General features: G+C 64.8%; 53 protein-coding genes and 2 pseudogenes (2 of these 55 only partly in view). 27 read left to right on the top strand and 28 right to left on the bottom strand.

Translation table 11 applies throughout. From position 1 onward, the window contains the following. The 4 genes in view from AB0M65_RS03825 to AB0M65_RS03810 are tightly spaced (each overlapping or abutting the next) and all read left to right on the top strand, a layout consistent with a single transcriptional unit that may run on beyond the window. Positions 1–970 carry the 3' portion of a hypothetical protein gene (locus AB0M65_RS03825; protein WP_364020885.1) on the top strand. 233 nt of this gene lie to the left of the window's left edge, so only the last 970 of its 1,203 coding nucleotides appear in the window; its start codon lies beyond the left edge, outside the window; its stop codon occupies positions 968–970. After that, positions 967–1,266 (top strand): type VII secretion target, encoded by a 300-nt coding sequence (locus AB0M65_RS03820; RefSeq protein ID WP_364020882.1) that lies wholly within the window; start codon positions 967–969, stop codon positions 1,264–1,266. The genes AB0M65_RS03825 and AB0M65_RS03820 overlap by 4 nt, the downstream gene beginning before the upstream one ends. After that, positions 1,266–2,000, top strand: coding sequence for a hypothetical protein (locus AB0M65_RS03815; RefSeq protein WP_364020880.1), 735 nt, complete (start codon positions 1,266–1,268; stop codon positions 1,998–2,000). The genes AB0M65_RS03820 and AB0M65_RS03815 overlap by 1 nt, the downstream gene beginning before the upstream one ends. Further along, positions 1,997–2,548, top strand: a complete 552-nt coding sequence (locus AB0M65_RS03810) for a hypothetical protein (protein ID WP_364020877.1) — start codon at positions 1,997–1,999, stop codon at positions 2,546–2,548. Before AB0M65_RS03815 ends, AB0M65_RS03810 begins: the two co-directional genes overlap by 4 nt. On the opposite strand, the gene AB0M65_RS03805 is transcribed toward AB0M65_RS03810, so the two are convergent. Beyond that, positions 2,523–3,332 carry an AraC family transcriptional regulator gene (locus tag AB0M65_RS03805; RefSeq protein ID WP_364020874.1) on the bottom strand — a complete coding sequence of 270 codons (810 nt, stop codon included), beginning with the start codon at positions 3,330–3,332 and terminating at the stop codon, positions 2,523–2,525. The genes AB0M65_RS03810 and AB0M65_RS03805 overlap by 26 nt on opposite strands. Positions 3,333–3,429: 97 nt before the next feature. Between AB0M65_RS03805 and AB0M65_RS03800 the strand changes: the two genes are divergently transcribed. Then, complete coding sequence (locus AB0M65_RS03800; RefSeq protein ID WP_364020871.1) at positions 3,430–4,200, top strand: ESX secretion-associated protein EspG; 771 nt, start codon at positions 3,430–3,432, stop codon at positions 4,198–4,200. On the opposite strand, the gene AB0M65_RS03795 is transcribed toward AB0M65_RS03800, so the two are convergent. From AB0M65_RS03795 to AB0M65_RS03775, 5 genes are read right to left on the bottom strand one after another with little or no spacing between them, the layout of a single operon-like run. Then, positions 4,195–4,506, bottom strand: coding sequence for a YbaB/EbfC family nucleoid-associated protein (locus AB0M65_RS03795; RefSeq protein WP_364020868.1), 312 nt, complete (start codon positions 4,504–4,506; stop codon positions 4,195–4,197). The two genes, AB0M65_RS03800 and AB0M65_RS03795, sit on opposite strands and share 6 nt — an antisense overlap. Continuing rightward, positions 4,503–4,775, bottom strand: coding sequence for a YbaB/EbfC family DNA-binding protein (locus tag AB0M65_RS03790; protein WP_364020867.1), 273 nt, complete (start codon positions 4,773–4,775; stop codon positions 4,503–4,505). The genes AB0M65_RS03795 and AB0M65_RS03790 overlap by 4 nt, the downstream gene beginning before the upstream one ends. Continuing rightward, positions 4,772–5,827, bottom strand: coding sequence for a CHAP domain-containing protein (locus AB0M65_RS03785; RefSeq protein WP_364020864.1), 1,056 nt, complete (start codon positions 5,825–5,827; stop codon positions 4,772–4,774). The genes AB0M65_RS03790 and AB0M65_RS03785 overlap by 4 nt, the downstream gene beginning before the upstream one ends. 16 nt (positions 5,828–5,843) lie before the next feature. Continuing rightward, positions 5,844–6,566: a transglycosylase SLT domain-containing protein gene (locus AB0M65_RS03780; RefSeq protein ID WP_364020861.1), complete on the bottom strand. Its 723-nt coding sequence runs from the start codon at positions 6,564–6,566 to the stop codon at positions 5,844–5,846. Next, positions 6,505–6,909 carry a hypothetical protein gene (locus AB0M65_RS03775; RefSeq protein WP_364020907.1) on the bottom strand — a complete coding sequence of 135 codons (405 nt, stop codon included), beginning with the start codon at positions 6,907–6,909 and terminating at the stop codon, positions 6,505–6,507. Before AB0M65_RS03775 ends, AB0M65_RS03780 begins: the two co-directional genes overlap by 62 nt. Between AB0M65_RS03775 and AB0M65_RS03770 the strand changes: the two genes are divergently transcribed. Further along, a complete protein-coding gene (locus AB0M65_RS03770) occupies positions 6,885–7,403 on the top strand; it encodes a site-specific integrase (RefSeq protein WP_364020859.1) in 519 nt (172 codons plus the stop codon). The genes AB0M65_RS03775 and AB0M65_RS03770 overlap by 25 nt on opposite strands. Positions 7,404–7,810: 407 nt before the next feature. Next, on the top strand, positions 7,811–11,524 hold the full coding sequence (locus tag AB0M65_RS03765) for an NB-ARC domain-containing protein (RefSeq protein WP_364020856.1): 3,714 nt from the start codon (positions 7,811–7,813) through the stop codon (positions 11,522–11,524). A gap of 560 nt (positions 11,525–12,084) precedes the next feature. On the opposite strand, the pseudogene AB0M65_RS03760 reads toward AB0M65_RS03765, so the two are convergent. Beyond that, positions 12,085–12,756, bottom strand: a pseudogene (locus AB0M65_RS03760) (LLM class flavin-dependent oxidoreductase). On the opposite strand from AB0M65_RS03760, the gene AB0M65_RS03755 reads away from it, so the two are divergent. Beyond that, positions 12,737–12,949, top strand: coding sequence for a hypothetical protein (locus tag AB0M65_RS03755; RefSeq protein ID WP_364020853.1), 213 nt, complete (start codon positions 12,737–12,739; stop codon positions 12,947–12,949). The pseudogene AB0M65_RS03760 and the gene AB0M65_RS03755 overlap by 20 nt on opposite strands. A 164-nt stretch (positions 12,950–13,113) precedes the next feature. Here AB0M65_RS03755 and AB0M65_RS03750 read toward each other — a convergent pair whose 3' ends face one another. Further along, positions 13,114–13,737: an NAD(P)-binding domain-containing protein gene (locus AB0M65_RS03750; protein ID WP_364020850.1), complete on the bottom strand. Its 624-nt coding sequence runs from the start codon at positions 13,735–13,737 to the stop codon at positions 13,114–13,116. 421 nt (positions 13,738–14,158) lie between these two features. Then, positions 14,159–14,841, bottom strand: a pseudogene (locus AB0M65_RS03745) (SDR family oxidoreductase). A 190-nt stretch (positions 14,842–15,031) separates the two neighbouring features. Here AB0M65_RS03745 and AB0M65_RS03740 point away from each other — a divergent pair. Further along, positions 15,032–15,673, top strand: a complete 642-nt coding sequence (locus AB0M65_RS03740; RefSeq protein WP_364020847.1) for a TetR/AcrR family transcriptional regulator — start codon at positions 15,032–15,034, stop codon at positions 15,671–15,673. Positions 15,674–15,681: 8 nt separating this feature from the next. On the opposite strand, the gene AB0M65_RS03735 is transcribed toward AB0M65_RS03740, so the two are convergent. The 4 genes from AB0M65_RS03735 to AB0M65_RS03720 form a co-directional block, all read right to left on the bottom strand. Further along, a complete protein-coding gene (locus AB0M65_RS03735; protein WP_364020845.1) occupies positions 15,682–15,894 on the bottom strand; it encodes a hypothetical protein in 213 nt (70 codons plus the stop codon). Positions 15,895–15,902: 8 nt separating this feature from the next. Beyond that, positions 15,903–16,409, bottom strand: a complete 507-nt coding sequence (locus AB0M65_RS03730) for a hypothetical protein (RefSeq protein WP_364020842.1) — start codon at positions 16,407–16,409, stop codon at positions 15,903–15,905. Positions 16,410–16,488: 79 nt separating this feature from the next. Continuing rightward, positions 16,489–17,055 (bottom strand): hypothetical protein, encoded by a 567-nt coding sequence (locus AB0M65_RS03725; protein WP_364020839.1) that lies wholly within the window; start codon positions 17,053–17,055, stop codon positions 16,489–16,491. Between the two features lie 20 nt (positions 17,056–17,075). Beyond that, a complete protein-coding gene (locus tag AB0M65_RS03720; protein ID WP_364020837.1) occupies positions 17,076–17,696 on the bottom strand; it encodes a dihydrofolate reductase family protein in 621 nt (206 codons plus the stop codon). A 74-nt stretch (positions 17,697–17,770) separates the two neighbouring features. On the opposite strand from AB0M65_RS03720, the gene AB0M65_RS03715 reads away from it, so the two are divergent. Together AB0M65_RS03715 and AB0M65_RS03710 are read left to right on the top strand one after the other, a co-directional pair. Next, a complete protein-coding gene (locus AB0M65_RS03715) occupies positions 17,771–18,715 on the top strand; it encodes a LysR family transcriptional regulator (protein ID WP_364020834.1) in 945 nt (314 codons plus the stop codon). Between the two features lie 47 nt (positions 18,716–18,762). Further along, positions 18,763–18,951 carry a cold-shock protein gene (locus AB0M65_RS03710; protein ID WP_364020831.1) on the top strand — a complete coding sequence of 63 codons (189 nt, stop codon included), beginning with the start codon at positions 18,763–18,765 and terminating at the stop codon, positions 18,949–18,951. Between the two features lie 1,740 nt (positions 18,952–20,691). Here AB0M65_RS03710 and AB0M65_RS03705 read toward each other — a convergent pair. Beyond that, the gene (locus AB0M65_RS03705; RefSeq protein ID WP_364020829.1) at positions 20,692–21,105 is read right to left on the bottom strand and encodes a hypothetical protein; all 414 of its coding nucleotides are present in this window, start codon (positions 21,103–21,105) and stop codon (positions 20,692–20,694) included. A 657-nt stretch (positions 21,106–21,762) separates the two neighbouring features. Between AB0M65_RS03705 and AB0M65_RS03700 the strand changes: the two genes are divergently transcribed. Continuing rightward, positions 21,763–22,365 carry an HAD family phosphatase gene (locus tag AB0M65_RS03700; protein WP_364020827.1) on the top strand — a complete coding sequence of 201 codons (603 nt, stop codon included), beginning with the start codon at positions 21,763–21,765 and terminating at the stop codon, positions 22,363–22,365. Positions 22,366–23,186: 821 nt separating this feature from the next. Here AB0M65_RS03700 and AB0M65_RS03695 read toward each other — a convergent pair. Next, the gene (locus AB0M65_RS03695) at positions 23,187–24,440 is read right to left on the bottom strand and encodes a hypothetical protein (RefSeq protein ID WP_364020824.1); all 1,254 of its coding nucleotides are present in this window, start codon (positions 24,438–24,440) and stop codon (positions 23,187–23,189) included. Continuing rightward, positions 24,437–26,911, bottom strand: coding sequence for a CHAT domain-containing protein (locus tag AB0M65_RS03690; RefSeq protein WP_364020821.1), 2,475 nt, complete (start codon positions 26,909–26,911; stop codon positions 24,437–24,439). The genes AB0M65_RS03695 and AB0M65_RS03690 overlap by 4 nt, the downstream gene beginning before the upstream one ends. A gap of 50 nt (positions 26,912–26,961) precedes the next feature. Here AB0M65_RS03690 and AB0M65_RS03685 point away from each other — a divergent pair, with 50 nt between their 5' ends. Next, positions 26,962–28,896: a caspase family protein gene (locus tag AB0M65_RS03685; protein WP_364020818.1), complete on the top strand. Its 1,935-nt coding sequence runs from the start codon at positions 26,962–26,964 to the stop codon at positions 28,894–28,896. A gap of 352 nt (positions 28,897–29,248) precedes the next feature. Here the strand turns inward: AB0M65_RS03685 and AB0M65_RS03680 are convergent, their stop codons facing one another. Beyond that, positions 29,249–29,941, bottom strand: a complete 693-nt coding sequence (locus AB0M65_RS03680) for a site-specific integrase (RefSeq protein ID WP_364020815.1) — start codon at positions 29,939–29,941, stop codon at positions 29,249–29,251. Between the two features lie 203 nt (positions 29,942–30,144). Here AB0M65_RS03680 and AB0M65_RS03675 point away from each other — a divergent pair, with 203 nt between their 5' ends. From AB0M65_RS03675 to AB0M65_RS03645, 7 genes are all read left to right on the top strand, one after another. Next, positions 30,145–31,329, top strand: coding sequence for a TnsA-like heteromeric transposase endonuclease subunit (locus AB0M65_RS03675; protein ID WP_364020902.1), 1,185 nt, complete (start codon positions 30,145–30,147; stop codon positions 31,327–31,329). A gap of 305 nt (positions 31,330–31,634) precedes the next feature. Next, complete coding sequence (locus tag AB0M65_RS03670) at positions 31,635–31,805, top strand: hypothetical protein (protein ID WP_364020812.1); 171 nt, start codon at positions 31,635–31,637, stop codon at positions 31,803–31,805. A 489-nt stretch (positions 31,806–32,294) separates the two neighbouring features. Continuing rightward, positions 32,295–32,801 carry a hypothetical protein gene (locus AB0M65_RS03665; protein WP_364020809.1) on the top strand — a complete coding sequence of 169 codons (507 nt, stop codon included), beginning with the start codon at positions 32,295–32,297 and terminating at the stop codon, positions 32,799–32,801. A 1,284-nt stretch (positions 32,802–34,085) separates the two neighbouring features. Beyond that, a complete protein-coding gene (locus tag AB0M65_RS03660; RefSeq protein WP_364020808.1) occupies positions 34,086–34,661 on the top strand; it encodes a UTRA domain-containing protein in 576 nt (191 codons plus the stop codon). Between the two features lie 1,048 nt (positions 34,662–35,709). Then, positions 35,710–36,111 carry a hypothetical protein gene (locus tag AB0M65_RS03655; RefSeq protein ID WP_364020805.1) on the top strand — a complete coding sequence of 134 codons (402 nt, stop codon included), beginning with the start codon at positions 35,710–35,712 and terminating at the stop codon, positions 36,109–36,111. Continuing rightward, positions 36,104–36,616 carry a hypothetical protein gene (locus tag AB0M65_RS03650; protein WP_364020803.1) on the top strand — a complete coding sequence of 171 codons (513 nt, stop codon included), beginning with the start codon at positions 36,104–36,106 and terminating at the stop codon, positions 36,614–36,616. The genes AB0M65_RS03655 and AB0M65_RS03650 overlap by 8 nt, the downstream gene beginning before the upstream one ends. A 120-nt stretch (positions 36,617–36,736) precedes the next feature. After that, positions 36,737–37,159, top strand: a complete 423-nt coding sequence (locus AB0M65_RS03645; protein ID WP_364020800.1) for a hypothetical protein — start codon at positions 36,737–36,739, stop codon at positions 37,157–37,159. 535 nt (positions 37,160–37,694) lie between these two features. On the opposite strand, the gene AB0M65_RS03640 is transcribed toward AB0M65_RS03645, so the two are convergent. Together AB0M65_RS03640 and AB0M65_RS03635 are read right to left on the bottom strand one after the other, a co-directional pair. Further along, complete coding sequence (locus tag AB0M65_RS03640; RefSeq protein ID WP_364020798.1) at positions 37,695–42,041, bottom strand: leucine-rich repeat domain-containing protein; 4,347 nt, start codon at positions 42,039–42,041, stop codon at positions 37,695–37,697. Between the two features lie 107 nt (positions 42,042–42,148). Then, the gene (locus AB0M65_RS03635; RefSeq protein WP_364020795.1) at positions 42,149–42,376 is read right to left on the bottom strand and encodes a hypothetical protein; all 228 of its coding nucleotides are present in this window, start codon (positions 42,374–42,376) and stop codon (positions 42,149–42,151) included. Between the two features lie 683 nt (positions 42,377–43,059). Between AB0M65_RS03635 and AB0M65_RS03630 the strand changes: the two genes are divergently transcribed. From AB0M65_RS03630 to AB0M65_RS03620, 3 genes are all read left to right on the top strand, one after another. Next, entirely contained in the window at positions 43,060–43,194 is a 135-nt protein-coding gene (locus tag AB0M65_RS03630) for a hypothetical protein (protein ID WP_364020792.1), read from the top strand. A gap of 91 nt (positions 43,195–43,285) precedes the next feature. Continuing rightward, positions 43,286–43,576: a transposase gene (locus AB0M65_RS03625; RefSeq protein WP_364020789.1), complete on the top strand. Its 291-nt coding sequence runs from the start codon at positions 43,286–43,288 to the stop codon at positions 43,574–43,576. Positions 43,577–43,738: 162 nt separating this feature from the next. Next, entirely contained in the window at positions 43,739–44,185 is a 447-nt protein-coding gene (locus AB0M65_RS03620) for an IS3 family transposase (RefSeq protein WP_364020787.1), read from the top strand. Here AB0M65_RS03620 and AB0M65_RS03615 read toward each other — a convergent pair. Together AB0M65_RS03615 and AB0M65_RS03610 are read right to left on the bottom strand one after the other, a co-directional pair. Next, complete coding sequence (locus AB0M65_RS03615; RefSeq protein ID WP_364020784.1) at positions 44,078–44,932, bottom strand: helix-turn-helix domain-containing protein; 855 nt, start codon at positions 44,930–44,932, stop codon at positions 44,078–44,080. The two genes, AB0M65_RS03620 and AB0M65_RS03615, sit on opposite strands and share 108 nt — an antisense overlap. A 511-nt stretch (positions 44,933–45,443) precedes the next feature. Next, entirely contained in the window at positions 45,444–45,716 is a 273-nt protein-coding gene (locus tag AB0M65_RS03610; RefSeq protein WP_364020781.1) for a hypothetical protein, read from the bottom strand. A 219-nt stretch (positions 45,717–45,935) separates the two neighbouring features. Between AB0M65_RS03610 and AB0M65_RS03605 the strand changes: the two genes are divergently transcribed. Next, positions 45,936–46,535, top strand: coding sequence for an RICIN domain-containing protein (locus AB0M65_RS03605; RefSeq protein ID WP_364020778.1), 600 nt, complete (start codon positions 45,936–45,938; stop codon positions 46,533–46,535). Positions 46,536–46,660: 125 nt separating this feature from the next. Then, positions 46,661–47,278 carry an RICIN domain-containing protein gene (locus tag AB0M65_RS03600; protein WP_364020775.1) on the top strand — a complete coding sequence of 206 codons (618 nt, stop codon included), beginning with the start codon at positions 46,661–46,663 and terminating at the stop codon, positions 47,276–47,278. Between the two features lie 535 nt (positions 47,279–47,813). Here AB0M65_RS03600 and AB0M65_RS03595 read toward each other — a convergent pair. The 4 genes from AB0M65_RS03595 to AB0M65_RS03580 all read right to left on the bottom strand — a co-directional run bounded on the left by AB0M65_RS03595 (position 47,814) and on the right by AB0M65_RS03580 (position 53,515). Further along, entirely contained in the window at positions 47,814–48,119 is a 306-nt protein-coding gene (locus tag AB0M65_RS03595; RefSeq protein WP_364020772.1) for a hypothetical protein, read from the bottom strand. A 657-nt stretch (positions 48,120–48,776) separates the two neighbouring features. Further along, positions 48,777–49,967, bottom strand: a complete 1,191-nt coding sequence (locus tag AB0M65_RS03590; RefSeq protein WP_364020769.1) for a hypothetical protein — start codon at positions 49,965–49,967, stop codon at positions 48,777–48,779. Beyond that, complete coding sequence (locus AB0M65_RS03585) at positions 49,945–52,053, bottom strand: AAA family ATPase (RefSeq protein ID WP_364020766.1); 2,109 nt, start codon at positions 52,051–52,053, stop codon at positions 49,945–49,947. Before AB0M65_RS03585 ends, AB0M65_RS03590 begins: the two co-directional genes overlap by 23 nt. A gap of 1,048 nt (positions 52,054–53,101) precedes the next feature. Beyond that, positions 53,102–53,515 carry an Lsr2 family protein gene (locus AB0M65_RS03580; protein WP_364020763.1) on the bottom strand — a complete coding sequence of 138 codons (414 nt, stop codon included), beginning with the start codon at positions 53,513–53,515 and terminating at the stop codon, positions 53,102–53,104. A 307-nt stretch (positions 53,516–53,822) separates the two neighbouring features. Between AB0M65_RS03580 and AB0M65_RS03575 the strand changes: the two genes are divergently transcribed. Together AB0M65_RS03575 and AB0M65_RS03570 are read left to right on the top strand one after the other, a co-directional pair. After that, positions 53,823–55,307, top strand: a complete 1,485-nt coding sequence (locus AB0M65_RS03575) for a hypothetical protein (RefSeq protein ID WP_364020760.1) — start codon at positions 53,823–53,825, stop codon at positions 55,305–55,307. Next, positions 55,304–55,510 carry a hypothetical protein gene (locus AB0M65_RS03570; RefSeq protein ID WP_364020757.1) on the top strand — a complete coding sequence of 69 codons (207 nt, stop codon included), beginning with the start codon at positions 55,304–55,306 and terminating at the stop codon, positions 55,508–55,510. Before AB0M65_RS03575 ends, AB0M65_RS03570 begins: the two co-directional genes overlap by 4 nt. A gap of 156 nt (positions 55,511–55,666) precedes the next feature. Here AB0M65_RS03570 and AB0M65_RS03565 read toward each other — a convergent pair whose 3' ends face one another. From AB0M65_RS03565 to AB0M65_RS03555, 3 genes are all read right to left on the bottom strand, one after another. Then, positions 55,667–55,825, bottom strand: coding sequence for an SAM-dependent methyltransferase (locus tag AB0M65_RS03565; protein ID WP_364020899.1), 159 nt, complete (start codon positions 55,823–55,825; stop codon positions 55,667–55,669). After that, complete coding sequence (locus AB0M65_RS03560) at positions 55,786–56,472, bottom strand: SAM-dependent methyltransferase (RefSeq protein ID WP_364020754.1); 687 nt, start codon at positions 56,470–56,472, stop codon at positions 55,786–55,788. The genes AB0M65_RS03565 and AB0M65_RS03560 overlap by 40 nt, the downstream gene beginning before the upstream one ends. Before the next feature lie 366 nt (positions 56,473–56,838). Further along, positions 56,839–56,998 carry the 3' portion of a transposase gene (locus tag AB0M65_RS03555; RefSeq protein ID WP_364020752.1) on the bottom strand. Its footprint extends 1,397 nt past the window's final position, so only the last 160 of its 1,557 coding nucleotides appear in the window; its start codon lies off the right edge, out of view — the gene reads right to left on this strand; it ends in the stop codon at positions 56,839–56,841.

Here is a 56,998-nt window from a genome sequence, read left to right as displayed (position 1 = left end):
AACCGCCGCGGTCCGCACGAGCGTGCAGGAGCTGCTGTTGTCCTGGCGCGGCCCGTCGGCGGCGCAGGCCGCGGAATCCGCGCACCGTCTCACCACCTGGGCCAGTGAGGCCGCCCGGACCTCCTGGCAGATCGGCGAGGGGCTGGAGGCCTACACCGCGGCCATCGACGAAGCCGGCCGGAAGATACCGGAGCCGGTGCACTACTACGCCGAGCGCTGGTTCCGCGACGATTACGCCGTGAAGGCGCTCGACGGTCCCAATGGTGCCTACATGCTGGACGACCTGCTCGACGACAAGCTCCCGTCCAAGCAGGAGGCCGACCGGGCCAAGGCCGAAGCCGTGCGGGTCATGAGCCAGTACGAAGATGCCAGCTACGGCGTCCGGCATCAACTGCCGCGGGGATTCGAGACCGCGCCGAAGTCGGCCGATCTCCCGTACCGCCCGGTGCCACTGCCGCTTCCGGCCACTCCGCCCGCCGGACCACCGCCACGAGACCGCCCGCCCGCCGAACCGCCACCGGCTCGGCCGACCTCGCCGGCGGTGCCGCCACCGGTAGTCCACGGTCCGGAAACCGTGAGTCCCGTCGAAGAAGGCACCTATGCGGCTTCGGCAGGCGTCGGGGACCTGCCGGGAGGCGGTACGGCCGGTGTCGCCGGGCCCGGGCAGGGCGCGGGGTACGGACCCGGCACGGCTCTGCCTGGTCTCTCCGCCGAGGACGCCGTCAAGCACGGCCGCGGGCTCGCCGGCGGCGCCGGGAGCGGGTTCGGCGGCATGCCGGCCCCGGCCGGCGGCTCCGGGCGGGGCACCGCGGCCGCCCGAGTTGGCGCCGGGGGCTCCGGTTTCGGCATGTACCCGCCGATGTCGGGTGCGCAGCGGGAAGAGGACAAGGAGCACCGCGACCGCTACGGCAGCGGTTACGACCTGCTCGATGATCTTCCGCCCGCCTATCCGCCGGTGTTCGGCGAATGAACGGTTACCGCGCCGAACCGGAGCTGATGCGCGACCTCGCGCGTCAGCTGGAGGAGGTGGCGGAGGAGCTGGGCGCCGTCGTCGATCTGAGCAACGGCCTCACTGCGGGCGATCTGGGACCGGCCGGGATTGCGTCGGCGCTCGACGGGCTGATCGGGCCATGGGCGGACTCGATCGGCGCCGCGCACGCCGAGGTCGCCCGCGCCGCGTCCGGGGTCCGGGCGGCGGCGAAGGCCTACGAGGACACGGATGACGACGCCGTCGAGACACTGCGGCGCGCGGACGGAGGCTCGTGATGCCCGGGTTCGGAGGCCTCGGTTTCGATCCGGTTCCGGGCGACGCGGACGCCGTGGCGGCCGCCGCCGGGAAGTGCACGGACGCGGCCGAGCACCTCGATGCGGTGGCCGCGGCGCGGATCGACGTGCCGCGGGAGTGGGAGGGCGACGCCGCCGGAAGCGTCGCCGCCCGTGCCGCCGCGGCGAGGACGGCGCTCGAACCCGCGCCCGCCGTGTTGCGCGCGTCGGCCGGGATCCTCACCGAGTGGGCCGGCACCGTCGTGGCCGGAGTACGGCGAGCCGAGCAGCTCGATCGGCGCGCGGTGGTCCTGCGGCGCGCGCTCACCGACGTCGCGGACGCCGTCGAAGTCACGGAGACGGCCGTCCAGTTCGCCAGCGGCGCGGCAGCGGCCACGGCACAAGCCGATCTCACCGTGGCGAAGGCGCGCCACGAAGCCCTGCAGCGCGAGCTCGACCGGATTTTGGAGCAGGCCCGTGCCCTGGAAACGGCTCATCGCGCCGACGCGGCCCGGGTCGAAGAGCGGCTGAGGGCGCTCGGCGAGTCAGGCACGGCCTTGGGCGAGGCGCCGGACGGCGCGTCGCTGTTCGCCGAGATCACCGGCGGCATGGCCCGGTTTTCCGCGCTGGGCAGGGAATTGGCGGCATCGCTGGCCCGTGCCCCTGGTGCGGCCGTCACCCCGCCCGCCGGAGCCGTGGGTGTCTTCGCCTCGGCCGTGGCACTGGGTGGCCGGTGAAACTCACCGCCGTCCCGGGGATCACCCCGGTCTCCCTCGCGTCGGTCGATCGGACCATCGCCGAACTGCGCACACTGCTGATCCGGCTCCGTGGCCCCGACGCCGAACGCGATTTCGGGCTGGAGGCCGCCGTGATCCAGGCGGCCGAACGCGCCCACGAGCATCGTGCGGGCTTGCTGGCGGTCGCCGAACATCGCGACGCCGACCCGGCCTTGTTGATCGCCGGGTCGGTCCCGGTCGAGCGGCCGCTGAGTGTCGAGGCCGCCGCCGGGCTGAGCTGGTTCGCAGCCGACACCACACCGGGGATCCGCGAGGTCAGCACGGCGACGACCGCCCGCGGTTATCCGGTGGTGATCGTCGAGCGGATCGCCGTCGACGGTCCCGCCGCCGGAGCACAGCTCCAGGCCGTCGTGCTCGATCCGGGGCGCCCGCGGGTCGCGGTGTTCACCTTGCACTCACCCGGCGGTCGTGGCTGGCTGGACGTCGCCGCGCTCGCGGGCGCGCTCGTCGCGGGGGTGGATCTCAGCGAGCCAACGCGCGTTCCCTGAATTCACGAGGTGTCTTTCCGACCGCCTTCCGAAAGGTGCGCGAGAAGTGCGCGGCACTGGTGAATCCGCAGTCTTTGGCGATTTCGGCGATTCCCCGCCCGGCCTTCGCCGGATCCGCCAGCAAGGTCTTCGCCCGCTCGACCCGCAGTCCCTTGATCCGTTCGGAGATACCCTGCCCGTCGTCGAACAGCTGATACAACCGCCGTCGCGAGATGTAGAGGGCCTCGGCCACCTGATCGGCACCCAGCGCCGGGTCGGTGAGATGACCGCGCATGTACCGCACCGCCTCGCGACGGCGGGTCGCGAGCGCGTCGGCACGGTCGAGCTCGGCCCACAGCACGCTGCGCAGCACCAGCTCCGCGAGTCCGCGCAGGTGGTGGGCGAGCCCGTGCGGATCGAGCGCCGGGCCGGCGGCGAGGACGTGGGCGATCGCGCTGGAGACCAGCGCGCGCAGCGGCGCCTCGACGTCCACCGGGCGGAACATCAGCGGTCGCAATTCGGTGAAGGACAACGACAGTTCCGTCGCCGGAACGGTCAGCATGACGACTCCCCGCCTGCCCGGTGCCTCGGCGTCGTGCTCGCCGACCGGCACGACGTGCAGGACACAGCCCGCGAAGCCGAGTTTCGCGCCGTCCTCGGCGACCGCGCGCGGGATCGTGCACCGCAGAAGAAGCTGGATGCCGTCGGTGTCCGCCCGGCGGTCGCCGAGGATGGCCGCGCGCGCGGCCGCGGCACCGGAGGCACGGACGATGAGCTGTCCGGTCGCGACTTCGGGTTCGGTCATGGGCACCATTCGCGGATTCGTCGGGATTGCGGTGTTCATTCTCGCCATTCGATCGCTATCGTGCCCGCCTGCACGGCGGCACTAGGGGAGGGGGACCATGGCACGGCGTTCGGGTAGTTCGGCGGGCATCGTCCTGTCACATCTGGAATTCGATCTGCTGTGGGCGGATCTCGGAAACGGTGACCTGCCGTATCCACTCGAAGTGGCTTCACACGGCGAAACCATGGACGAACGGGGCGACCTTGGCGAACGCGTCTTCGCGAGGCTTGCCGAGGCCGGTTTCACCAGCGGTGACGACCTCGATCCCGCGCTGGAGGACCTGTTCGTCCTGCTGGGCTCACCCGCGCTGTCGGTGGACGCGCTGGTGCTCGGCGAACAGCCGTGGCGGATGCTTGCCGCCGTCCGCGGTGCCCACGGCGTGCTGGCGGTGCTCGATGACAAGGACCTGGTTCTCGAGCCGATGCGCGCGGTCGATCTGATGCCCACCGTCGGCCGGATGCTCGGCGACGGCGTGCCGGGCCCTGGCGAACAGATCCGCCTGCCGCGAGCCGCCTTTTCCGCGGCCATGGACGGCTACGCGAAAGCCGGTTACGACGGGTTCGAACGCGCGCTGGCCGGAGCCGGGATCACCGGGCGGAGCGTGCGGCCGCTGGCGACCATGGTGACCGCCGCCCGGTACGGCGCCGGACAGCTCGCGGCCAACGGCATCCGCGGCCGGAGCCCGGTGCTGAGCTGGTTCGACACCGAAGCGGGCCGTTACGTCGTCACCCACGAGAACGTCGGCGGCGAGCCGTGGGTGATGGTCACCCCGGCCGACGCCGACCGGCTCGCCGAGCGACTCGGCGCGCTGATCGAAGACGTCTCATGACCGGGAACGCCAGGCGGTCAAGGCGAAGGCGTCAGTGATGTCGTCCACAACGGACTCGCCGGCGTCGAGCGCCACCGCGGACGCCTCCCTGGCGAGACGGATGATCAACGCGGAAAGCTCACTCGCCCGCAGGGAAAGCGCGTCGCGATCGAAGTGGAGACCGATCGGTTTCCCGTACAGATCGACGGTCACCGTGACTCCGCCGGAGCGGGCCTCACCGGTCACCGCCGCCAGCCTGCCATGATAGTCGGTGTCCGGCGTATCCGCGTCTTCGAGTAGTTGCTCGACACTGCGTTCGTCGGTCACTGCACGCTCCACGTGTCCGGAGTCGTCTCTTCGATCGCATCGGCCACTTCGGCGCTCGGCGCGAGCCCCAGCACGTCCGCCGTGGCGCCGTCCATGCCAAGCCGCTTGCATGCCTGGGCGGTCGCCCGCTCCACGAGACCGAGGATCCGCCGGGAGAGTTCGCTGGGATCCAGTCGCAGCGCGGCCTCTTCGATCCGCAGCTCCCGCAGCGCCCCACCGGGCTCGACCTCGACCGTGACCACCCGGTCGCGTGCCTTCCCAGTGGTCACGGGCGCACCCCGCCGTAGAACGTCGAACCCGACAACGGATGGGTGTTGCGGCGGACGGAGTCGCCCGAATTGCCTTCGATCAACGTCACCTTGTTGCCTTCCACCTTCTCCACGATGCCGATGTGCGTGCTCGTCGACGAACTTTGTGGCCCGGTCCCGAACAGCAGCACGTCGCCGGGTCTCGCCTCGTGCAGGGAGTTCCGGCCGTACGCCTTCCCGTGGCGTTGTCCCCAGCGGTAAACGTCCCCGGTGAACGGCGTGATCGGGATGTCCACCCCAGCCTTGCGCCACATCGCGGTGGCGAACGACGAGCACCACGGCGCCGTCGGGCCGTAGGGATTCCGGTTGCTGCCGGGAGGATTCTCGCGCGTGCCGAGTTCCTTGCGCGCCGAGGAAACGACCTTCTCCCGCCGGGAGGACGCCTTGGCCGGGTCGGTCCGGCCAGGCCTGCCGGCGCTGGGGGAGTGGTCCGGCCGCTCCGGGACCTTCCGCTCGGCGACCCCGTCGTGCCGGAGTTCCTTGCAGAGCGCTCGTAAGCGTTTCGCGGCGTCGGTGAGTTCACCGTTCACCTTGCGCAGTGTCGCCGCCGACTGTTGGGTGTAGCGCGGCGCGAGATCGGCGGCCGCGGCGATCGCGGTGGCCAGTGCGGCGCGCGACCCCGGGCCAGTCACCCTGGCGGCGTCGTCGAGGAGCTTCTTGGCCTTGGCGATGTACTCGTCGGCGAGCCTCTGGACCGCGGTGTGCCCACCGTCCACACTGGACACGACGCGGCCGACGATCCGTTCGGCGTCGGTGCCCGCCTCGGCGGTGGTGCGGATGTCCTCGCGCAGCCGCCTGGTGACGCGCTCGAACTCGTCCGACGCCTTGCCTTCCCAGTGGGCGAGGACGACGTCGGTCTCCTTCTTATGCACGGCGTGCTGATCGTGCAGCGTCCGCGAAATCTGGTGCAGGGCGAATTGGACGCGGGCTGCGTCTTCGGCCTTGCCCGCGAGCTTGTTCCGGTGTGCCAGGATGTCCGAGGCGAAGCCCCGTGCCGTGGCCAAGGTGTCCATGGAGTCTCCAACGTTGTCAGGAAAGCCGGTGCAGGCTTACCGCGGCTGAGGAATCGCGGTCGTGATAGGCCTTCTGGGCCTTTGCGGCGGCGTTCGCGAGCCGGTCGGCGGACACCCCGACCGCCTTGACCTGGCTTTGCAGGGCGGCGCCGAAGTCACCGAGCGCGTCGGCGAACCCGGACTCCTTGCCGATCCGGCCGAAACTGTCGTCGGCGATCGACCGGACGTCCTTGACCTGGTTGCCCGACGCGGCGGTGAGCGCGTCGCCGACTCGGCGGGTACGCCGCACGAAACCGTTCAGGATCTCCCCGTCGACCCGGATCCGGCCGAGGCCGCCACCGGCGGGGGCGTCACTGCCATCGGGGCGCTTCCGGAGGGCTTCGGCGGCTTTGCGGGCCGCGGGCAGATAACAGCGGTAGGCTCCGTTGGTGAAGGTCGACCACGGTGTCCATGACCGGCCGTCATGCGAAATTTTGTTGGCCGCCTTGGCGTTGGTGGCGGGATCGAACAGTTCGGAGTTCGATCCCAGGTCGAACTGCCTCCGCCGTTCTGGCCCCATGCCGCCCAGCATGTTGATCTGCCAGAGCCCGTAGGAGTTGTCGGGCGGGGTGGCGTTGTGGGCGCGGGTGTTCCCGCCGGATTCGGCGAGCGCGACCGCCACCGCCGTGGTCAGCCCTTCACCGCGAAAGCCGGCGTCGTGGGCGTGCCGGGCGATCTGCTCCGGGGTCAGCTTCGTCATGGACCGAGCTTGACCGCCTGCGCACGCCGATGGGAACCGGCATTGCACGCGTGGACACGTGCGTTGCACAAGCGGTCAGCCCCGGGCCTGGCAGCGTCGCCAGTTGCTCGGTGGGGGTGTACCAGACGGGGCCCGCCGCCGAGTCGTACACGGCCTGCCAGCGCAGCAGCAGCCCCCACGGCGGCATGTAACGATGCAACAGCAGCCAACGCTGATGCTCCAGCGGGCGTTCCGACAGGCACACCATCGGCGAATCGGATCCGAACGGCGGGAAGCCCCAGATTTGACCTTCCCACAGGATGTTGTGCAGCCGCTGCCATGGCCGCAGGTCCCGGATCGTCAAGGCACGGCCGGTATCATGGCTGCGGAGTTCGGCCGTTCCAGCGTCAGATCGGCGGTGTCCGCAAGGTCACCAGCACAGCCACCATCTTGAACAACCTGCGGAAGCAATGCCAGAGCCTCGGCGAGACGAATCCAGCATTCCGCGGTCTACATTTCACGCACCATGATTTCCGAAGGCTCCTCGCCACGGACCTGGTGAACAATGGGCTGCCCATTCATATTGGCGCGGCATTGCTCGGGCATTTGAATATTCAACCCACCCGAGGGTATGTCGCGGTCTTCGAGGAAGCCGTGATCAGGCACGTTCAGGACTTCCTGGTCCGCCGACGAGCCACGCGCCCCGAGGAAGAATACCGCCCGGCCACCGAGGAGGGATGGCAAGAATGCGAGGGGCATTTTGACAAACGCAAAGTGGAGCTCGGGTCCTGCGGCCGCCCATACGGGACGAGTGCCAGCACGAGCACGCTTGTTTATGGTGCGCACAATTTCACGTAAACCCGAAGATGCTGCCCCGGCTCAACGAATTGAAGTCCGACTTGGAAGACCGGAAAGCACGCGCCGCCTCCGAGAGCTGGCTGGGTGAAAGCGAGGGGATTGCCCGAACCCTTCAGTGCTTGCGCGACAAGCGCGCCGACGCGCTGCGGCTCACCCGCATAACCCCGCCAGGTCGACCTCGGGATGCCCGCCATCGGATCGGCCCGATAACACGCCAGCCGGATCAATCCCAGCAACTGAGCCACGCCGGGAGCGATCCGCCTGCGAACCGAAGAAGCACCCCCAACGCGGCACGAGCGGATGCTTACGGACGGTGGCCGGGTGTGTAACGCGGCTGCGGTGCCAGGCGACAGTTCACCTAAGCCGAGGTCGCGGTGGGTGGCCCGAGATCGCTGTGGGGGCAAGCGGTGACCGAGCTCGTCGAGGTGATTGCGAGCGAGAACCCGGTGTTGGACGTCGTTTTCGTGCACGGCCTTGACGGCGATGCCTATAAGAGCTGGTCGACGAAGCGGAAAGGTTCGTTCTGGCCGGAGTGGCTTGGGCGGGACATCGAGGGACTGGCGGTGTGGTCGCTGGGGTATGACGCGGCATCGAGCCGCTGGTTGGGTCACGCGATGCCGATTCAGGACCGGGCGATCAACCTGCTGGCTCACCTGGAAAATCACGGGATCGGGCAGCGTCCGCTGTGTTTCATCACCCACAGCATGGGTGGGCTGGTGGTCAAAGAGATGCTGCTGCACGCGGCCGACGGTCGCGCCGACTACACCGAGTTCGCCACCGCCACTCGAGGCGTGGTGTTCCTGGCGACCCCTCATAACGGGTCCGACATCGTCACCATGGCCATCGTCAAGGCGTTGGCCGTCGCCTACCGCAAGACGCCGGCGGTCGACGCCCTGGAACGTAATAGCGCGCATCTTCGGCAGCTCAACACCAGGTACCGCAACTGGACGGTGGCCCCGACAACGAATATCAAGCACAAGATGTTCTACGAGGCTCAGTCGACCAGGGGTGTGCAGGTGGTCGATGCGGGCTCGGCCGACCCCGCCATCCCGGGTCAGACACCCATTCCGGTGGACGCGAACCATATCGACATCTGCAAACCAGCCGAGCGCGGCGACGTCGTCTACGGCCAGGTCAAATCTTTCATCAGTGGAATCGCCGGCGCTCTGAGGGCCGGCGCGGATGGCTACGGCACCAGACCGTCAGGCGTCAAAGTCACAGGCTTGGATCAGGTGGTCGACCGTCCAGAGTTGGGGGCCCGGTTGCTCGCTGAGCTGACTGCCGGGGATCAAGGTCTGGTGGGGTTGGTCGGTGCCGGGGGTTTTGGTAAGACAACGCTGGCGTCGTGGGCGTGCGCACAGACGCAGCAGCATTTCCGGGACGGTGTCTACTGGTTCCGCCTGAACAGCGATACCAACGAGTCGGTTCTGATCGATCTCCTGGGTGCCGCGACGGCTGTGCTGACGGGCCGTGACCGGGTGCGGCCTGCTTCGGTCGAAGGCGCGACGGAGGCCTTTGCCGCAGCGCTGGGTAAACGACGAATGCTGCTCGTGGTCGACGGGTTGGTTAAACGGGCCGACCTGGAGCCGTTCCTGGTAGGTGGTCCGCATTGCATGCGTCTAGTGACAACCAGACGCCGGGGACTCGTGCGAGGCTGCGAACTGGATGTCGAGGCTATGACCGTCGCGGAAGCCGCGTCTTTGCTGTGCCGGGACGTCGACTCGTCTGTCGAGCCGCCAGCAGCCTTGTTGGACAGAGTGGGCCGGTGGCCACTGGCGCTGTCCTTGCTCAACGGTGTGCTGACTGGCCACGTGCGCCGACGAATGCCAGTCGCTCTGGCTTTCCAGGAATTGGATGCCGTGCTGACTCGCTCCGGGGTCGGGCTGCTCGACGACCTCACTGACAATGACAGCGGTCCGAAGATCGGCGCGACCCTCCAGTTGAGTCTCCACGAGTTGGTCGCGACCTCTCCTTTTGGCGAGGCGTCGCTGGAGCGGTACCTCACGCTGATTGCGTTTCCCGAGCGGCTGCCGGTGCCCTACGGCCTGCTCTCCGCGCTTTGGGACTTGGACACGGTGATGATGACCAGCGAGTGCGACCGGTTCTTCCGCCATTCCCTGGTCGTCGAGCTAGCCGAGGACGGCGTGCGTCTGCACGACGTCATCGGCGATCACCTGCGTCGTACGCACCCGGAACAAGTTCGCGATGTCAGCCGACGCCTGCTGGATGCCGTCCGCCCGCCGGACGGTTGGCACCACGCTGACGACGTCGTCCGGCAGCAACTAGCCCACCACCTGCTCAGTGCCGGATTGGCCGGTGAGCTGGCAGCACTGTGTCTCGACCTGCGCTACCTGGCCCGCCGCATCGACTCGGACGGGGTCCACGCGGCCGAGGCTGATGTGTCCGCCTACCTGACGACCGAGGCGGACTCTTCAGCACACGCGTCATTGCTGACGATCTTGAGAGCGCACAGCCACCTTCTCCACACCACCGATTCGGCGCTGAGCCTGTACTGCCACCTGTTCGGTCACGTGACCGTCACCCACCTGGAGGAGGCACTACCTGCCTGGTCCCTGCGGCCGGACCGGCCGCTGCCGACGACCAGCAGCACCGGTCTGCTGCGTTCGCTCGTCGGTCACCATGGCCTGGTGTCGTCGGTGCAGTGGATGACGAACGAGACGGTAGCCACGGTCGGCGGCGACGACGGCACACTGCGCGTGTGGGATTGCGGGACTGGACGGACTCAATCGGCGGTCGAAGTGTCCGAGCATCTCGTCCTCCGTTCCCGTCTCAGCCCGGATGGGCGGCTGCTCGCCCAACTCGTCCACGATCACCCGATTTCCGGTCGAGGACGCCCCGCCACCGCACCTAAGTGGCTTTTTCGCACCGTGGTCACGGACACCCGAGACGGGTCGGTGATCTCGATCGATCACCTGTCCGGAATCGACATGTACTTCGAAGGCATGGCCTACCTGCATTGGAGCGCCGACTCGGAGCTCCTCGCGGTCGCCGGAGGTGGGTGCTTGCGGATCTGGAGACCTCGAGCAGAGCCAAGCACCTCACCGACCCAGACCCACCCCATCGGGGCCCGCGCCCTGAGCTGGCACCCGGACGCCGGCCTCGTCGGAATCTCGCGCGACGCCGTCTACGTCTGGGCTGATCCGACTTCTCCGGCCCATCCCCGAGAGCTCTGGTTCGAAACCCCGGCTGACGAGATGGTCATGCGCACGGTCGCATGGAGCCCCGACGGGCACCTGATCGCGATCGGAATGGACTTTGCGGTCGTCGTCTTGGACGCGGTGACAGGCCAACGAGTGCTGAGTGAGTTCACCACTTTTGGGATTTGCGGCTCGGTCACCAGCCTCGCTTGGAGACCGGACGGCGCACTGCTCGCCATCGCAGGCAATGGAGATAGCGGCGGCACCGTGGCTTGGTGGTGGCCTGCTCAGAAACACTGGACCATGCTCGTCGACTCCGGGAATGCGGTGACCGATCTTGCCTGGAGCGCTGACGGATGCGTGCTCGCCGTGGCATCCGTCGATTCCACCGTCCGCTTGTTCAGCGGGGACGCCACCAGCCCGCCGCCTGCCCACAGTGAGGACTTCCGTCGTTCCGAACCGCCACCCGAGATCAAGATCAGCTCGTTGTCTTCCGGTGCTCGGGTCGCCGCCAGCACATCACTGGAAGCACGTGACGATCACACCCTCATCGCGATGAGCGTCAACGGCCTGGTTGCTGTCGAAGCCAACGTTTCCGAGAAGTTTGCGTGGGTCATGAGCAGCGCGCAGGCGTGCAGCGACTTCGGAGTCCTGCCTCACGTTGCCCGTAAGGTCTTCGGCAGGCCGGACGAGCGCCTGGAGCTGCGAACTGTTCCAGGTCGCGCACTCGTCCGCGAACTTTCGTGGCCGAAACCCCGCGCTCTGGCCATAAGCCCGGATCGGGCAGTCATGATCACGACAACAGAAGAAGGTCATATCACCGCGTACGACCTGTGCACCTTCGACCAGCTCTGCACGGTAGCCATCGATGAACCGGTAATCGTCTGCTGGTTCACCGAGACCGGAGACCGCTTGATCGTCCTGGGCAGCAGAAATACTTACAGCTTCAAAACGCCAGGGTGAGTACCACGGCCGCTGCTCACCGACCCCTCATCAGAACCTCCGGCGCGCTGGCTGACCATCCACGTTTGTTATTCCGCTCATCGGCATGACAGGACGTTCGCCAGGCCAAGGTCATGCGCTGGGAGACGCAAACGGTTGCTTCGCCGACTATACGACCATGGGCAGAGAGAACAGAGACCTCCTCGTCTTACCGGCTAGAACCGCGTTGATCATGGCCGCAGTGAGACGATCCATCGTCACATACAAGGAACTCGGGTATGCGATCGACCTTAAGGGCATCGCGCTGCGCAACGAGATGCGCCTACTGTCGGAACAGCTGGCCAAGGATTGCGATAATGCTAACGAGCCTCCGATAACGGCTTTGGTGATGAACTCCCAGACCGGTCCGAGTTGTTCTATACCGAGGTCGTCGCTCAGGTCCTGGAGAAGGCGCTGGATGGGGTGCCGTACTCGGCGGCGCTGATCGGCTGGGGCTCGGAGGTGCAGGGCTGTCCAGTCGGATCGCACACCACGCGGGTCGATGCGTTCCGTGGCAGGCGATTCCGTCGTTTCTTCGGTGGTCACAACCGGCCGGTACGCGCGATCACCTGGCCGGCGAAGTCGAACACCTGGTCAAGGCTGGTGAACACCGCGAAGGCATCGAAGTACGCTTCATCAACACCCGACTCGGCGTACCGCTGCAACTTGTCCGCGAGCGAGCCGACGGACGTGCCCGGTTCGAGGTTGTTCCGCATGGCCGTCTTCAGTGCGTCGGGATCGCGGCCGGCGTCCTGCGCCGCTCGGCGCGCGATCGACCACAGGCGGTTGGCGCCCTCGTCCTGACTGTTGATCGACGCGGCGGGCGCCGGCCCGTCGACCCCGAGCCAGCCGACCCCGTTGCGGCCGACTCGGCGCATCGCGGCCTCGCTGGCACCGCCGATCCAGATGGGTGGCCCGCCCGCCTGGACCGGACGCAGGCCGGCGTGGACCGGTGGCAAGGTGAAGAACTCGCTGTCCCAGGACACGGGATTGGTCGTCCATCACGCGTGCAGGAACGCCAGCATGTCATCGAGCATCTTGCCGCGCCGGTGCCAGTCCGCGTTGCGGGCGGTGTCGTATTCCTGCTTCATCCACCCCAGCCCCACACCAACGCCAAGGCGGCCGTCGCTGAGCACGTCGAGCGTGGTCAGCAGCCGGGCCAAGTGCGGCGGCTCGTAGTAGAACGTGCTGAGCGTGCTGGCGTTCAGGCGCATCCGGCTGGTCGCCGCCGCGGCGACGGGTCCACAGCAGCACCGGATCGAGGGAGCGGGTCATCTGCGGCCCCCGGGCCAGATAGCTGCTGTCCACATCGACCGGCGTGACCAGGCGATCGCCGACCCACAGGGTGTCGTAGCCAAGGTCCTCGAGTCCGCGGCAGAACGCGCTCAGGGCGGGGGGCGTCGCTGACGGCGGGCCCGACAATGGGAATCACGAAACCGAGCTTCATTGCGAGAGTCTCCTCGGGCAGGATCGTTTGCCAACATTGATATCCGACATCAGCGAATCGGTGATCCATCAACCATTGTCAGGGCGCACGGCGCCCTGTTCGCCGACTGCTCGGCCCCGGGGGCTCAGCCGGTGAATTCGTTGACGCCGAGGGCGAAGTCCCAGTGGCCAACCCCGTTGCCGGCGAGGGCCACCGTCACCAGACCCATTCCTTCCAGCCAGTGCGCCATTTTCAGGCCACCGACGTCCAGCGGGCGCAACCCGAGGCTCTCGACGAATGCCGCCACGCCCGCCTTGGCCTGCACATTGTCGCCGGCGATGAAGACGTTGGGCCTGCCCTTCTCCAGGACATTACGGAAAATGGTGTTGAAGGCCTTCACCACGCTGGCACTGGCCGGGGCCACCTTGGCGACTTCCTGCGCGATCGAGGTCTCCTCGCGGTGGGCCAGTCCGTCGAACGTGGCGTTGAAGGGGTTGCTGATGTCGACGATGACCTTGCCCGCGAGGGCGTCTCCGTACTCGGCGACGACCGGAACGACACCGGCGTACAACAGAGCCGTGATGACGATGTCCCCGGCCGGGACGGCGCCCCAGTTGCCCGCCGTCGCGCCGTCGCCCAAAGCGTTGGCCAGGTCATTGGCCTTGGACTGATCGCGGCCCATGACCTCGACGGTGTTGCCGCCCGCCACCGCGAGTGTGCCGATGGTACGGGCCATGTTCCCCGTGCCGATGATGGTGATACTGCTCATGAGGTGTGCTCTCTTCCTATTCTGGAGGTGTCGCTCTGTCTCGTTCGTACCGGGTCGGGTGCAGGGCGTCGGCCGCGACGTTTCCGGGCCAGCTGCCGCGCCTTTCCCGGCACCTCCGGCTCGTCTTCCGCCGGTAGATTGGAATGCGTGAACCTGCCGCCATTCCCAAAAAAGAGGGGGTCAGGTCAGGGACATGGGACGAGGGTATCCCGAGATCGTTACTCTCTTTTGGCGCGCAGTTCCCAGGGCTGCATGACACTGTTTCACCTGTAGACACCGACCGGTGTCCGCGAATGATCGACAGCACGCGAATTCGACGCCCGCGCAACACTTTGGCGTGTTGCGGATGTCCGCGTTCGAGATCAGCTCGTTGTGGCGACTGGGTTGTTGCGGGGTGTGCCCGCGGCATTCTTGGTGTGGTTCAGATGGCGGTGGTGCCGCCGTCGGTGACCAGTTCCAGGCCGTTGACGTAGCTGGAGTCGTCGGAGGCGAGGAACAGCGCGACGGTGGCGATTTCTTCGGGGCGGCCCATTTTTCCGCGGGGGATGAGGGACTCGAATGCGGCCTTGGTCGCCTCGTCGAACAGTTCTTCCTGTTTGGCGGTGGCGACCTGGCCGGGGGTCAAGACGTTGACCCGGATCTTGCGGTCGCGCAGTTCGTTGAGCCAGACCCGGGCCCAGGCCTGCTGGACGGCTTTGCTTCCCGCGTAGAGGCTCCAGCCGGGGAAGGCGCCGAGGGAGGCGTTGGATCCGGTCATGAAGATCGAGCCGTTGTCGTTGATCAGCGGCAGTGCCTTCTGCACGGTGAACAGGGTGCCGCGCGCGTTGAGCCAGAAGGCACGGTGGAACTGTTCCTCGGTGATCTCGCCGAGGACAGCCGGTTCGCCCATCCCGGCGCTGGTCCACAGCACGTCGATCGAGCCCTTTCCCGCTTTACGGTGTGGTACAAGCGGTCCAGGTCGTCCAGTTCGGCCGCGTCACCCTGGACGGCGGTGACGTTGCGGCCGATCAGCTTGACGGCGTCGTCCAATGCTTCCTGTCGCCGGGCCTGGATGAAGACGTGCGCTCCTTCCTCGACGAATAGTTTGGCGCCGGCCAGTGCCATGCCGGTGGATCCGCCGGTGATCACCGCTACCTTGCCATCGAGCTTTCCCACGATCGCTCCGTTCGATTGATGGATATCCGAATCACTTCGGCTCTTACGTACACCGGGCTGTGTACGTAACGTACTCGATGGCCGGGTGGGGGCGCAAGCTACGTACACCGGTCGGTACCGAACGCCCTATACTGGAGGTATGACGGAGTTGGAGAAGGGCCCCCAGGGCCGGCGCCGCGGCAGGGGCGCGCGCGAGCGCATCCTCAGCGCGTCACAGCAACTGTTCCGCGATCAGGGCATCAACCGCACCGGCATGGACCAACTCTGCGCCGCGGCCCAGGTGTCCAAGCGCACGGCCTACCAGCACTTCACCAGCAAAGACGAACTCGTCGCCGAATACCTGCGTCGATTCGATCCCGACGTCATGCCCGGAGTGTTCGACCGCACCGACCTCACACCCCGCGAACGACTCCTCGCCGCCTTCGAGATACCCGCGTCCACGCCCCTGTGCCCCTACATCGCGGCGGCCGTCGAACTCCACGACCCCCAACACCCCGCATCCCAGTACGCGCGCGACTACAAGACCGCCATCGCCGCGCGGCTGACCGAAACCGCCCGCGAAGCCGGCGCCGCCAACCCCGAACAACTCGGCGAACAACTGGCGCTGCTCATCGACGGCGCCTCGGCCCGCACCCGAGTCCTCAACAGCGAATCCTTCCCCACCGCCGCCGCCGTGGCCGCCGTCCTCATCGACAACGCCATCCCCGCGTCACCTCCTCGGCAGCCCAGCGATGACCGCGGAACCACCGGGTCTGCTCCCGTTCCGGTGGGAGGCCAATGACGACCCGATCATGCCTCGTCGGCCGGAAAGACGACGCCGAGTTCGGCGAGGCCGGAGCGGTAGCCGCCGGGCCCGGGATCCATCGTCATGCGCGCCCCCACGGGGATCCGCTTGCGTGACGAGTTGATCTTTGAGGCACAGGCGGCTCGCTGTCCCCGCGCCATCGCCGCCTGCCGTTTTTCCTGTGGCGCCTCCTCGCGGCTGACAGTGATTGCGGCCACCGAACACATCACGACCGAGCAGAGATGGTCCGGTCGCCGGTGCCGGGCCAAACTCGCCGCCCTTGGGACCAGACGCTTTCCGCGCGGCCCCACCTTGCGGTTACCGCGTTGCGGTAGCCAGGGCCGCGCGGATGGCGTCTTCGCTGACCGGCTGACCCTTCTCGTTCGAGTACGTCCCGTAGGGGTCCCCCAGACCGGAGTGCTGTCGCCTGCCGCCAGCTGTCGGCCAGCCGTCCCGCGTCCACGACGTTGTATCCGATGGAAGCGATGAAGCCGCTCACCGACGCCTTCGCCCGCTCGGAGTCCCCGGCGATCGGCAGGTACGAGCGGCCGGCCGCTCCTGCCGGGCGAGCGAGTGAGAGCAGATGTTTGTAGTAGATGTTGTTGAACGCCTTCACGAGCAGGGCGTCCGGGTTGTCACGCTCGGGGCCGTAGTTGCACGTGTCGATGATCGTCTTTCCGGCCAATGGCGCCGCTGGCAGGTTGGGGAACGCCTTGACCGGCACTGCGACCACGACGATGTCACCGGCCGCCGCGGCCTGCTCGCTCGTCGCTGCGGCCGCTCGCGGCCCTCACCCACAGCAGCCTAAAGGTCTACTGCAGGGCGTTCCAGCCTGACACGAACCATCGGACTGCTCCAGTCACCGGGTCGTACAACCGCCGTTCCAGGGTGCCGATGTTGGCTCCGTAGATGTGGATCCCGACGGTGGGTACGTTGCCGTCGGCTGCGACGGCGTGGACGTCGTCGTTGGTGGTACAGCACACGGTGACTTGTCCGCGCTCCCACACGTGCTCACCGGCTGGTGTGAGGGGTCTGCCTGCCTCGGCGGCCGTGGGTTTGGCGTAGCGGAGCTCGCGTTCGGCTCCCGCATAGATGCCGACGACGCCCCATGTCTCATGTCCGTGCACCGGTGTGCGTTGACCTGGGTTCCAGACGACGGAGGCCAAGGACCAGCTGTTGTCGGGAGCGATGTGGAGCGGGTAGTTGACATGATGCTCGCTCGAGGGCCGGGTCACCTCTGGTGGGAGCCGGTAGTCGCTGGCCAGCAGGGCGGACAACCGCTCCGCGAGCCGCTCGGTGATCTCGTGCTCGTCGTCGGTGCTGCCGACCACGTGTTCCACGTCGTCGATGAAGGTGCGCAGGGCGCCGTCGAGTGTCATGGTGATCTCCCTCGAAGAGTTCAGTGCAGGACGCGGTAGACCAGGTGCGTGACCGACTTCGCCGCGCGCGACTCCACCTGCTCGAGGTTCAGCGGCGGGACGCCGTCGAACAGTCGCGTGCCGGCGCCGAGCATGAGCGGGGCGACGTGCAGCCGGATCTCGTCGATCAGGCCGGCGGCGAGGTACTGGTTGACGGTGGTCGCGCCGCCGTGGATGGAGATGCCCCCGTCCCCGGCCGCCTCGCGTGCGCGGTCGAACGCGGCCTGGATCCCGTCGGTGACGAAGTAGAACGTGTTGCCGCCGTCCATCGGCTGCGGATCGCGCGGATGGTGGGTGAGCACGAAGACCGGGCCGTGGTAGGGCGGGTTGTCGCCCCACCACCCGTTCCACTGGCGCTCCCACTCGCCACGCACCGGGCCGAACATGTTGCGCCCCATGATGAACGCCTTCGCCGTCACCATTCTGGCGAACTCGGCCGGGTGCTCGTCAGCGCCTTCGCCGTACCAGGCGTGCAGCCTGTCGCCCCAGCCGTCGCCGCCATCGTCGCCGAACGGGCGCTGCTCGGTCTGGTTGAGCCCGGCGGCGTACCCGTCGATCGAGATGGTGAGGTCGCAGGTCACCGTGCCAGTGGTTGTGGTCATGGCATCAGCATGGAGGAGCTGTCGTATGACGTCTAATGCCAATTCCACTGGGCACTTATTGATACTCTTGATGAATGCTCAACCTGGTCCACCTCAGGGTTCTCGCCGCGGTGGCCCGCCACGGCTCGGTGACCGAGGCGGCGAGGGAGCTGCACTACTCCCAACCGTCGGTGAGCCACCACCTGTCCCGCCTGGAAGCGGCCACCGGCGTGCGGCTCGTCCAGCGCGTCGGTCGCGGGATCCGGCTGACGCCGGAGGGGCGGCTGCTGGCCAACCGGGCCGCCGAAATCGTGGGCCGGGTCGACGCGGCGACCACCGAGCTGGCGGCCCAGGTCGGCCTGCAGGCGGGGCGGGTTCGGTTGGCCGCCAACGCATCCACACTGAGCACGATCGTGCCGAAGGCGGCCGCCGCGCTGACCAGGGCGCATCCGGGACTCCAGCTGAGCCTGTTCGAACAACACCCGGCCGAGGCGTTGCAGATGCTGCGGCACGGCGAGATCGACGTCGCCCTCGTCTTCCGCCACGCCGACGCCCCGGTCGAGGAAGAGGGGTTCCGCCCCGTGCACATCGGCGACGACCCGATCTACCTCATCAGCCAGCACCCCGACGACAGCCTCGCGAACCACCGCCACTCCCCCTGGATCGGCGGCTGCGCCCGGTGCCAGGCCGAGCTGACCGCCGTGTGCCGGCACGCGGGCTTCACCCCGCGGATCGCCTCGCACAGCGACGACATGGTCGTCGTACAAGCCCTCGTCGCGGCCGGCATCGGCGTCACCACCCTGCCCGGCTACGCGCTCCAAGCCCACCGCCGGCCCGACATCCACGCCACCGAACTCACCGACCACTACCGCCAGATCCACGCCGTCACCTACGGCGACCCACCCGACCCGCCCGCTGTCACCGCCGTACTAGCCGCACTCACCGAAGCAACCACGCCGACAACCACCTCCCGCCGAACAACCCGACGAGACAAGGTGATGACCAGCGAGCAGCGGTACAAGCCCATCCACAAGTCTTGACAATTCCTCCGATGAAGAGCAGGTAGAAGAGTAAGGCTCAGGGCAGTGTGAAGTGGTTCAACAGCGAGAAGGGCTTCGGCTTCATCGAGCAGGACGGTAGCGGGCCGGACGTGTTCGTGCACTACTCGGAGATCCAGGACAACGGCTTCAAGTCCCTGGATGAAGGGCAGCGGGCGGAATTCGAGATCGGCCAGGGCCAGAAGGGTCCGCAGGTTCAGCGCGTCACCGCTATCTGATGCTTCGGTCCGACGGCCCTCGCCTGAATCGGGCGCGGGCCCGTCGGGTCCCTGAGCAGACAGAGTGCTGCGCCCTGTCAGCGCAGTGTTCCTAGGAATCAGGGTTTGGTATCGCGCCGAAGTTCCTGTTCAGCGGGGCTTCTGGTACTGCTCGGCTGGGTCGGAGGTCTGCGTGCTCGTCACCGCTGGATCGGGGGTCTCCCGGGACGCTTCTGAGGGACGCTGTGTCCGAGACGGCTGCCCAGTCCTCAGGGTGAGCTACGGCTGAGAAGGCCGCATCAACTCGTCGTCACCTCGCTCAGCGCGCTCGGCGAGGGAGGTCCATATACAAGCGAGAGTCGTTGTTCACTTACTGATGTCCAGTCGGCGATGTCGCCGGCACCAGTGACGTTGTCGAGCTACACCTGACAGCTCTCCTCCAAGCAGTCGGAGTCCTTCCCGTCAAATCCGCTGGCTGAGAATGCGTTTGCAGTGGCCGTGAGCGCAGTCCTTGCCCGCTCAAGCCGTCTCCGATTGGGCTCCGTTGCCGAAGCAGAGCCCGATACGCCCCGATACAGCCCGGCACTCGGACGGGCCGAGAGGTACGCGTTGACCTGCACAAATGGTCAAAATCCGGCATCGCGCGACACTCGCTGACACGGCGGCAGAGGGGACTCATAATCTCTTGGCCGTCGTTTCGAGCCCGGCCCGGCCCACAGCATCAACATCGCTGCTGACCTGCAGGAATGTTGGTCCTTAGGCGGCAATTTCGCCTTGGCTTTGATCGTGGCTGGGCTCCGTTTCGTCTCCGTTTGCTCCGGTGTGCTCGATAGCAGGAGAAGTGCTCTGCGGGGCCGGTTGGTGACGTAGCAGCTTTTCTGCTTCCTCGTCACGCCGCTGCGGTGGGGACTTCAGCAGGTCCGGAGTCTTTGCTTCCACAGCAGGACAAGCTGGGTGTGGTCGCAAATCGGCTGGGCGTGATCCGTGTTCTCGAGCAGAAGGCCAGTGACGTCCACGGTTTTACCCCTCGCTCTGCGCCCCTTGGAACCGACGCGGTCACGTCAGGCGATGCACTTTAGGCAGAGCGTGGTGTAGCCGATGGAGTCATGAGCGCGGCGTCGCGTTGGTGTTTGGCGAGTTCGATCGTTCGGGGCTTCGGGTGTCACCGTGGTCCGCTTTGGCTTCGAACGGCCCGGCGTCGGGCGGAGACCAGGTGTCGACTGGAACCAGTCAGCGAGGGTTCTTGGTTCGAGTCCAAGCAGGGAGCGCAAGGCCAGGTCGACGACCTGGGCCTTGTGGGTCTGACTGGACGTTTGGGGTCTCCGGATGGAGTGTGCGAGGCGCGGTGACGATCGTGGCTACCGGCGAACACTCAGTATGCTGATCGTGGACAGCTGGCTGCAGAGTATGGATCTCTCCGGGGAAGCGGAGTCGCTCAGATCGAAGCTTTCTGACCTGCGAAAACAGCAATCCTGACCCCCTCAGTGCCAGTCAGGTTCAGGCAGGACGCTGACCTGCGGTTATCGAGAATCCGCTGGTCGGCTGGCGCAGTTGTGCTCAGTTCGATGCGGTTCGGCGTCGTTGGAGGCTGTTGTAACCGACGTCGTGCTCCAGGATTGCTCCAGGAAAATTGGTGTGAGAGTTGGACTGCTGTGGCAGCCGAGGTCGAGCGCTTCGTGTGGAAGCCGGACGTGTTCGCGCCTGTGACGTCACCACCGCGCTGGACAGGTGCGTATGACTGCGGCGTTCGCTCACCTGTCATCATTCCTGCGCTTGCAGTCGGTAGGATTTACCTGTCGTGACGGCAATCACTCCTCCGATCGTGGCTCCGGCCGGGGCGATGGCTTGCCAGGCCATTCCTTCAGGTGCTGCGGTGTTCGTCTTGGCCACTGAACCGGGCAGGCCGATGAGGCCGCCGCCGATGACGATGTGGTTCTGGTCGACGACGAGGACGCAGTAGGCCCGGGATCCGCCGATGGTGGCCCATCCACTGAGGAGCGTGTCCGCCGTGAGCGGGGTGCCGGTTTCTCCGCGTGTGTCTCCGGGGTCAGTGCCGCGGGGGAGTGGTGGCGCCACCGGGACATGGCTGCCGAGTTCGGGACCGCCGCAGCCGAGGGTGAACGTGTCGTTAAACGGGTATGCATCGAGCGAGCGCGCTGCGGGCGCGGCCGCCACAGCAGCGATGCTGGGCTGGGGTCGTCAGCGAGTATGTGGTGCAGGAACTTGGTAACCGCGGCCGCTTCCACACCCTGTCCATTAAGGAGCCGGAACGGCATCGACCTGTCGCCGGTCTCCTCCACCCGGCCGACCCTGGGCACCACCAGGTTCGCGACATCCCGCACCGTTGTGCCGTGCTCTGCCATCCATACCTCCGCGCGCCGCCGTGATCGACGCACGAGATGACAGCAGATCCAGCTGCTACGCGCAGGGCCTCTTGCTTTGGGGAAAGCCGCGACAGGCTGGACAGTCACTATCCGTTGACATCGAGAGAGCCCTCGAACGTCCCACGCTATTTCGGTCAACGGGATATGTTCGTGCTTGCACGGCGTGCCATACGGTCGCCCGTACTCACCCAACTCGAGCTTGCGGGTCTAAAAATGTTCCTGGAACTCTGTCCATCTTTCCTCAGTCGGTTCCCGGTACTCAGCCTCGGGCCGGGCAGCTCGGCGGCGGTCGAGGAATGCTCGATACGTGCGGACGAGAGCTTCGTCGAAGAAAATGGTGACGTCAGATATTCAAACCGTCCGAATGGTGCGGAGTCAGGGTTCTTGGCGAGGTGTTCGTAGACTGTTATCCTCCGTGTTTGGGTCTGCGGCCGATAGGGTAGCCATCATGGCGATTCGTGCGGTGGTGTTCGACATCGGCGACGTACTGGAGATCGCGCCCGACCTTGGAGTCGGCAGGCGGTGGGAGGCCAGGCTCGGTCTCGTAGAGGGTGAGGTCGGCCGACGACTGGCGGACGTCTGGACAGCCGGGGCCATTGGCGAGGCCACCGAGGACGAGGTGCGTCAGGCGATCAGCGATCGACTCAGCGTTGCCAGGGACCAGGCCGATGGAATCATGGCGGATTTCTGGGAGCAGTATCTGGGCACCGGCAATCTCGAGTTGATCAAGTATTGCCGGGGGCTGCGCCCGCGCTATCGGACCGGCATCCTGAGCAACAGCTTCGTCGGCGCCCGGGAACGGGAGCAGGCCGCATACGGGTTCGAGGACCTCGTAGATGACATCGTCTACTCGCACGAGGTCGGAATGAGCAAGCCAGATCCACGGATCTACGAGCTCAGCTGCGCGCGACTCGAGGTTCGTCCCGAGGAAGTGATTTTCCTCGACGATTTGGAGCCCAACATCGTCGCTGCCTGTGCGGTTGGCATCCGCGGGATCCACTACCGGGACAACACTCAGGTAATCGCCGAGATCGAGGAGTTGCTGACTTGAGCCGGTGATTGAACCGGTGTCCCCATCCGGATCTAACGAGTTTCGTGAATTGGCGGGCCATGAGGCTGTCAGGTGGGTTCGTGCTCGAGCCGTGCGTGGATGAGCCGCCGCCTGGTGTTGCTGCCCCAGGCTGACCGGACTTTGCCGCTGCCGGTGAAGCCGCAGCCACGGTCTATGAGGCGGTGCAGCAGTAGGTACAGCCCGCCCGGGGTCTGCAGGCGACGATGGGCGTACCAGATCTCCCAGGTTGCGGTGTTGAATCAACCGCGCGCTGCGGCGCCGTTTGACCAGCTGCAGCCCCACCGCGCGGTCACCGACGAGGAGTTGCTCGACCGGCAACTCCTTGATGGTCTCGATGTTGCGCGCCGAGACCGCCACCATCAGCCCTATCTTTTACGGCAAAACCGTAGGCGCCACCGTTCAGCGGCATGCCCGCAAGTTGGTCGCTGTCGCGCGGATGATCGTCGCGACAAGTGTCAGCACCGCGTCGCAGTCGTCGCGGGCTTCCTCCATCTTCCGACGCCACCGTGCCTGGATGCTTGGTGCCGACGGGTCTTCGTAGTCAAGATCGTGCACGATTGCGTTTCGTGCCTCGAAGAAATTGTCGAGCGTTTCGATCTGAGCGACTGTGCTGTGCCCTGCTCTTACCCGTCGCTCCTGAAGCCACAACGTCCAGTGTCATCACACACCGTGCCCATCCCGCCGAGCTCACACCCGGCGTGCCCGGCCGAAAACACCGTTACTGGGACAGTCCCGCAGACTGCCTCGCCGGGGGACGGCAGTCCAGGTATCTGAGACGTAGCCGCGCTGAGGCCGGCGAATCAGTGGTCATTCACGCCGAGCGATTCCAGGATGGTTCGGCGGGCCTTGTGCAAGGAGGGCGGCAGGTCGGCTTCGTCGTGCTCGATCAGAGACTTAAGCGGGAAGTCGTAGAGTTCTTGGGCTTGCTCTGGATCCCAATGCTGTAGGAAAGAGTGAGCATGGGCGATGATCAGGTATCTGGCCGGGTGATGGGGTCCGTAGTAGTGCAGCGCGGTGTTGGCTATGTCGAGCAGCATCAGGGTTGCGGTACCGGCTCGGCCGACGGCGCTGTGCCCGGCCGCGAAGTCGACGTGGACATGCAGGGTGACTGGGTGGACGGGGCCGAGAATGCGCCGGCACGTGTCAAGCAAGTGCCGCACCAGATCGAGGAAGCGCTCGACGTCGCCAGCCGTGGCGATCTGTTTGATCGCTTGCCAATAGGATTCGAGTTGTTCTCGCTCGGCGGTGGAGTGTGGCACGGGAAGCGGCAGTCGGTCTTCCTCGGCGAGTGGTTCCGGATGCTTGATCCACGTCGTCTCCTGTTTGGCTTGGTCCCCTCCCCTGAAGCCTACGGTCCGGGTGAGCTCGTCCAGTCGCCTGACGAAGTCGTCGGTGAGTTCGCTGGTGCCGGTTCGCCAATCCTCAAGATAATCCGCGAAGGCCGCGAAGGCCTGGTCCAGATGGTACTGGCCGGAGCCGTACGGCCGGGTGGGACTCTCATGCGTGATCATGTTCTGAAGGATGGCTGTGGCGCGCATCAGCTCCGGGCGATAGATCGACTCGAGGTCGGGAAGCGTTTCAGTGATCTCCTGGGGAACGTTCGGAATCAAGTGGATCATCCGCACGCACAGCCGGACTCGGCAGAGCATGACTCCATAGTCGTAGTACCGCAATCCATGGACATCGATCGCGGCGCGTACGACACCGATAAGGTGCTCCATCTCCGCGCTGGTGCGTGCCCTGGCCGCCAGCCAGTCCGGTCCGACTGCCCGGGCGAAGTCATGGTGCCCCGGCAATGCGGCCACGATCTCCTCGAACCGGTCCACCAAAGCCGAGTCCACACCGAGTTCGCGGATCCTATCGGCGGTCCATCCGCACCCGTCGTGCATTTTGTCGAGCATGTAGTCCGGAAAACCCTGGGTGACAATCACGGGCAACTCGGTGTAGGCGCAGAAGACGTCCTCCAGGTCGTAGCCGATCTGAAGTTCGTGGGGCGTCCGGGCAATCGTCGTCCGCGGCGGCGGCTCAAAGTCGCGTGCGGGGTCGTTGATCACCGCGCACCCGGAAACTTGTACGTCGCTGGCGCGCCGAAGAGCTGGAAGCCCGCCCAGTGGTAGGGATGGGCTGTGCTCGGATCGGCGGCCATGGCATGTTGTGCCTGCCGCAATGCTGTAGCAGGCGAGGCGAAATGTTTGAGCCCGGCATAGAAATGCCGCATGAGCGCGTCGGTCGAGGCGTCGGAGACCGCCCATAGGGGAGCCAGGACGCCCTGGGCGCCGGCCGCGAGGAACGCGCCGGGAAAGCCGACGTATTCGGAGCCGAACAGCATCGCACCGGTTCCCGCGTGGCAGGCCGCTAGGACGACCAGTCTCGCGTTGAGTTCGTACCGTGCGAGCTCCCCGTACCAGAGCACCTCGGGGTGGTCGGCTGGGCCGGCGAGGTGCAGGGCGGAGAAGTCGGGATGGTTGGGGAAGAAGAAGCCATGGCAGCCGAAGTGGGCGACATCGGCGTCGGCGAGATTGGCCATCACCATGTGGTAGTGAAGCTGGTCGCCGGTCGCTGTGAACGAGTCGATGAACGTGCTCGCCGCGTGGTCGATCTCCGCTCGGGCGTGTGGCAGGCTGTTGTCGGGGTCACCGAAGCCGACGAAGCGTTCGAGGACGCGGGTGAGCCGCGGCCTGGTCAGCAGGCGTGCCAGCAAGGTGAGGCTGGGCACGTAGCTCACTTCACGGGTTTCGGAGAGCATGGCGGGTGCCAGCGCCCCCAAGGGGATCTGCCAGAGCGCGCCGTGTGGCACGAGGAACAGGCGGCACCCTTCCGGAGTGTGGTCCAGGAGGGGCTGGAGGAGATGGGACAGGAGCCAGGAGACCGCGTTGTGGTCGTCCGGTGAGCCGCCCACCGGGTTGGACAGTTGGCCACGCGCGCCTTGCACTGCCTCGGTTAGCTTCTTATTGGCGAAGTGACCGATCGTCCGGCAGTCGTCGTGACTGATGAGGAAGATCGAACCAGTCGAACCGAAGACCACGATGCGGTCGTCCTCGGCGAGCAGCCCCCGCACGGACCGGGTCGGCATTGGTGGCGTTGCCGTGGCGAGGCCGGGCGTGGCGGACAGCAGCTTTTGCTCCTGTCGCTGTTGCGCCAGCCGCTGGTCGCTGAACACCTGAGTGAGCAGCAGACGGTTGGGCTCGGTGGGAGCGACGATAAATCTTCCGAGACTGTCCTGAAGCACGTCCGAGCGGGAGTCCTCCCACACCTGCGGGTGCCATTGCCTCCAAAGCTGGTGCGTCTCCGTCTGCGCGAGCAGTGCCCGGCTGGCGGCGAGCTCGTGGATGTCGACCGCCTCCTCGGCACCGCGCAGTGCTTCGGCGCATTGAGCGGCCGCTCGGTAGGTGTTCTGATGTGTGTTCGACAGCTCTCGCTGAAGGGTTTGCGATCGCCCGTATCTCCGCAACTCCTCGACGCGCTGCAGGATCTTGTCGAGCCGTTGGGCCGCAGCCTCGGTCGGGCCGTTGACCATCACACCGAGTGTGGTGATCCCTCCCTGGAAGACGTCCGAGTCGTCGTCTTCCAGGGATACCTCGCGGCCCTCAAAGTAGGCCAGCTTGCCCGCACACATCTTGCGGTAGAAGTCGGCGTGGTCGCCGAGAAGGTGGGCCGACTCGACGCACCACCGCATCCCGGAGATCCGCAGATCGGGCTCTGCCGTGGTCATCGCGGTCGAATACGCCCGCCACCACCGCGTCTGATCTCCATCCAGCTGGGCCAGACGATTCAAGGCGCTTTCCAGGTTCGGTCGGTCAGCGACGTCGGTCAGCACCGTGATCATCGCCACGACTGCGTTACCTTCTCCGACGGAGTCACCCGCCTTGCGATACGCATCCGCGGCACGGCGAGCGTGTCCCAGCAACCGCTGATGGCTTCCCCGGGTAGTGTGGGAGGTCTTCATCACTAGCGTGAACAGACCGATCTCCGCACTGCCTTCGACCGCCGGGTCACCCTCGGCTCGAGCCAGGCGAAGAGCCTCAGTGAACGCCTTTCTGGCCTCTTCGATCTGGCCCCGGTCCCGCAGGGTACGCCCTCGGTCGTCCCACTCTTCCGCGGTCTGTGGCCGGTCGGTCCGGGGACGAGCGAGGATCTCATCCCGGATGGCTGTTTCGAGCGGCTCCACAGGCATGTCATCGGCATCGATCTCGCCCGCTTGGACTAGCCTGATCATTTCGAGGTGCGATACGAAAAAACGCTCATAGGAGCTGTCAGCCTGAGGCAACGTGCGTAGGAACTCGATGGTGCGGTCGATCAGCCGTTCCGCCTCGCGGCTCAGCAGCTCCTTTCGTTCGGTGATCATCCGGAATTTAGCGCGTGGGCCGCGTTCCGTAACCAGCTCGATCACCGCGTCACGTACCGGTTCACCGATACCTTCCCCTATCCGCGCTTGCAGCAGCCAGGCCGCCTGAACGGCCTTCGTTACCGCCTGTGCGGCCGCGGCGAGCTGCTCCTTCTCAGAATCGTCTGCGGTGTCCTCCATACCGCATTATGCGCACATCCACGATGCCGCGCGCTGCTACGGTTGGCGGCGTGCGGACACAAGCGACCAAGCAGGTACGCGCTCTTCTTATCGGGATCGACCGCTATAGGCGCGTCCACGACTTGGCGGGATGCGCCAACGATGTCAAGCACGTCTCGGCGTTCCTGAAACAACGGCTGGGATCACGCCTGGTCGAATGGAGCCTCCTTAACGAGGACGCGACCAAGGACGCGATCGTGGAGTCGATCCGCTCGCACCTCGGCCAAGCCGGGCCGGGCGAAGTTGCGCTGCTCTGGTTCAGCGGTCATGGGTCCGAACAGACAGTGGCACCGGAGCACTGGCACCTCGAACCCACAGGGAAGAGTCAGTCGCTGGTCTGCCACGACAGCCGAGACGGCGAGGTGCTGGATCTGACCGACAAGGAACTTTCCGTGCTGCTCGACGGGGTCGCCGAACGTGGCCCGCACGTCGTGGTCGTGCTGGACTGCTGTCACTCGGGCAGTGGCACCCGGGACCCCTGGGCGAAGATCCGCTCGGCGCCCGCCGTCACCGCCCCTCCGCGCTCCTTGCCCCGCCTGCCGGAGCCGCGAGTCCTCACGACCTCCGCGCGCGCCTCGCATGTGGCCCTGTCAGCCTGCCAGTCTCACCAGGTGGCCGCCGAACAAATCAACGGCAATGAGCACCGAGGTGTGTTCACCACCGCGCTGCTGGAAACCATGCGCCATCTCGGGGCTGACGCCACCTACCGCGACCTGCTCGTCGGTGCTCGATCCAGAATCGAGGGCATCCGCCAGGCACAAACTCCCGTGTTGTTTCCCGCCTACCGCGACGGGCCTGCCGACCAGCCCTTCCTCGGCGGTGCCTTGGTCCAGCCCGCAGCCACGACGGTCCGCTGGACCGGTGACAGATGGCTGGTCGACGTCGGTCGCTGCCATGGGTTGCCCGCCCCAGCTCCTGACGCCCCTGTGCACCTGGCCGTCACCGGCCACACGAGCCTGATATTGCGCGTCATCGAGGTGGGGATAGGCGAGTCGACCGTCGAGCCGCTCGACTGGAAGCCTGACCCAGCCATGCAGTATCCGGTCGTCTTGAGCCGAACCCCGCTGCCGGCCGCCCAGGTCGTGGTCGGCGGGACACCCGAAGACGATCCGGCGGCATGCACGCGGGTCACCGAAGCGATCCGCACGTCGGCCTATCTGAGCGCCGCACAGTTGGACGACCCGACATCGGGCCTGCGCATGCATGTCACTGCGGTACAACGGGAGGGGCGTGAGGTCTTCCGCGTCCTGCGTTCCGACCGCACGCCGATCATCCCCGACGTCGACGGCCACTCCGACGGCAGTGCTCACCTGGTGGTGTCGAAAATGGCGCACGTTGCGCGATGGACACAGATCAAGGAACTGGCGAACCCCTGGTCGGCGCTGACCGGTGCTGTACGACTGGAGATCGTGGCCGCGTACCCCGGAGTCGCGGTGGCACCGCGCGAAGATTTCCCAATCCCGATCAGTGACAACGGCACGATCGCACTCACGTATCACCGCACAGCTGACGGCTGGGCGCCGCCCGAGGTCTTCGTCCGGCTGCGCAACACAACACAACACAGGTTGTGGTGCGTCCTACTCAACCTCACGGACCGATACCGTTCACACGCCACGCTCTTCCCCGGCGGATTCCTGGCGCCGATGGCCGTGGCCGCTGCCGCCGAAGGAAACCGGATTCCGGTCGTCCTGCCGCCCGAGCGAACCATCAAGCCCGGCGCCGCGAGCATGGACTGGTGCAAGCTCATCGTCTCCGAACGCGAGATAAACCCTATCGCTCTAGAACTGCCCGCACTCGGCGAACAATTCGCCCGAGGTGGGGGACCGCAGACTGTGACGGCGAGCCTAGGCTGGGAGCCAGTACGCGACATGACCGTGCCTAGCCTCCCAGGAAGTGATTGGTATACCTCCCTGCTGCCGGTCGTGACCCAAATACCACGTGAGTGATCATGCAGAAAGACGGCGCTACGGTTCACGCCGTCCTGAAGATTCCAAACAGCAAGAAATTACCGCTCGTGCCGCGTTGAGGACGCTTCGGTGGTTGCAGGCGGATCGCTCCCGGCGTGACTCAGGCGCTGGGAGCGATCCAGCCGGTTTTGGTTATCGGGCTGTACTGATGGTGGGCATGCCGAGGTTGACCTGACGTGTGATGCGGGTGAGTCGGAGCGCTTGTCGCGCAGGCACTGGAGGGTGCGGTCGATCCCTTCGATCTCACCCAGCCAGCCCTCGGAGGCAGCGTGTGTTTTCCGCTCTTCCAAGTCGGACTCCGAGTCGTCGAGGCGGAGCAGCATCTTCGGGTTTACGTGCAGTTGCGCGCACCGTAAACAAGCGTGCTCATGCTGACAACTTGTCCCGTATGGGCGGCCGCAGGAACCGAGCTCCACTGTGCGCTTGTCGAATGCTCTTCGAATTCTTGCCATTCCTTCTCGGTGGCAGGGCGGTATTCTTCCTCGGAGCGCATGGCACGTCGGCGGGCCAGGAAGCTTTGGACGTGCCTGATCACGTCTTTCTCGAAGACCGCGACATACCCTTGGGTGGTTTGAATATTCAAATGGCCAAGTAATGCCGCGCCGATGTGGATGGGCAGCCCATTGTTGACTAGGTCCGTGGCGAGAAGCCTTCGGAAATCATGAGGCGTGAAATGTAGACCGCGGAATGCTGGGTTCGTCTCACCGAGGCTTTGGCACTGCTTCCGCAGGTTGTTCAGGACGGTGACTGTGCTGGTCACCTGGCGGACCCCGCCGATCTGACGTTGGAACAAGAACGGCATCGGCGCGGTCCACACCCGCTCATGGCCGTCGTAGCGGGGTATCGACGGAATCGGGCCGTGCGCGGTTTGCCGCATCACGATCATCGCGATGACGTGGAACAACTCTGCGGGCATGGGGATGACGCGTTCTCGGTCGGTCCTCGACGGGGCGATGACCAGCAACGCGATCACCTCGCCGTTGAGGCGTTGGTACTGGCGGATGCTGGTGTGCGCCAACTCCACCAACACCGGCACCTTGCGCTCGATGCGCTGCCTGCTGTTCGAAACCCTCAGCGGCCAGCCCGCGCGCTACCGCCCGAGCACCAAGGCCCAGCGCGAGGCCTTCGCCGACTTCTCCGTCCTGCTCACCGCCCGCTTGGTCGCCGAGTTCGACCTGATCACCGCCGACTACCTCGCAGCCCACGGCATCGACGACGACGGGCACGCTGGTCGGCTACGAGTTCTGGCTGGAGCGCGACACACTGGTCCTGCTGGACTTCGATCCGGACGTCGCGGGGATCGCGTCGCAGCCGTTCTGGTTGTGCTGGACCACGGCGGACGGGAAGCTGCGCTCGCACGCCCCGGACTACTTCGCGCGGCTGGCCGACGGGTCGGCGCGGGTGATCGACTACCGCCCAACGGGCCGGATCAAGCCTCGTGATCAGGCGGCGTTCGAGGCGACGCGGGACGCGTGCGCGTCCTCTGGTCGATACGGGCGCCGCTCAGCCGTTTGTGTCGGTGCCTTGCGCCACAATGGTGGCGTGACACCATGGAAAGATCGACTCAGCGCTCTTGCTCGGAACCGCCTGCCCGCTGAAGTGGCGGCGACATGGATCGAACTGTTTCAACCCGGAATTCGGCTTGTCTCCAGTGACACGGGTCCACGGGTAGGGCACCTCGGCGGGAATCCCGCGCTGCCGGATGCGATGGACTGGCCTACCTGGGCGAGACGAGGGCCGCTCACGTTCATCGCCGCGGTGGACTGCGCGACGCTGCCGCGTGAGTTCGTGACCATCCCGCTCCCGGACGCGGGCACGCTGTTGTTCTTCTACTTCGACGGACGCTACTCAGCCGATGAGGACCAACCAGCTATAGCCGAGGACGTCGACGGCTGTCGAGTGATCTTCGTGCCGGCGGGCGAGCCGGTCATCGAACGAACAGCCCCGGCCGGCCTCGCCCCTTACCCGCGCCGTGACGTGTTCGCGGAGGTCGTGGCCACGGCTCCGGAGCGAGAGCACATCCTGCTCGACCACACCGAGACGGCGAGCGGAGTGCCCCTGGCTGAAGCTGTCGAGTCAGTCCTTGGTCCTGGGCGCGCGGGCACCGATGTGTTCGGAGAGCTCACCTGGGAAGCCAACGGAGACATCCCACAACATCAGGTCGGTGGCTTCGCCTCACCGGTCCAGGGCGCTGTGGAGAACGAGATCGCGGCGGCAGTGCTGGAGGGCGAGTGGAGCGACCCACGACTGTCAGAGGAAGCGGCCCGCTGGGTGCTGCTCGCCCAGTTCGACAGTGACGAAAACACCGACATGTTGTGGGGTGACGTCGGAACGCTGTACTGGCTCATTCGGACCGACGACCTGAAGGCAGGGCGGTTCGACGCCGCCCGCTGCACCATGCAATGTGGCTGACCATCCCCTCCGCGGCGATCGCTAACGCGCTCCTCGCCAACTCGATCAGGGAGCCGACCTGCGAGGCCCGCCAGCATCACTACCGAGAACGGACACCGGCGACCGTGCCTATGGATGCCCGGGTTGCCGAATTCGAAAGGTAAGTCCGAACAATCGGCCTGGCCTGGTGACCGGGCTCGCGTTTCATGCCGCAGGTCAGGCAGCCTGCGGCACGAAAGGTTCGAACGGAATGGACAGGCAGGCTCGGCGAACTACCCGACGACCCTCAACGGGCCACGTACGTGGTCAGGAGCAAGCTCGCCCTGGTGGGGCGGCTGACCGTCAGCTTCGCGCCACTGGCGGTTTACCTGCTACTGCGCCACTTCCACCTGATCTCGGCCAACGTTGAAGTCCTCGTGCTGACCCTCTGCGTGGCATGGCTAACCACCTGCGGCCTGAAGGCCATCGGACACAGCGACCCGAGCAGCTCCTCGTAGTTCCCCAACGTGCTGGGAATCTTTAGCAGCACCAAGTGAAGCGTCATCACCAAGCGCTGAAACGATACGCCTCGACCGCTGATTTCCGTTCGACGCCAACGGCGCCGTACCGCTTAAGGCTTCGCTGTCACCAGACCCGAGAGTCTCGGGCACTCCGGCGCGATGGAGGCCCGAGCGTTGTGAGGGCAGTAAGAAATGCCACGAGGCAGAGGTTGATTATGGGGCACGTGGTTGACCAACAGGATGCCTGGCTCGGGTTGATCAGTCCAGAACTGGCCACACGTGAGGAATTGCCTCGAAACCGAGACCGATTTCAGTACGTCGCGGTGAGACGACCACGAAAGCCCAGGTCACTTAAGATCGACATGTCACGCGCGGTGAGATCATGCAGGTCCTCGGCCCCTGGGTAAGGAAGAATCACTCGATGACCGTTGGCGCGAACAACTGACGCTCACCGATCCACAACCGGAACCAGGAGCACGAGCAGACATGCCAGACCAGCACGAACCCAAAGATCCGCTCATCAGGCTGTACGTGTTGGCCAATCTCGTCAGCTCCGACCTGGCCGTCGCCGGAATACCCCTGGTTCCCGATTACATGCACGGCGGCCATCCCCTCGGTCCGGTCGGCGCGCACGTCTTCGCCGACGACCTCGGGCATCGTGGTGTGTTTATCAGCTGGGTCAGCCATTCGATCCTGAAGTCCGCGTCGCTGGAGCAGTGGAGCGAGGGCCGTATCGGGCCAGATAATCCCGCAGGGCAGTGGAAGAAGACAATCGACACCGCGATGCAGACCGCGATGGCGACGATCTTGTCCTCAATCGGCTACGAGGTGGTGACAGCCGATGACGACTCAGGAGTGGAGCTCATCGTGACGCAGCGAGCGGCCGAAAGCCCTTGGTTGGAGTGGTACCGAAATCAGACGGAGCGACTGCAAGCCAAGTCGCTCGATACCGCGGAACGGCTCAGGGCAGCCACCGACGATCACGGGCAGTGAATCCGCAGCCACAAGGTACACCCGCCACGGCAGCCGGCCAATCACACCAGCGGAGCATCTGGCCCGTGCGACGAACCGTGGTGGCCGAAGAAGTGAAGCGGTCGTGAGACTGGTTTGATGAAGCGGCCGTGAGACAGGCTGCGAAACCGCAGGTCGTGCAAGATCAACATGTCAGGAGCGATGAGACCCTACAGGCGCACCTTGGAAGTCCCGATCCGCCCCGGAACGCCGGACACCGGCAAGGTGCCCGTGGGGGCACGACCTCGCGGTCGGTGGAGTCCGGCAAAGCTGGTCCCAGGACTACCAGGCACCAGAATGGCTGTGCGAGGCCTGCCACGCCCTCCCCCGCCGCAGCGGACTCTGGGCACAGATCGACCCCTGGCCAGTACGGCACGTCACCGAAGAGCAAGTCGACGAGTACGGACTCCGCCTCGTCCTGCTTCGCCCACCGACTCCGGCCGGGATCGGATTTATCCAGCTGCGACTGGGACACACGACCTTCGGTGAAGTCCAGCTTTTCCTCTGTTCGATCGACCGGCGCGCGATCGACGTCGACGTCGAAAAGAAACACCGCAGCCGGGGTGCGGGCTCTGTTCTCGTCGCCGCGGCTGCCGCACGAGGTCCGCGCTACCAGTGGACGACCCTGCCGATCGATCGCGACCCCGCCTCGCTCGCGTTCTGGGCCCGGATCGGTGCATCAGGACCGCCAGCACCACACCCGTGCACGCATCAGCTGGAAGCGAAGGTGGTGCTCGCAATCGCACGATGGTCCAAGTGGTGGTGATCGTGTGAGCCGGCGGGTGCGCTGATGGGGTGGTGCCTGCTCGAATCGCCCTCGAGATCAGGGCATCGCCAGAGCTCTGACACGATGAAGAGCAGGTAGAAAACGTATCGCTCAGGGCAGTGTGAAGGGCTTCGGCACGATGCTGGTTCCGGAGTCCGACTAATCTACCGCGGCCCCGGGGACTTATTGCCGAGCAGCAACGCTTAGACAACGCGGCAGCGTCTGCAACTTCTGTCGTTTGACTCAGGACGCGGGCAACGATCGTGCGCGGGTGGGTTTGGCTGCGGTGCTGACCAAGCGTGGGGAACGGCAGCCGCGAGCATCACCCAGCCCGAGTTTGCGACGATGACCAAGAAAGTGGTGCGTGCGAGCCGCTGTGGGCCATCGCGGTATTGTGCTGGAGAACTGGCCGGCGGACGGCCGCCGCGAAGCGAGGTCCAGGCCGGTGCGGGCGGATCACGATCCGTGAAGCCGTTGGACTTCTCCGCTCGGAGGGACTCGTGAGCTCAGAGCATGGCAAGGGCGTGTTCATCCGCCCGCCGCACAGGGTTGAGCGCCTCAGCCGAAGCAGGCTCAGCCGGGCTGCTCGTGCCGAGAACAAAGGCGCGTTCCTCGGGGATGCCGAGGCGAACAAGTTCACGCCGAGCGTGAGCGTAAAGATCACCTTTGAGCCAGCGGACACGGACACGGCGACGATACTTGGCATTGACGAGGGTGCGGAGGTGACGGTTCGAGAGCGGGTCATGCGAGCGAACGGCCTGCCAGTCCAGCTCGCAACGTCCCGGCTCCCCAGGGAGATCACGCGGGACACCCTGATCGAGCAGGTGGACACTGGCAAGGGTGGTAGCTACGCGCGCCTTGAAGAAGCCGGGTACCCGCTGGACCACTTCGTGGAGACGGTCAGCACTCGTATGCCGACGCCCGAAGAGGCGTCCATGCTCCAGCTCGATAACGGAACTCCGATCTTCGCGGTTCGGCGGATTGCCTACAGCGCAGAAGGTCGAGCGGTCGAAATGAACGACATGCGCTTGTCTGGCGACAAGTACGAACTTGCGTACGAGTTCCCGGCGGGCTGATCTCCGTAGATCACGTGCCGGTGAGTCGGGCGCTTGGTGAGAACTTTCTCTACTGGATCAAGGCGACCCCTCCGGGGCCGCTGGCAGAGTGTTCGATCCACGGGCAAGCCCCGCCGGGGCATGCGGCCGGTCCCCGGAGGTCGCCCGTGGAAAGCCAGCCAGCGGCCACCCACCGAAGAGGCCGTTAGTAAGGTTTCAAGTCATCGACCAGGGGAAACAGGAGTGTCGGCGTGGCCCGGCGGGAAGGCTCCGTCAACAAGCACTGTCCTCGCCGGGACGGGCAGGTCTCCGGGATGGGCGAGGAGAGCGCGGAACTCGCGTTCGTGAGTGCCTGTCGTCCATCCCATCGACCTCCCAGAGGGCTATCAAGCCCGTCAAGTGGGCAGTCCGGCGGAACACTCGCGACGGCGGAATCGGTGCCCCCTTGACGGGCTCGATCGGGCTGACGCCAGGTCGATGGGATGGACGAAGAGGCCCCCACTTGTAGGTGGAGACCTCAAGATCATCCGGCCGGTTTACTCCCGGAATTCACTGATCGACAACGACCAATGTCCACAAACGACGACCGTTTGCACTCGCGAAACTCGCAGATGATGGCCAACGTTGACAAGTGTCCACAACGGACTGATGACCCGGAATGCTGAACCGTAGGTTTTGGGTTCGAGCCTGAGGCGGCCCACCGCATCAACATCCCCGCTGACCTGCGGGGATGTTGATATCTCTGTGGCATGGTTACCTCGGAGTTGACCGCGATTGGGCTCCGTTTCGTCTCCGTTTGCTCTGCTGTGCCGAAGTTCGTGTCCAACTAACCGCGCTGGCCCACGACACGTTGATGCTCTCCTCGCCGTGTAATCGGGCCAAGTGTGCCCGGGCTTTGCACATACCTACCGACTTCCGCAACGTATTCACTGGTTTCCGCGACGATGATGGGCATGACCGACGATGTGCGGCCAACGACCGCGAACACCTCCTCGGTGCCACGCTCAAACCCGTCTTCGGTGAAGCGGCTGGCTGAGTTGACCCGGCCGGGATGTGGTGGACCGCGGTCATGACCGCGGCCGCAGTGACCGTGCTGTGGTGGTCGGCCACCGCCGGACTCACCGGTCCGGACCTGGTGAACGCGCGGTTGAACGCGCTGAAGATCGGGCTCAGCGGCGGCGTGGTTGCGCTCTGCCTCGCCTGGCGCCGCCAGCACTCCGCCGAAGCCGACCTCGATGACCGTGAGCGCCCTCTCGCTCAGCAATACGAGGTCCTCGCTCACCGGCAGGCCGTCGCCGCTACTACCCAGGCCCACCAGGAACGCGTCGCCGACGACGCCCGCGCCGACGCGACCGCGCGCCGGATCACCGAGCTGATGGACACTATCGGTGATGGGGGAACCTGTGTGCACGCTGTAATTGACAACAAGGCGCCGCATAGGCAAACGACGTATGGTGGTAGTTGTGGATGAACTTTATGCCGTACTGGGAGCTCCGACTGTTGAGTCGATCGCGGTCGACTGGGCAGGCGTAGAAGAAAGGCTTGGCACTGAACTTCCAGCTGATTACAAAGGATTCTCGAATAAGTATCCTGCGATGTTCGTGAATCAATTTCTCAGGGTCGCGCACCCATCGTGTGTTGATCCTGACCTCAATCTCCTATTGGATGCTCAAACGCGTACGAAATCCCTTCGCGAACTAGTCTCTGAATTTCCTTTATTGTATCCGCATTCGGCGTATCCGGATAAGGGTGGGCTGCTGTGTTGGGGGAATAACGTCAACAGGGAGCAGTGCTACTGGCTGACCGAGGGGCATCCGGATGAATGGAAGGTTGTCATCGGTGATGAACTAGATTACTGCTGGGAATTCGATGGAGGCTTTTCGGATTTCCTGCTCAAGTCGCTTACCGGCGTCCTTGATCATGACTTCTATGGATCTTTTACGGGATCTTTGAGTGAAGTCGAATTCATTAGATAATCGGAAGGAAAATAAAGACATTGCGACGTGCGGCCCTGGTAGTCGCCACCATGTCCTTGGCGGTGAGTGGCTTCACGTTGCCGGCCAGCGGTCCGTGCACAACTCGGGCGAACCTGTGCCGTGGTTGCGCAGGACGTGGTCCGCCGGACCATCCTGAAAGAACGTGACATGCCCGGCGGCGTGAACATCGGTCTCATCTCGACCGTGACCCGCTACGCCCTCGACGCCGGCTTGCACGTGATCGTGGAAGGCATCCTGCACGCCGAACGCTACGGTGACATGCTCGCCGATCTGGTCGCTGATCACTGCGGCCGCACCGGCGTCTACTACCTGGACGTCACGTTCGAGGAGTCGCTGCGCCGGCACACGACACGGCCGCAAGCCAACGAGTTCGGACCCGAGCACATGCGCGAGTGGTACCACGAACGAGACCTGCTCGGACTGGCCGGCGAACAGCTCGTCCCACCGACCTCCAGCCTGCATGACACCACTGGACGCACCCTCGCCAACGTGTACGGTAAATGGCCTCTGCCAAGGTCGTAGCGCGGTTGGGCGATCGCCCTGACTGTCCTCAGCGACCTTCGGCCATAACGACGCTCTGATCGAACTGGCGGCCGAAGCCCAAACCACCCCCGAACAACTTCCGAAACCAACCACTAAGCGAGACTGGTCGACGTGTCACAGACCAGCTTGCGCTACGTGGTAGGTGTCCTCGCCGTGCGAGGGTTAGCTCGTCACAGCAATCCAGGTGGGCATGTCGCGCAACGTCGCGGTTGCGACGAGGGCAGGGTGGCCGCCCTGGCCCCACCTGCTGACATCGCTCGGGCGCTCACTCACGAGCTCATTGGAAACAGAGGCGCCACCGCGGCAACAAGGCGCGGTGGGGCGTGAGCGTGCTCGGGGAAGGCCCGGAGCAGGCGGAACCCGTTGATCGGCACGCTCAAGGAGAGCACTGAGTACCTGACCATGACCTGGGGTGGCGTCCTGCTGGGCGACGGCCGCCGTCCGGGCGGTGTCCTGAAGGACTCAACGGTACAGGAAGTCGCGGAATCCTTCGTCGCAAGAAGTTCGTCACCGTCTAGACGCGTCGGTAGGCGGTCACATGATCGGCGCACAGGTACAGAGTGAGACCTTCCGGGGTAGCTGTCCGGGAAAGTCCGCCCCAAATCCGTTCGGCGTCCAAGCCGGTCAGCATGGCCTCCAGCGCCCGGAAGTCGGCGTCGTTCGTCGCGCGTGCGGCGGGCAGGCCGGACGGATCTATCCCGTCGAGCTCATCGTCGTGCCGGAGCTGGGAGGGGGTTTGAGCGACCAATTCCTTCATCAGGTCACAGTCGGATTTGAGGTGTTGATCGAGCACGTCCACGCTCATGCCGAGCACTGGACCAGCCAGCGGCGCCGCGTGTTTGAGCACCTTGAGTAGATGCTGCAGGTAGGGCCCGAATTTGCGGAGCCATTCGGCGGGCTGTGAGATCGCATAACACCCGTCTTCTTCTGGCAGTCGGTGCCAGGAACCGGGTTCCTCGCAGTACAGGCGCAGTTCGTACTGAGCGCTGCCAAGCCGTCGGTGGCCTGCCGGGACAATGGCGAAAACGCTGGGACAACGGGTTTCCTGTTGCAGCTGAGCCAGGCGTTGCAGTTTGAGGAACATGCGCTGGGTGTACTCGGTCTGCTCGGCGAGCTTCCCGTCCATCTGCTCCAGCGTTTTCGCGATCCGCTGAAGCCCGATCCGGGTCGCGTCGCGGTCCGAGGGCGCGAGTCCGAGCAGCAGACTGGGCACGTCGACGTATTCGCCGGACTTCCGACACTCGATCTCGTGGCGCGGCGGCGTGCGTTCCAATCTGCGGTGCAGGTCGCGATAGTCGTAGAGCTCCGCGCAGGGTTCGTCCGACGCGTTCTGGCAGGGGCAAGGGACTTGACGGGTGATGTCGAGCCCGGGAAACCGTTCCAGCGTCCGGTTCAGGCCATCGTCGAGGATGGAAAAGAAGGCGGCGGGTGACGGGCCCCGCACTGCCAGTTCCACGGTGTTGCGGTGCCGGTTGGCCCTGATCAGCGCTCGATGCCTGCCATCGGTGTGCTTGAGCACCGCGCCGGTCCGCCACTGGGTTTGCGTGCTGAACCGGTGGGTCCTGGCGATGAACCAGGTCGGGATGCCGGGCGGCATGGTGTTGAGCCGGTAGAGCACCCGGATCTCCTGGTCTCCTGGGAGTTCGTCCCATTTGTCGAGAAATGAGCCCGGATCCCAGGGCAGGCGCTCGACGACGAGGCTCACGTCGCCGGTCGTGCCGCCTTCGATTTGGTAGGAGAGGTCGTACTTGTCCATCATCCCGAGAAAGTGGTCGCGCAGACCACGGTCATCGAGGTCGCTCCACAACTCATCGAGGTGATCGCGCGTCAGAAGTCCTTGCGCGACAGCCACTTCATGACTGTCGAGTACCTTGCTGATGTACTCGTTGACCCATTCCGGCCGCAGCACGACGGTCTGCGCGAGCTCCGGATCATCCGCGTAGTACAGGATGTCGCCGAGTTGGTGCAGTGCGTTGGCGATGTACTGCTGGTGCGACTTGTCGCTAACCCCGGCTTCCGCGAGCATTCGCCACATCCGGGCGGGTGTGACATGCTTTTCGGTCGCCTGACGCAGTGCTTCGGCGCCTGCCAACCAGGTGGTCGGCCATTCGGACCCCATCAGCGGAAGCTGAGCCGCTTGGCAGGCCAGCCGTGTTCGCAGGTCGTCGAGAGCGTGCCTGGTCGCGTTGTCCACCGAGACGCTGTCGACGATCATCGGGTACTCGTAACGGAGTTCGTCGAGTGGCAGGTCGACGGGCCGATCGTGCACGTGCGTGGCCACCAGAAGGATCGGCGACTCCGGGGCACGCGCGGAGATGATGTCCAGCCAGTAGCGGATTTTGCCTTGTTCCCAGCCGAGTCGCGAGTTCCAGAGCAGGAGGAACAGTGAACGGTTGGTGAGGAAGAATTGGTGTGTCGCGTGGTAGATCTCTTGGCCGCCGAAATCCCAGGCGCTGAGCCGCATCTGCACCGGCTGGCTCGGGTGATCAAGGTCGAGGTGTTCGATACGAAGGCCGTGAGTCGACAGTTCGTCGGGATCGTAGGGTTCCCCGGCGAGCGCCTTGACCAGCGAGGTCTTACCGACACCACCCTCGCCGACAACGAGCAGTTTCGACACCCATTGCGCGGAACTACCTTCTTCTCTGGCGCGCAGGAACGATATGACCGGCGTCGAGCCGCTCGCCGCGATCTCCGGTGGCGGACTTACCAGCGGATTACCTTCAACCGCAAGGGTTTCCAGCTTCGCCAGGTTTGTCAGGCAGCTCGGCAGAACAGCGATCTTGTTGTCACTGATGAGTAAATGCGTCAAGCTGGGTAACTCGCCTAGAGTTTCTGGCAGAACGGTGAGCTGGTTTCCGTCAAGATCGAGATTAACCAGTTCGCTCAGTCTGTTAAGGTTGTCGGGAAGAATGCTGATCTGGTTGTCGTACGCCAACAGATGTGTCAGTCCGACGAGGTCTCCAGTTCTCTCAGGCAAGGAAGTGAGTCGATTCTTGGAGACTGTGAGGAAAGACAACTTAGTCAAGTTGCACAAGCTGTCCGGAAGGGTATCTATGTGGTTTACACTGAGCCACAGGTAGCTCAACTTCGTGAGGTTGCCCAACCATATTGGCACTGCGGTGAGGAGGTTATTATCCAGCGCCAGCGTTTCGATGCCTGACAGGTTTGCGAGCCACTCCGGTACGGTGTCCAGCTCGCAACCGTCGAGGTACAGCGCAACCATGCCAGTGAATTCGCCCAGCCATTCGGGCAGTACGGTGAATTTGTTGTCACTCAGCTGGAGTGAAGTCAGTCCGGTAAGTCCAGCGAGACTGTCCGGCAATTCGGTGAGTTGGTTGCGGTCAAGGTTGAGCGAGGTCAGCTCGGTGAGAGTTCCCAGCCAGTCTGGCAAAGACACGAGCAGATTCTCAGAGAGACGAAGATGGCTGAGTTTGGTCAGCGAGCCTAAGCGGTCGGGCAGTGCCGCGATCTCATTCCCGTCCAGGTCGAGTCTGGTGAGGTTGGTCAGCGTACCCAGCCACTCCGGCAGCTTTGCGAGCTTATTGCGGCCGAGCCCCAGTGTAGTCAGCTCTGCTCGGCTGCCGAGCCAGCTGGGTAAGGCTGTCAAGCCGTTTCCGCCGACACCGAGTTCCGTGAGTTCGGGCAGGTGGCTTAGCCATTCGGGCACCTCGGCAAGCTGGTTGTTCGCGAGGTACACCCTGCTCAGCTTCGTCAGGGACGTCAGTGAGTCCGGCTGGAACTTCAACTGGTTATGGTTGAGGTTGAGCCGGGTGAGCTTGGTCAGGCTCCCCAGTGCGTCGACGTTGGCGAGCTGGTTGCGGTCGAGATCCAGCCAGGTGAGTTCGGTCAGTGAGCCCAGCCAGGCAGGCAGTGCGGTCAGCTCGTTGTTACTGAGCCACAAAGTGGTCAGCCTGGTAAGCTCAGCCAAACTGTCCGGCAATGTCGTAAGGCTATTACTGCCAATGCCCAGTTTCTTCAGGTTTGTCAGCTCGCCTAACCAGTTCGGCAGCGGCGCAAGCTTGTTTCTGTCGAGCAAAAGCTCACTCAACTCGGTCAGCTCAGCCATCGAGGGCGGCAGAGTGGTCAGCTGGTTGTCGTTCAGGCCAAGCGTGACGAGGCCGCTTAGGCAGCCCAGCCAAGGTGGGAGCGTGCTGAACTGGTTGTGCGCCAGGTAGAGAACGGTGAGGTCGCTTAGCTCTGTCAGCCAGCTCGGTAGCACACTGAATTTGTTACCCTCGAGATCGATGTGCTGGAGGCTGAAGCCGCCAAGCCAGTCAGGCAGGGCCGAAAGCTGGTTGTAGTCGAGATCGAGCCGAGTCAGCGTCGTGAGGTTGGCCAGCCAGCCGGGCACTGAGGCGAGTAGAAGCTTGTCGAGGTATAGCTCTCGAATTCCGGGGTAGCTGCCCAGCCATTCCGGCAAATCCCGCAGCCGGTTCCTGCCGAGGTCGAGTTCGGTGAGGCCATCCAGCTCGGCCAGTTGAGCGGGCAACGAGGTCAGTCTGTTCCTGCCCAGGCTGAGCGAGGTGAGGCCGGCGAGATCGGCCAACCAGACTGGCACCTCGGTGATTCGGTTGCCGGACATGGCCAGCGACTTAAGTTGCCCGAGTTCGGCGAGTTCAAGGGGTACGACTTCAAAGCGGTTGTCGTCGAGGTCGAGATCGGTGAGGCTGGGCAAGTTCCCGAGCCAGCGTGGCAGGGCGGCGAGCCGGTTGCCGTTGAGGTCCAGCGTGGTCATTGACTTCAGCTCAGTCAGCCCTGGCGGCACCGAGTCGAGTCCGAGGTTGCTCAAATCCAGTGCCGTCTGACCATCTTCGAGCGCTTTCGCGACCCGCCTGCCCGCTTCGACGACCCCAGGACGCATGCGACTCCTTACTCCTCGATCTGCCGACACGCTACCGCCGATCAAGCCCGTGAGTGTTCGCGCCGGAGTTTGACCGTCCGCACACTCACCACCCATCGGTCACAACTCTATTTCAGTGTTCGGGACGGTGGTATCCGCAGCGAGAGATATCCTGTCGCAGCCGGCTTCCTTGGCGCGGTAGAGGGCGCGTACCGACCACGCTGGACGGCGATGCGGCCCAGTTCGACCTCGGCGGCGGCACCGCTCAGCTCCTCCTCGATCAACCGCTCGGCGTCGTCGTGCCGCCAGGCCCGGCGCAGCACGGTGACACGGTCGATTGCGAGTTGCTCAGTCACCGACGTAGTGAACACCCGTTTGTCGGCTCGTCGCGTCCGCTGATCGAGCGAACAACGTCATGGGTCGCCGCCGCGGAGGAGCAGATCGAACACACCTTGAAGTTGCTCACGCGGTGGCTGCTTCTTGATCACCACTCGTCACTCAACTTGCTCGGACGCCGACACCAATACCGGCAACTAGATGCGGACACCGATACCTTCGAGCGGACAATCTCGCACCCCTTACTGCACTGCCCCCAACGCGACGATACGTCACAACGGGACCTGGTTACTGGCAAGGTCGCCCAGTCGAACGGGCGGCACGTCGTCTCCGATTGGGCTCCGTTGCCGACGTAGAGCCCGATACGGGCCGACACACAGCGGTACTCGGCCCGGGCTCAAACTGGCGTTGACCTGTACAAACCGGCAGAATTTGGCATCCGGCGACACTGGCTGACATGCCGGAGCTGCGGTCTCATAATTCCTTGGCCGTCGGTTCGAGCCCGACCCGGCCCACATCATCAACGTCGCTGCCGACCCGCGGGGATGTTGGTCATTCGGCGACAATTTCGCCTCGGCGTTAATCGCGGTCGGGCTCCGTTTGCTCCGGTGTGCCGATAGTAGGAGAAGTGCTCTGTGGGGCCAGTTAGTGGCGTAGCAGCCTTCTGCTTCCTCGTCACAGCCGCTGCGGTGGGGACTTCAGCATGTCCGGAGTTTTGCTTCCACAGCTGGACGAGCTGGGTGTTCTTGAGCAGAAGGCCAGCGACGTCCACGGTTTCACCCTCGCACTGCGCACCTTGGAACCGACGCGGTCACGTCAGGCGGTGAACTTGAGGTAGAGCGTGGCGTACCCGATGGAGTCATGAGCTTCCCCGGGTTGTCCGGTCACCTCACCTGAGGTGACCGCCGGTCACCAGGGAGGATGTTCTGGTGCGTGCACCTCACCCGCCTGAGTATCGTCAGCGTGCCGTCGAGCTGGCCCGTCTGGGAGACAAACCGGTCGCCGCGCTGGCGAAGGATCTCTGGATCATCGAGTCCTGTCTGCGGAACTGGATGGCCCAGGCCGACGCCGACGACAACGGCTCAACGACCCGGCTGACCAGCACGGAGAAGAAAGAGCTCGCCGAGCTGCGCCGCAAGAACCGGCAGCTGGAGCTGGAGAACGAGATCCTGAAACGCGCGGCCGCCTACTTCGCGCGGGAGAACATCCTCCCGAAGTAACGTTCCCGCTGGTCCATTAACTCGCCGCGGACGGTATCGATGTCGCGGTGGCATGCCGGGTGTTAAACGTGTCCCGCTCCGGCTATTACGAATGGCGGGACCAGCCCGTCTCGGCACGGGAGGAGGAGAACACGTTGCTGTTGAAATACATCGAACAAGTCCATGCCGATTCCCGCGGAACCTACGGCTCTCTGCGGGGTGCACGCGGAACTGACGCTCGGGCTGGGTCTGCCGGTGAACCGGAAACGGGTCGAACGGCTCATGCACGAGGCCGGGATCCAGGGCCTCTACCGGCGACGGCGCGCCCGGACCACGCTCCGTGACCCGCACGCGGATCCCAGCCCGGTCCTGGGCAACCGCCAATTCACTGCGGATTCCCCAGACCGGCTGTGGATTACCGACATCTCCGAGCATCCCACCGACGAAGAGAAACTTTACTGCGCCGCAGTGATGGACGCCTGCTCGCGGCTCATTCCTGCTGGACGCCGACTGTGGTCCAGGCTAGGAGAGCGGACGGCCCGCTTCCAGGTTTGTGCCGGTCAGTGGTGTGGGGCGCAGGCTGAAGAGGCTGCCGAGATGGAGGTCGGTCGCGCTCCCGGGCCGCAGTAATGCTGTCGGGGTGCGATCGATCAGCAGGCGAAAGTCACGGTTGAGGTGCGCCTGATCGGTGTATCCGCACAGCGCGGCGAGCCGCGGTAGCGGTGGCGGGTTGGTACCTGTCAGGAGTCGGACAGCGTGATGGCATCGGGCTACCCGCCCGACGGCTTTCGGTGGTAGCCCGACTTCCCGGTGGAAGCGGGTGGCCAGATGTTGCCGGCTGAGGCCGGCCCGTTGCGCGAGGTCGTCGACCTTGACCGCACCGCCGGATATGGTCAGGCTGCGCCAGCTGCGGTCGAGTGGCTCGGGCAGTTCCGGTGCGTCCAGGAGCCAGCTCGCCAACCGCCGGTCGAGGATCCGGAACCGGTGGTTCGAATCCCGCGCCTCCTGCAGCTCTTCCCACAAAAATTGGGCCCGTGTGCCCAGGAGATCGTCGATTCCCACGCTGGTATGGCTGATTTCCCGCAGTGGCAGGCCGAAGAGCGCTCGTGCGCCCAGCGGGGTCAGCTCGATAATGATCCCTCGCTCCCGCCCCACCCGCGTGTAGGTCAGCGGCGTCGTCGAAAGCCCGACCACGGGAGAGACCGCTGCCAGCGGCGAGCCGGCCACCTGATGCCGAACCGGTGTGTCCAGGTCGATGACCACCACGACCGAGTTCAGCGCCGCCACGGTACGTGTCTCCGGCACCGGTGCGATTCGCTGGAAAGCCAGGTAGAAGCCGACCCAGCGCGCCAGCCGACGATCCGGCAACCGGGACATCCAGAACTCCTCGTCGGACGACGAAGTCTCCCCCACTGCTGTCCCCCTTGATTCCGGCGATGCCATGAGCGACATCCGCAACATGGAAAGCTTGGCAGGATACGCGCTCGCGTAGGGACTTCTTGGCCATGAACGAACCGAAAAGAGGCAGTAAACCCTCGTTCTGGCCGCACCCGAACCGGCCGGTGGCGTACCAAGTGTCACGACCACGTTCCGAGGGGAACAGAGCGTGTGCGAGAAGACGCAGCGAAAGTCGCGGTCCAGGCCGGCGACTCATACCCTCGACCACACCGTCGCATTCCACTGATCTTCACGGCGCCGCTGGCCTATCCATCACGGGCGTCCACCGCGGCCAGGCGCTCGTGGGCCGGGAAATCAGGCTGTAGCTGAACGCGTGTGCCGCCGCCACGGCGCGCCGCATCTTCGGCAGCACCGACCGTATTCCCCGGGCGCGGAGATCGACTGCGGCATTGATCGGTGCCTTAACACGGCAAGGAAACGAGGAGCCCCGTTAGCATCCCTGACCAAGACTGGTGTCGCTGGTGCACCAGGTCATCACCGGCATCCCGAGCCCTCCCGATGCACCACCCGGGGTAGCAGTCGTGAACCAATCGTCGGGTGCTGGCAGCTTTCCGCGGTTGATGGCCACGCCGTGCAGGTCGATCAGGTCGAACTGGTCCAGATGCGAATTTCGTGGGCAGCTTCGCTGCCTCTCAAGAAAGCTTTCACGCAAGGTCGGCCTCTTGTCATCCACCCGCACGCCAGTAGCGCTGTGCAGGTCCATGTCCACCTTACATTTTTCCAAGACCAGTACGCGAACCATCGATTAGTGTTCCAACGACCAGCGCGAGTCGGCAGCTTCTGTCGCGTTCTGTTGAGCGTCCAGGGAACGCTGCACGATCGCTTACGCAGTCACACTTATAAGGGATCGCCTCTACTACGGGCAGAAGCCCGGCCAACGAACAAGGAAGAGGAACGCATGTTTCGAAGACCGTTCCGACTCATGCTGGCGGCGACCACTTCCGCCATGCTCATGGCTGTGGGAGTGGTATCCGGCAACGCGGCGGCAACACCCCCAGGCGAGGCTCAGCCATCTTCCCGTGGAACCGGCGAACAACAGGATATTAACGGCGACCAGGACCCCGGCAGGAAACTCCGCAATTCGGGGACCGGCCTGTGCGTGACCGGACCGGTCGACGGCGACCAAATCCGGGGGAAAGTCGTCTTCCAGTACGACTGTATGCCCGGCGTCGAGGAACAACTGTGGCGCTTTGAGTCTCAAGGCGGGGACAGTGAAGGCCATGGTCTTTACTGGATCCGAAACTTATACACAGACATGTGCCTCATGGTGCCAGGCGACGACAATCGCAACGGTGCGTACGTCCGCCAGTACGACTGCCTCAGCGGGGTCAAGGACGAACTGTGGTTCTTCGAATTCAAGGGCGCGGACAGTGAAGGCCATGAGCTTCTCTGGATACGAAACTCATACACCGAACGGTGCCTTACTGTGCCGAGCGGCGAGCTCCTCAGGGGCGCGAAAGCCTTCCAGTACGACTGCCTTGCCGGCAGCAAAGAACAACTGTGGTTCCTTGCTCTGGATTGAGCCGATAACGACCTGTCTGATGACTGGAACCGCACCTGCGCCGAGCGCTTGCGCAGCCACTCCCACCGGGGATCGCCTCTACTACGGGAAGAAGCCCGGCCAACTAACAAGGAAGAGGATCACGCATGTTTCTAAGATCGTTCCGACTCACGCTCGCGGCGACCGCTTCTGTCATGCTTATGGCCTTAGCGTTGGCAGCAGGTAACGCGGGGGCAACGTCCCTCAGTGAGGCCCACACCGGTTTCCCTGTATCCGTCGACCAGCAAAGCGTCATCGGTACTCAGGCCTCCGGCGTGTGGATCCGCAACTCATACACCGACCGATGCGTCGTCGTTCCCGGCGGAGACAATCGCAATGGTGCACTCGCGTTCCAGTACGACTGCCTCAACGGGGTCCAAGACCAGCGGTGGCGCTTTGAGTCGAAAGGCAGGGACAGTGAAGGGCACTACCTTTATTGGATTCGGAACACGTACACCGATCGGTGCCTGGTCGTGCCGGGCGGAGACAACCGCAATGGCGCACTCGCGTTTCAGTACGACTGCCTCAACGGGGTCGAGGACCAACTGTGGTTCCTTGAACTCAAGGGCGCGGACAGTGAAGGCCATGGGCTTCTCTGGGCCCGGAACTCGTACACCGATCGATGCCTGGTCGTGCCGGGCGGAGACAACCGCAACGGCGCGCACGCCTTCCAGTACGACTGCCTCAACGGCGTCGAAGACCAGCAGTGGTTCCTTCAGGGGTGATTTGAACCGATAGCGACCTGTTCGGAGTTTCGGTCGGCTCGATATCGTCGACACAATAGGGGGAATCATTGTGCGCGTGCACAAACCCTTGGCCACCGATACGACCGCTGTCTTCAGGGCGAGTATGGCCATGATGACCTGCATCGGGCCGACCGTCCGGCATGCTTCCCGGTTCCGCTGGGTCCATTCGCTGTATCCATAGCAGCTGAGGGTGTCCTGCGCCAGTTCTTGCCGGGTGAACAACACGTTCACCCGGCAAGAATAAAGCAACCAGCGAGCCGCGATCGGCCGATCACAGCATCTCGTACCCACACATAAGCATCACGTTAAGTGCGCCAGGGAATCGTCAAAAGGACATGCCACTCTTGACCTGACATCGTCAGCATGGACCGCACACGGTGGACCAGTCTGGGGGCAACGCCAAGGTGTCCGGACAACGGGGGGAAGCTCACTGCGCAATTTGAGTGCTGTCGGGATCAACTATTCGGTCGGTCGCAGGGGCATCTGGTTTCAGGGGATCGTCGGGTCGGCCCGTTCACCGGCGGTCTCGCTTTCGAGTGGTGGTATCGACGGCGGAGTCGGCAGGAATCCCGATGACGATCAGGTCGTGTCCGGAAATCTGCTCTCCAAGAACACCTCGATAGTCCCGTCGTCGGCGGCGTTCTGCGCGCACATCCCGACTGTTGTGCCAATACTCGCCGGAAAATCCATCCAGGTAGCGCTGCTTGCAGTCATCAGGCGTGATGATGTCGACGCCTGCGACCTTGGCTTCGCCGGCTGTCGCCGGCCCACGGGAATCGACGTCGGGCAGGTATCCGCCAGGGGTAACGACCGCGGCCAACTGCTGGGACGTCTTAACCTGCCGTCGCGGTGCTGTACTCGTAGCTCGAACGCTCGCAGGCGAAAGCTCTAACTGTGTCGCGAGCTGCAGGTGTCATTCCGGCCGCCGCGGCGGACAGCGGAATCGCGCCCAGCAGGCTCGATTCATGCACGGACGGGGACGCGGCAGCTGGCTGAACAACAGTGAGCGCCGCCATTGCCACTACAGCAATGACGCTCACTGCGCGAGAACGAAATCTTCGCACGCTTCTCCAATTAACGAGACCGCTTGCGGGCATGACAAATAGGCTCGCGCAAGCGATCGGGTAGAACTGGGCGAACCGAGTCAAGGCAGGAAGAAGCCGTGGTTCAGGCCTCCCCACCCGAACTCAAACCCCAGAAGGGCATCTTTACCCTGGCACCGATGATCACCCGATCGCGACTACCATTCAGGTGTGACGGCAACCACAAACATCTACGCTCCGTAAAAGCCTGCCTGAGTGCAGGTGATGCGTGGCGCGGGTGTTGAGGCAGTGCGGAGTGATCGACGGAGCGCCGGCCAGACGGCCGTGTGGAGACGAGCGTATCGCCGCAGGTGGTGACGATGGTCGGTGAGATGCCGCGCGCTGCTTTGTGTCGACTGAACACAGTGCGCCTTTCCGTGGCGGCGCGAGTGCGCTCACGGGCGCGTCGTGAGCGCGTTGATGTGATGCGCGAGTGCGTCGATCTGGCCGAGTAGCTGGTCGATTTCGACCCTCAGGTCGAGGTGTCGGACGTGGATGCGGATTCCGGCGTTGGGCAGGACGTGGGTCGTACCGCTCTGGGGGCCGTCGGCGTAAATGAGGGTTGCGTCGGGCAGGTTGGCCGCGGTCGCGTAGGCCAGGGTTTGGTAGAGATGTTGCGCGTCGCCGCGGCCGGTATCCAGGCGGTATTTGAGTTCGCCGACGAAGCGGCAGTGACCATTGACCCAGCGGCTCATGTCCGGCTGGACATGCAGTACCCGCTTGTGGTCGAGGTAAAGCGCCGTCGAGTCAGCGCCTGCGGGGAAGTCGTGTTCGTCTAGCCCGAGTGCTCGCCTGGTGCATGTGCGGACGAACTTCTCAAACACGTCGGTCATTTTGACGGCGAATCCTGGAGTTGTGATCGTTCCTGGGCCTAGCTCGGGTTCGATCCCGATGAGAATGAGCCGGGCGAGCTCTGCTGCCAGCTTGTAGTGCTCGTTGAGGCGAGTCCACCGGATTGCTGGCAGCGAAGCACGGTTGTACGGGATTGGAGTGACCGACTCGAACATGCGCCGTAGCCGGGCTATCGATCGGCGAACGTTGTTCGAGTTGATCGGGATCTGGGCCAGCTGGTCGAGTGCTGTGCGCAGGAGCTGGTTCTCGGGAATGTCTTCGTCGTGTGTTTGGTAGGTCAGCGCGAGCGGGAGGTCGCGTCCGGGTGAGACGCGGAGTTGTTCGGTGAAGTCGATGCGGCCGCGGACGGTGTGGAGTCGCTCGTGGTGGTCGCGGTATCCGCGGAGCAGGCCGGTGCGGATCGCCTGGTCGCAGATGTCCGTGAAGACAGCTGCCATGGCGTCGGTGAGGGTTTCGGCGGTGTCGAGCGTGGCCTCGTTCGTCCACGCTGGATCCACGGCATGGGTGATCAGGAACAGGACCCTGGCGATGGGCAACTTCGGGGCTACGACGATCGCGGTGTCGCCGACGATGACCATGCCGACCCGGTCCTGGGCTCGGACGTCGTAGAGTCCGTCACCCTTGTCGGTTCGGGTGACAAGGCATCTGAACGTCGTGCGCAGCACAGCGACTTCGGCTGGTGTGAGCGGTACGTCGCGCCGCTCGCGGTACTCATGAAAGTGGAGTGTCCTCATCGGCGGCGCCTGTCACCTCCTTACGTAAAGCCGCGAGCGAGAGTTCTTCCAGTTCGTGTGTCCGGCCGTGGAAGTGGTCGCGCAGTGTCGGGAGGACGGCGTGTTCCCAGATCAGCTCGAGCCAGGCATCGTCGATCGCTGTGTCCCGGAAGAAGTGACTGGGGCCGATGGCCGCGTCCGGGTCGGCGATCTTGTCGTTGGCCTTCTCGACAGCGTCGGCGATCCACCGGTACTCGTGCTGGTGTTTGTCCAGGTAGCGGCGCAGCACGCCGGCCACTGGTTCGGTGTGGGGAGCGAAGTCGACGAAGTAGAACCGGCGCCGCAGCGCGCTGTCGAGCAAGGCGATCGACCGGTCCGCGGTGTTCATCGTGGCGATCAGCAGCAGGTTGGGCGGCAGAGTGATGGGCTGCTGGCGATAGATCAGGTGAGCGGACTGATCGCGGTACTCCAGGAGGAAGTAGAGCTCGCCGAACACGCGAGCGACGTTGGCGCGGTTGAGCTCGTCGATGATCAGTACGTGGTCGTGGTCCGGGTTCGCGCGCGCCTGGTCGGCGATGGTGAGCAGTGGGCCCTGGATGAGGGTGAAGCCGTTTCCGTCCTGGCGCGGGCGGTAGCCCTCGACGAAGTCCTCGTAGGAGTAGGTGGGGTGGAACTGCACGAGCCGCACCCGGTCCGTTGAGCCGGTCAGCCAGTCAGCGAGTTTCCGGGCGACGTGGGTCTTTCCGGTGCCTGGAGTGCCTTGGAAGATCACCTGCTTCTTGTCCTTCAGCAGGGTGACGACCTTGTCGAGGAATGCCTCGTCCAGGTGCAGGTGCTCAGCGACTTCACTCAGCGGACTGACAGGCTCCTCGACAGAGGCCTGCCCGGCTTCGTCATCTGTGTCCGGTGTAGCCGGAAGTAAGGGCGGGCCAACAACGTTGCCGCGGCGCCAATCGCGAAACGCAGCGGTCTCCTCCTCTGTCCAGGCCTCGGGAGGGTCGTAGGTCATCAACGCCCAAATGATCGATTGTGCGTCCAGCCGGTCGGACAAGGGAGTGCCGTGGCGGCGGAACGCGTCCATGACCTGATCAAGGAAGACCAGGAACACCTCGTACCGTTCACCATCGGTCGCGGCTGGCTCCGGCTTGGTGAAGCCGGTTAGGCGATACGCGAGATCGACCGCCCGAGCGCGCCATGGCGGGTAACGACTGACGTCGTCCGCGCTCAACAGCACGGATGCCAGGCTGAGCCGCGCTCCGGCGCCGTCCGCGGCGGAACGGGGCAGACCGGCTAGGAATCGGTCCACTGACTCGGGTCCGGCGTCTATCCAGAGTCCGCCGAGGACGTCCCAACCGTCCTCGGCTTCGTTGAGCCAGCGCAAGAAACTGTCGACGGTGCGCCAATCGACCAGATTGTGCCGCCGGAGAAACGTGAGGGCCGAGGTGTCGTGTGATGCGCTGGCGGCCAGCACTGCCGAGGCGCCATCGATTTTGTAGTCGCGCTCCTGGACCTCGAGGTCGGTCGACTGCGCCATCCGCTGGCCCCACAGGACCAGGGCGCTCCATCGGTCGTTGAATTTGCCCCAGTCCCACACGTAGGGCGACCGGTATAGGTTGACGAACTCGTCAGAATCCCAGCGCCCGTTCGGGGCCAAGCCGTTGGCCACTGACGCGACGCGGAAGGACGCTGGTACGGACGTAGGTCCTGCCAGTTCGGGCCAGGTCGCTTGGATTTTCTGGCGATGCTCGCGGCTCACAACCGGGGCGAACACGTCCGGGAACAGCAAATGCTCCAGAGAGAACCGCTGAATCGCCACGCCATCGTCCTCGAGACCATCCAGAAGCTCAACGAACGCACGAGGCTCCGCTAGGACTCGGCGGCGGTCTGCATTGGACAGCCTCTTGAGCGCCGCGACTGCTTCGATCAGGTACGCGTACTGGCGCCACCGGTAGTTGTTGTATCCCTGGCCGGGGTTGACCAGGCCGGACTCGAGCGTGTGGGCGAGATTCTCGGGGACGTCGTGACCGCCGTCGATGAAACCGAGTACACCGCGGACCAGTTCCAGCTTCTTCTGCCCGCCGATCGCGGAGCTCCGCGCGATCAGCAAGTGCACGTACAACAGTTCCGCGGCCAGACGCACGGCTCCTGGTGGCGACGTTGCCAGCTGACCCTTCAGCTTGCCGAGGAACGTGCCTGCACCCAGGTCCGGCTGGTGTACGTAGTCTCGGACCAGGATCTCGGCGTTCTCCAGGGTGGAAACCCGGTCGTCCTCGAAGAGACTGAGATCGTCGAGCAGGCACTGGTCGCGCCACAGCTGCGCCGCCGCGTACACCGGTTGAGCGGAAGGGTAAGGAAGCCTCGTCCGGGTCATACCCGCCATAAGATCAGAAATGTCGTTCCGCTGCGACCTTGCCGGATTTCGTTCCAGAGCTAGTTCCTGTGCTGCCGTTGGTGCTTTCACCTGCCTCTTCTGGTCTGCCCGGATGCAGTGGTGTCGGGACTGTCCGGCCGCTGCGTGCAGGTGACACCGCGTTACGGTTCGTCGTCACACTGGCCGGAGTGGGAGACCCTGGTCAGGGAACGAAGTATGTCGACGACCTCGAAGTTCAGTGTAGCTACTAACGCCGTCTCGACATGTTGAGTCCGCGTACGGCCATCTCTGGAGAAGATAAATCTCGGTCCGCGCGACAAGCACCAGACCGCTAGCTCAGTGCCGTCGCGGTGTCAGGGAGGAGACAGCCGCGACACCATCGCGGCTGCCTCGAAAGACCTGCATCCTCGGCTGATCGAGCCATCGAAGCGGTTGAGACCCGCTGCCTTCGCGTTGGCGGGTGTGCAGGCCGGTCACGCACGTGCGCCACGATGCGGCGGACTTGCGTCCGAACGTTCCGAACACCGCGATGGTCCGCCCAGAACGACTGGCCACGGCACCGCAGGCCAGCCGCATTGAGGGCGCGGATATCCAACAGCCGGGCCGCAGGACACCTACGACTGGCGCACAAGAAGTTGTCGTACTCGACGACGACTCGGTGAAACATGAAACATGTGATCGCGCCACAAGATCGCCGGGTCGGATTCGCATGGTTAGCACCTCGCCCTTGATGTGCCTTCCCGATCAACCCGGGAAGGCACATCAAGGGCGGGATCCCGGCTATTCAGGACTTTCTGCGAGGTGCGCGCTTGCGCTTGACGGTAGCCTCTTCGGTGACCGGTTCAGCGGAGTCGGCGTTTTCGAAGGCTTCGTAGATGTTGTTGGGGATGCGGCCGCGTTCGGCGATCGGGTAGCCGTTGGCGGTGGCCCAGGCGCGGACTTGCTGGTTGCGTTCGCGGTCGGCGGGCTTCGGCGCGTCACTGGCCAGTGTGGACTGTCCGGTTGCGACCTTTACCTTCCGTCCGCCGACACGCCTGCCGGCGTCGATGTAGCGTTCGAGCTCGTCGCGCAGGTGACCGGCGTTGTCGTCGGAGAGGTCGATCTCGTAGGTGACGCCGTCGAGTGCGAAGGGCACGGTCTGGGTGGCTTCGCCGCCGTCGATGTCGTCGACGATCTGGACGGATACCTGTTGTGCCATCGAAAGTGCCTTCCGCTAGGTACTGCCACGCCACTTCAGATTGACGCAGTGCCAATAATTCTAGGTGTGCGGGTCACACATGATGGTCACGGCCACGGAAGCGTGGAGAGCGTCTCCACATGGATGTCACTCCGATGGCGGTGTGCCCGTCCGCTTCGGAGTAGAGAGCGCGCCCGTACGGCATGGTCGAAAGGGTCGTTTCGCTCGGGCTGTGGCTCCTGCCCGACCGATGCGGGAGAATCACCATCGGTGAGCGGGGAGGAAGCTGTTGATGCGACGTCTGCGATGGGTCGCGGTCGGTGCGGCGGTGGCACTGCTCGCTGCGGCCGTCGCCTTGCTCTCTCCGCAGATCGCGACTTGGCACGCCGCGGTCCGGGAGGCCGTGGAATTCTGGAGCTGGGCCGTCGCGATTACCATCGGCTTGGCCGGCGGTGGGCGTGTCATGGTGCTCTGGGCCGGTCCTGGCACACGGGGCGCCAGGGTACGCGGAATACCGGCGCTCCTTCAGGCTCGAGCCTTACATTTGGTCAAAGGGCGGCTTCCGCGTGTTTCCGAGGTCACCCTGGTCGATCTGAGAGTGAAACGGGCGATCGAGTCCGGGTCGGAGGCCGACCGTGACCTGCCCCCGTACGTGGCTCGCACGGTGGACGAAGACCTCCTGAAGGCAGTCGCGGGCGGAGGCATGGTCCTGCTGCACGGCCCGGCGGCGGCCGGTAAGACCCGGACCGCGGCCGAGGCGATCCGCCGGGTGAGGCGGGACAACCGGCTCCTGATCCCTCGCGACGGCACAGCGTTGCGGGAGCTGATCGAAACTGGGCACGACTTCGGTGAGGTCGTGGTCTGGCTCGACGACCTCGAACGGTTTTTGTCCCCGGACGGCCTAGATCTAGCCCTGCTGCAGAGATTGTGCCGCCCGAAGGACTCAGCCGTGCTGGTGATTGCGACCATCCGGGACGAAGAACTCGCTCGTTTCAACTACGCCACCACCGCCGGCCGGGATGATTCGTTGGGTATCGGTACGGACTTGCTGCGAACCGTCCAGGGAAGCCGTCGCAAGCACCTTCTTCGCCGCCTCACTGAGCAGGAACGGAGTTTCACCGCCAACCAGGCCAAGGAAGACGACCGCGTCGCGAGAGCGTTGAAAGCCCAAGAGGGGTTCGGGGAGCATCTGGCCGCCGGGGTGGCGATGTTGGAGTACTGGACAGTGGGTGACGGTCCGTTGTTCCACTCCGGTCAGGCGATTATCAGTGCGGCGGTCGACTGCAGGCGCGCCGGATTCCACGATCCGGTTCCGCAGCAGGTCCTCGCCCGGTTACAGCCCGAGTACGTCGACCCGGGCTGGCTGAATCGGGCCGACTTGGCCTCTTGCGAAGACGCTGTCACCTGGGCATGCCGACCGGTGCTCCAGGCCAGTTCCTGCCTCCAGCCGCGGGGCGAAGGCAGGTACATCGCGTCGGACTACCTGGTGGACCGAGCCGAAGCAGGCGATTCGCCCTTGGGGTCCGGGCCCGTTTCCGACCGCGTATGGCAGGCCCTGCAACTCATCGCGACGCCGCGGCAGGCGATGAACATCGGCATCCGCGCTTACCTGTCAGGCCGGTCCGATGTCGCCGAAGACACTTTTCGCATGGCTGTGCATGCCAAGAACGCCGCGGCGATGAAGTACCTCGGTCTGCTGCGGAAAGAGGCGGGCGATGTCACTGAGGCTGAACGATGGTTTCATCGCGCGGCCGATAACAGTGACACCGATGCGATGGTCGTGCTTGGTGGGTTGCCGCGGTGTAAGTCTTGATCGGCTTCGCTGTGGTGATCTTTTGGCCGAGCGTTTTCGTGACGTCGGCGGCGGTTTTCGGCGTGCTGCTCCCGGCTTCAGCCGTGGCGGAGCCGATCGCCGATGGTGAGCTGCCGCCGCACGCGGTCAACGACAGTGCGGCCAGCGCGAGGAAAACGGCGGCCATGGTACAGCGGATGAACACGAACCCTCCAGCAAGATGATGATCAATGCCGGTATGTCTCGTAGACCCGATCTTGCGTTACCGAACGTGGCCACATCTTGACCGTGGCGCGGTGCTGAGGCGGTGGCTGGCGCTCGACCCCGATGCGGTCTGCGCTGGCTGAGACGGCTTCGCAGTGGCTACTCGCCGCTACGCGTCAGGATAGGCGGGCGACTGCACCGAGGACGAGCTCGTGGTCCGGGCCATCCGCGGGTCCGGCATCGGGGAGCCAGTGGTTGGCGACGGTGATGCCTGGCGTGACGAGGTGGAGCCCGGTCAGCCAGTCGGCGAGGGTGCTGCGGGTTCGGGCGACCAGCGGGCTGGCGCTGCTCTGGTAGGTGTCGATGCAGCGGCGGATCTGGCCGTGGAGGTCGGGTGGGCGGTTTCGTCAATGAGGTGGGAGAGTGCGATGTAGCTGGCGGGCGGGAGTGCGTCGCGGTAAGCGGCGGGGTCGTCGTGGTCGGGGATGAAGTGCAGGACCGCGATCATTAGCAGCCCGATCGGCTGGCTGAAGTCGTGGTGGCCGCGGACGGTGGCGTTGTCGAGTATGTCGGCGGAGTGGCGCAGGTCGGCATCGATGGCCACGGTGGCGGGGTCGTCGCGGAGTAGCAACTTGCTTTGTGCGACGGCGACGGGATCGTTGTCGGCGTAGACCACGGTGACGTCGGGGGAGAGCGCGCGGGCGATGTGGTGGACCTTGCCGGCGGTGGGTATGCCGGACCCGATGTCGATGAACTGGCGGACACCGTTCTCGATGAGATAGGCGATGGCGCGGCTGAGGAAGTTGCGGTTGTCCAGTGCCATCGTCTTCGACGCGGGGAGGATCTCGAGTACGTGTTCGGCGAAGGCCCGGTCGACGGGGGTGTTGAAGGAGCCACCGAGGAAGTAGTTGTGGGCGCGGGCGACGCTGAGTCTCTCGGGATCGACGGAACGCTCGTGCCGGGAAGCCCCAGGCCAGGCCATACCGCCATCAAGTGGGCGCCGGGATCGCCGGAGAGAGCTGGGAGACCGAACGATCTGAAGTCACGGGTCCGGGCGGTGGTCGGCGGGCTGGCCACGGACGCAGCCCGGGACCACCGCGGTGATGTGGCTCGGTGGGGTATTCGCGGCCGGGGCGGTGCTGGTTCTCGCCACCGCCGGTGGCCGGTCCGCCTAGCAGGTCATGCGGAGTTCGCGGACGTCGAGCAGCAACGTGAAGCTGCCCGAGGTGGCGACTGTCCTGAGTGGACAGTACTGCCAGGCCTTGGTCAGACACATCTTCAGCCCGGGCGAAGGCAGGGGAACCGCACCGGTCCCGCACACGTCAGAGTGACACTGAATGCTACGATGTCACATCGATCTGAGGGAGTGTGTCACATGTCGACTCGGTTCTTGCCCGTGCTCGCCGCGGGACTTGTTCTGCTGGTCACCGCGTGTTCCGGTGACGGCGGCGGCACCGACACGGCGGCGACCACCGGCGATATACCGTTCGATAGCTCGGCCACGGCCC

Origin of the sequence: Amycolatopsis sp. NPDC051071, from assembly GCF_040682875.1 — a bacterium.
Lineage (GTDB): Bacteria > Actinomycetota > Actinomycetes > Mycobacteriales > Pseudonocardiaceae > Amycolatopsis.
This window is presented reverse-complemented; position numbering and strand designations above follow the sequence as displayed.

What these genes read in the sequence shown, in the direction of transcription:
- AB0M65_RS03820 (WP_364020882.1), top strand. Translation starts at nt 967, where the DNA reads ATGAACGGTTACCGCGCCGAACCGGAGCTGATGCGCGACCTCGCGCGT.
- AB0M65_RS03815 (WP_364020880.1), top strand. Translation starts at nt 1,266, where the DNA reads ATGCCCGGGTTCGGAGGCCTCGGTTTCGATCCGGTTCCGGGCGACGCG.
- AB0M65_RS03805 (WP_364020874.1), bottom strand. Translation starts at nt 3,332, where the DNA reads ATGACCGAACCCGAAGTCGCGACCGGACAGCTCATCGTCCGTGCCTCC.
- AB0M65_RS03800 (WP_364020871.1), top strand. Translation starts at nt 3,430, where the DNA reads ATGGCACGGCGTTCGGGTAGTTCGGCGGGCATCGTCCTGTCACATCTG.
- AB0M65_RS03785 (WP_364020864.1), bottom strand. Translation starts at nt 5,827, where the DNA reads ATGGACACCTTGGCCACGGCACGGGGCTTCGCCTCGGACATCCTGGCA.
- AB0M65_RS03780 (WP_364020861.1), bottom strand. Translation starts at nt 6,566, where the DNA reads ATGACGAAGCTGACCCCGGAGCAGATCGCCCGGCACGCCCACGACGCC.
- AB0M65_RS03770 (WP_364020859.1), top strand. Translation starts at nt 6,885, where the DNA reads ATGGCCGCAGGTCCCGGATCGTCAAGGCACGGCCGGTATCATGGCTGC.
- AB0M65_RS03750 (WP_364020850.1), bottom strand. Translation starts at nt 13,737, where the DNA reads ATGAGCAGTATCACCATCATCGGCACGGGGAACATGGCCCGTACCATC.
- AB0M65_RS03740 (WP_364020847.1), top strand. Translation starts at nt 15,032, where the DNA reads ATGACGGAGTTGGAGAAGGGCCCCCAGGGCCGGCGCCGCGGCAGGGGC.
- AB0M65_RS03725 (WP_364020839.1), bottom strand. Translation starts at nt 17,055, where the DNA reads ATGACACTCGACGGCGCCCTGCGCACCTTCATCGACGACGTGGAACAC.
- AB0M65_RS03720 (WP_364020837.1), bottom strand. Translation starts at nt 17,696, where the DNA reads ATGACCACAACCACTGGCACGGTGACCTGCGACCTCACCATCTCGATC.
- AB0M65_RS03715 (WP_364020834.1), top strand. Translation starts at nt 17,771, where the DNA reads ATGCTCAACCTGGTCCACCTCAGGGTTCTCGCCGCGGTGGCCCGCCAC.
- AB0M65_RS03700 (WP_364020827.1), top strand. Translation starts at nt 21,763, where the DNA reads ATGGCGATTCGTGCGGTGGTGTTCGACATCGGCGACGTACTGGAGATC.
- AB0M65_RS03690 (WP_364020821.1), bottom strand. Translation starts at nt 26,911, where the DNA reads ATGGAGGACACCGCAGACGATTCTGAGAAGGAGCAGCTCGCCGCGGCC.
- AB0M65_RS03665 (WP_364020809.1), top strand. Translation starts at nt 32,295, where the DNA reads ATGCCAGACCAGCACGAACCCAAAGATCCGCTCATCAGGCTGTACGTG.
- AB0M65_RS03655 (WP_364020805.1), top strand. Translation starts at nt 35,710, where the DNA reads ATGACCGCGGCCGCAGTGACCGTGCTGTGGTGGTCGGCCACCGCCGGA.
- AB0M65_RS03640 (WP_364020798.1), bottom strand. Translation starts at nt 42,041, where the DNA reads ATGCGTCCTGGGGTCGTCGAAGCGGGCAGGCGGGTCGCGAAAGCGCTC.
- AB0M65_RS03630 (WP_364020792.1), top strand. Translation starts at nt 43,060, where the DNA reads ATGTCCGGAGTTTTGCTTCCACAGCTGGACGAGCTGGGTGTTCTTGAG.
- AB0M65_RS03620 (WP_364020787.1), top strand. Translation starts at nt 43,739, where the DNA reads ATGCCGATTCCCGCGGAACCTACGGCTCTCTGCGGGGTGCACGCGGAA.
- AB0M65_RS03615 (WP_364020784.1), bottom strand. Translation starts at nt 44,932, where the DNA reads ATGTCCCGGTTGCCGGATCGTCGGCTGGCGCGCTGGGTCGGCTTCTAC.
- AB0M65_RS03610 (WP_364020781.1), bottom strand. Translation starts at nt 45,716, where the DNA reads ATGGACCTGCACAGCGCTACTGGCGTGCGGGTGGATGACAAGAGGCCG.
- AB0M65_RS03605 (WP_364020778.1), top strand. Translation starts at nt 45,936, where the DNA reads ATGCTGGCGGCGACCACTTCCGCCATGCTCATGGCTGTGGGAGTGGTA.
- AB0M65_RS03600 (WP_364020775.1), top strand. Translation starts at nt 46,661, where the DNA reads ATGTTTCTAAGATCGTTCCGACTCACGCTCGCGGCGACCGCTTCTGTC.
- AB0M65_RS03590 (WP_364020769.1), bottom strand. Translation starts at nt 49,967, where the DNA reads ATGAGGACACTCCACTTTCATGAGTACCGCGAGCGGCGCGACGTACCG.
- AB0M65_RS03580 (WP_364020763.1), bottom strand. Translation starts at nt 53,515, where the DNA reads ATGGCACAACAGGTATCCGTCCAGATCGTCGACGACATCGACGGCGGC.
- AB0M65_RS03560 (WP_364020754.1), bottom strand. Translation starts at nt 56,472, where the DNA reads ATGGCCTGGCCTGGGGCTTCCCGGCACGAGCGTTCCGTCGATCCCGAG.